This is a genomic window from Desulfobulbus sp. (assembly GCF_031547805.1).
Taxonomy (GTDB): domain Bacteria; phylum Desulfobacterota; class Desulfobulbia; order Desulfobulbales; family Desulfobulbaceae; genus Desulfobulbus.
In genome coordinates, this window is sequence record NZ_JAVBRQ010000033.1 from 1 (window position 1) to 57,671 (window position 57,671).

Sequence of the window (57,671 nt, forward strand, 5' to 3'; positions counted from 1 at the left end):
CTGGAAGAGGCACGGAAACTGAGGAAGACAAAACGGTTTCGGGCACCATCGGCAACCCCGATGCTCTCTCGAGACAAAGCGGCTCCTTCGGAGTCCTTACTGCAAACGGCTCGATTGTCCTTTTCCAGCTGAGGCGGAACAGTTCTATGTGATTGAGAGCAAGGGGCAGAACATTCCAGCCGAATTCCTTACCCTGGAGCGGACCATTGATTTCTTCAAGATCGGTTTGAAGAGCGGCTTCAACGAGGGCATTGCCCTGGTGCTGCTGTTCCCGGTGTTCCACTTCTACCTCTTCCCTTTTGTCTTTCTCCATCTCGACTGGTTCAGCCATCTGCTTTTTGGCTGCATTCCTTATCTGCCCCTAATCATCAATACCCTCATGTGCAGCTATATCAGCCGCTACTTTGTCGGCAACATCACCCGCAAAGCGGTCAACTCCCTGCTCTCCGGCCGGGCGCTCTCCCTGCTGCTCAAGGCCTTTCTGGTCTATGTCATCTATCTGGTGCTCTTCCGCTTGAGCACCCCGGAGAACATCGGCCGGCTGGCCAGCCAATTCGGCGTAAAGGCACACGAAATCTACCACGGCTTCTTTGCCATCAAGCCGCACCTGGTGCCGCTGGCCACCAAGAGCAGTCTGCTCATGGTGTTGGCGGCGGTGTTTCCTTACGGATCGGTCTATCTGCTTGACTGCTGGCATCGCCACCGGATCAAGCGCAACATACAACGTATTTCTGCTTAACAACCAACGGAGGTTCAACCATGGAACGCGAAGAGAAGAAACAACGTCCCTCTTGGCAGGAGATTGAGGAGAGGAAAATCAATCTGGTGAAGGAAAAAGGCTCCCGGGTCATGCGGGTCAACTCGCCGATTGGTTCGACCATGTTCAGTATCCTGCGGCAGTTTGACATGGCCTATGCCAATTTCAAGGGCCGGTTGGGAGAGATGGGTGGCATCACCTATGAAGAAGGGGCTGCTTTGATGGAAGAAGGGCGGGAGATCGTCATGGCCTTTTCTGATTTCACCGCACGGCTCAGCCGAAGGGTCAATTTCCGCTACTATGCCCCCAATGAAATCAAAGACTATCTGGAGTTACTCAAAGCTCAGGAGAAGAGCGAAGAGGCTTCGCGTGACGCAGAGGGGGCGGTTTCGGCCGAGTCATGACCCACCAAGGCAATTGCACCTTGCCTTGGTGGGCAAGGTCTGCTATTTCGCAAGCTATGACAAGAATTTGCGGGATTTCTCTTCCAAAGGAGCAGCTATGAACAAAACGGAGTTGATCGACAAGGTCGCCAAGGAAAGCGACTTGAGTAAGTCAGCCGCCGAGCAGGTGGTAAACAGCGTCTTTTCAGCCATCGCAGAGGCGATGAAGAGCGGAGACAAGGTCACACTGGCCGGATTTGGTACCTTCTCCACGGCTGAGCGAGCTGCCCGTGAAGGACGTAATCCGCAATCGGGAGAAAAGATTGCTATTCCAGCTAAAAGGGCAGTGAAATTTAAACCTGGTTCGAAGCTTGTTGATGTTATTCAATGCCCAGAGAATTGATTCGGTCAACAGCTTTCAATTTATGTTCGTCGAGAAGGTGGGTGTAGCGTAAAACCATCTGTAAGGTGCTATGTCCGAGTATTGCTGCCAAGGTTCTGATATCGGTGCCTGCCATGAGCATGTGGCTAGCGGCAGTATGGCGAAGGTCATGCATGTGCAAGAGTGGCAATTTTGCACGTTCCCTGGCTCTGTCAAATGAAGGCCTGAACCTTGAAGATGGAATGTTTTGGGCGTGCTGGCTTTTTCCTTCTCCTTTGAGAAAGACGAATTCATTGTCAAAGGCAGTTTTTTTCAGATCTTCAAGGGCTGTAATAACAGTTTTTGTTAAAGGGACGGTTCTTGGTTCATTTTTCGTAATATAGAGGGTCAGGGAGCGTCTATCGAAATCAATCTGGTGCCATTTCAACCCGGCAGCTTCACTTGGGCGCATCGCCGTGTGGAGCAGAATCAACACGTAAGGATACAGCCTTTTGTTGCGACTAGCCTTGCATTCTTTGAGCAAACGCACAGCCTCATCTTCTTTGAGAAAGAAAATCCTCCCTTTCGGAACCTTTGGGCGCTCAATGGATTTGACAGGATTTTCAACAGGTAATTCCCATTCTTTGCAGGCTTTGATGAAAAGATGAGAAAGAAGAGCCAGTTCCAAACGCACCGCATACGCAGATACTGATTTTAAACGTTGGTCCCGATATTTTGCGACAACGGATGGTGTGATATCGGGCAATAACGTGTTCCTGCCAAGTTTTTCTTTCAAAAGTTTTGCTATTCTTCTTTCCCGTTCCTGTGTTGTCAGGGCTTTTTGGGAAGTAACTGTTTCCAGATAGCGGTCAAAGGCCTCGTCTAGCGTACGATGAGCACGGCGCGGATCTTTGAACCGTTGGTTTTTCATCTCCGCTTCCATTTCTGCCGCCCAGGTACGTGCTTCTCCTTTTGTGTCGAATGTCCTGCTTATCGACTCGTATCCTTTGACGCGAACAGTAATGGTGTATGTCGTTTTCTTTTTCCCTTTTCTTGTGAGGATTCTAGCCATTTTGCCACCCTCGTTTTTGTTCCATTTTTGTTCCACTTCTTTCGTCAAAATATAGCAAAAGAGAGCACGAGAAAGCAAAAGGAATTTGTAAAGGAGGGGAGGGGATGAGAAAATAAAAGGGCTAACATCTCTCTATTTTCAAGATGTTAGCCCTTGTTTTCTTTTGGTACCCGGAACGAGAATCGAACTCGTACAGCCAAAGGCCGAGGGATTTTAAGTCCCTTGCGTCTACCAGTTCCGCCATCCGGGCAGGGTGGCGTTTTTATACACTCCTGCCCCTTCTTTGTCAAATTCCATTTGGGCGAAGCCACTGAAGTTCCGGTAGGTTACTGTGGATTCCGGATCACGGGTGTGCTATGGTGCGGCACAATCTCGGTCAAGGTGCCCCCAATGATGCAACCAACGGAAAGTCTACGAAAAATCCTCTTCATCGCGGCGACCTTCATCTCGCTGGTCCTGTTCGGCACCGCTGGCTACATGTACCTGGAAAGCATGGATTTTTGGACAGGGCTCTACCTGACCATCATCACCGTGTTCACCGTGGGGTACGGGGATTTTGTCCCCGTCCATTTATCGGGCCGAATTTTCACCATATTTCTGGTGCTCACCAGTGTCAGCTTCGTCTTTTACATTTTCTCCAAGATTACGGAGACAATGGTCAAGGGCGAGTTGCAGGGCCTGTTCAAGAGGAGAAAGATGAACAAGGAAATCGCTCGGTTGCGGGATCATTACATCATCTGCGGCTTCGGCCGGATCGGCAAGGACATCTGCAGGATTCTCCAGGATCACCGCCGTCCCTTCCTGGTCATAGAAAAGGACGTGGAAGAAATCAAGATCCTGGGGGAAATGGGCTATTTGTGGCTGCAAGGGGAGGCGGCGGACGACGAAATCCTGGAAGCCGCCGGCATCGACCGGGCCAAGGGGCTGGTGACCGCGGTCGCCTCCGACGCCGACAACCTCTACATCACCTTGACCGCCCGCGGCCTGAATCCCGCCCTCTTCATCATGGCGCGTTCCAGCGGCGGCAAGGGGGTCCAGACCAAGCTCAAACGGGCCGGCGCCACCAAGGTGATCTCGCCGTATTCGATCGGCGCCCGCCGCATGGCCCATCTTATCGTCCGGCCAACGGTGAGCGACTTCATCGACCTGACCATGCGGGCCGGCGAACTCGAACTGATGATGGATGAGTTGCGGGTCGGTCCAGATTCCCGCCTGGTTGACAAAAACCTGATCGAGTCGGAGATTCGCAAGAAATATGACGTGATCGTGGTGGCGATCAAGCATGAAGACGACACCATGCTGTTCAATCCCAAGCCGAGTTCGGTGATCCGGGTCGGCGACATCCTCATTGTGCTCGGCGCCACCGAACAGATCCTCGGCCTGTCCAAGGAGATGTGATCCCAGCCCCACGGGAGGGGGCTTCAGCCCTCGCAGAAGCTCATGCCGCCAGTTGCCGTGCCGTTTTTCGGCGTTCAGACCGCCCGGACGATGGCCAGCATTTCCCGCACGGCATTCTCCAGCCCCACCAGCACCGCCCGGCTGACCACCGCGTGGCCGATGCTCAACTCGTCGATGAAGGGCAGGGCGGCAATGGGATGGACGTTGCGGTAGTCGAGGCCGTGGCCGGCATTCACCCGCAGCCCGGATTCGTAGGCCAGTTCGGCCGTCTGTTCGATCAGGTTGAACTCCCGCTCTTGCTCTTCCATGCTCCGGGCCTCGCAGTAGCGGCCGGTGTGCAACTCGACATAGGTGGCGCCGGCATCGAGCGCCGCCTGCACCTGGGCCGCGTCCGGATCGATGAAAAGCGAAACCGGAATACCGGCCTTGCCCATCTTGGCAATGGTCTTGCCCACTTTCTTGGCATTGGCCAGCACGTCGAGCCCGCCCTCGGTGGTCAGTTCCTTGCGTTTTTCCGGCACCAGGGTGATCATGTCCGGCAGCACTTCCAGCGCGATATCGACAATCTCGGGCACATTGGCCATCTCCAGGTTAAGCCGGGTCTTGATTGTCTGTCGCAAAAGCCGTACGTCCCTGTCCTGGATATGACGCCGGTCCTCGCGAAGATGGACGACGATCCCATCGGCTCCGGCCAGCTCGCAGAGCGAGGCGGCCAGCACCGGGTCCGGTTCGTTGCCGCCCCGCGCCTGGCGGACGGTGGCCACATGGTCGACATTGATGGCGAGAAAGGGCATGGCAGCACTCCTTGGTTGCTGTAATTGCTGGAACAGTACTTTTTCCTCTTCCCACATGCGCACGGCTTCGGCTTCCGAACGCTCGTGATCGTAGCCCGCGAGATGAAGCACGCCGTGGATGATCAACTCGGTCAGCCGGCTGTGCAGGCTCTTGCGCTGTTCGGCCGCCTCGCGCCGGGCGGTGTCGACCGAGATCAGCACGTCCCCCAGTTCGTTTTCCGGCACGACAAAGCCGTCGTCGCCGCCGGTGGCCGGGAAGGAGAGGACATTGGTAGGCCCCTTCTTTTGGCGGTATCGCTCGTTGTAGGCCGCCATTTCCGCATCGTCGAGAAAGACTACGCTGACCTCGGCCCGGTCCAGCTCCAGCAGGTGCAGCAGCATGTCGCAACGCTGGCGGATCAGGCGGCGGTTGAGCGGCAGGGGGGCGACCACCGGGGAATAGGTGCAGTGGACCGGCATCTCAGGCCTCGCTTGGCGTGCGCCGGCGCCGGACGGCGTCCTGCTGCTCGTAGGCCTGGATGATCTCCTGGACCAGGGGATGGCGGACCACGTCGGCCTTGGAAAAGTGGCGGAAGGCTATGCCCTTGATCCCGGTGAGGATCTTTTCGGCCTGGATCAGGCCGGATTTCTGCGTGCCCGGCAGGTCGATCTGGGTGACGTCGCCGGTGATCACCGCCTGGGAGTCGAAGCCGATGCGGGTGAGGAACATCTTCATCTGCTCTCGGGTAGTGTTCTGGGCCTCGTCGAGAATGATGAAGGCGTTGTTCAGCGTGCGGCCGCGCATGAAGGCCAGGGGCGCGACCTCGATCACCCCGCGCTCGGTCAGCTCCTGGGTGCGCTCCTGGCCCATCATGTCGTTGATGGCGTCGGTGAGCGGCCGCAGATACGGATCGACCTTCTGGGCCATGTCGCCAGGCAGAAAGCCGAGTTTTTCGCCGGCCTCCACTGCCGGGCGGGTCAGGATGATCTTGGCCACCTGCTCCCGCGCCAGCGCCGAAACCGCCATGGCCACGGCCAGATAGGTCTTGCCGGTGCCGGCCGGACCGATGCCGAAGACGATGTCGTTTTCCCGAATCGCCTCGATATAGAGCTTCTGGTTGACCGATTTGGGCGAAATCACCCGCTTGCGCGAGGTGATGCAGACCTTGTCGAGAAAGATCTCCTCCAGCCGGGCCTGGGGAGAGGATTCCAGGATCTTGACCCCGAAGGCGATGTCTTGGCTGAACACCGGATACCCCTTGAGCAGCAGACCGTACATCTGCTGCAGGGTGGAGGCCGCCAGCTCCACGGCATGCGTCCGGCCGCTGATCCGCAGGCCGTTGCCGCGGGCGTTGATCGTCACGCCGGTGGCCTGCTCGATGGTCAGCAGGTTGCGGTTCAACTCGCCGAACAGCTGCTGGACGATGTGGTTGTCGGCGAAATCGAGCTCCCGCGAGGTCTCGGCGTTGAGGGCGGCGGAGGCCTTCACCTTACTTGGCTCCGCCGGCTGATCCCAGGGCCTCGTTGACCATTTTCTGGAGATTTTGTAGCGAGCGGTCTTTCGCCGGCTTGCTGTTGATGAAAATCGAGGGCGTGGCGTTGACATCGGCGGCCATGGCATCGCTCCGGTCCTTGGCCAGCTGCGCCTGTACTTCCGGGCTGACCAGATCGGCACGGAATTTATCCATGTTGAGGCCGATCCGTACTGCGGTTTCGTCGATGGTGTTCGGCGTCCAGTTGGTGGTCTGGAACAGGGCGTCGTGCATTTCCCAGAATTTTCCCTGTTTCTGGGCGGCAATCGCGGCCAGGGCCGCCGGTTCGGCAAAGGAATGCATGGGCAGCGGCATGTGCTTGAAGACGATGCGCAGCTTGTCCGGATTTTTGGCCAGCAGTTCGGCCAGCACCGGTTCGAGCTTGCCGCACCAGGGGCACTCGAAGTCGGAGAACAGCACCAGGGTGACCGGGGCGTCCACCTTGCCCCGCACCGGCGCGCCGACGATGTCGATCTTCTGGCTGAAGCTGATGTCGATCGCGCTGTAGGTATTGGCCTTGCCGTTCACCAGGTACAGGGTTTCGCCCCGGGCGGCGATGTCGATGGCACTGACATGGGGATCGACCGGCAGCACGCCCAGTTGGGTGCCGTCGGGGGTGAAGATATAGACTTTCGCGTCGGCGGTCAGGATGAACACCTTCTTGTTGTCCAGGGATTGGGCGATATCGATCGGCTTGGCCGGAACGGGCCAGGAAGCCTGGACCGACCAGTTGAGGTCTTCGGCATTATTGATTTTCTTGGCTTCCTGGGCCTGAACGGCCAGCGGCAGCAGCAGGGCGGCGCAAAAGGCGATTTTTTTCAGCATGGGGTCACGGTGTCCTTGGCGTGAATGGAATGAGTTGACGATGTGGCCGGTCGGAGCCGTTTGGGGTGCAGGTTCCCCGGCGGCGCACCTGGCGATATGCCCGGAAAAAGCGTTTCCCACTATACTGATCGCATCGAGAATGCGCAAGCGGCAAGAAGGACGGGACTTTTTCTCACCGCATCGGTGTGTTGCCGCCCATCTTCAGCCCGTGGCCGTCCGGCGTGCACCAGGGATGGGGGTGGGGCCGGCAGCGGTAAAATACCGGGCCCGGACTTTGATTTTCATGTGATCTCGTTGAAAACGTGACATTTTCACAAACACTACATATGGGCTTTATTGTGCTTGATAAGCGCTATATGTTGTGATAATGTGCCGGACGACGTGGGGGAGCCCCTGGCCTTCGCCGTCGGGAGACAGAAGACGAGACAAGAAGAATTGAGGAGGAAGAGGCCACCATGACCAAGAGCATACCCCGGCAACAACTGACCGATACCGCGGAAACCGTGCTTGAACGACGCTACTACCTGAAGGATGCGACCGGCAAGCCGCTTGAAAATTGGGAAACGCTCTGCCACCGGGTGGCGAATGCGGTGGCCCTGGTCGACAGCGACCAGCCCGATTACGAAGGGCTGGCCGACCGCTTCTTCACCATGATCTACTACCTCGATTTCCTTCCCAATTCGCCCTGCCTGATGAACGCCGGCACCGATCTCGGCCAATTGTCGGCCTGTTTCGTCCTGCCGGTGGAAGACTCGATGGACGGCATCTTCACCTCCATCCGCAACGGCGCCCTAGTGCATAAGACCGGCGGCGGCACCGGATATTCCTTTTCCCGGGTGCGGCCCAAGAATTCGGCGGTCCGTTCCACCCAGGGCGTGGCTTCGGGCCCCTTGAGCTTCGCCGCGGTGTTCGACGCCGCCACCGAAACCATTAAGCAGGGCGGCAAGCGGCGCGGCGCCAACATGGGCGTGCTGCGGGTCGATCACCCCGATATTCAGGAATTTATCGTTGCCAAGCAGGACCAGACCCGCTACACCAACTTCAATTTCAGCGTCGCCATCACCGACCTGTTCATGGACGCGGTCAAGAACGACCTCGAATACGATCTGATCGATCCCTCCAACGGCAAGATCGTCGACACCTTGCGCGCCCGCGAGGTTTTTGACAAGATCGTCGACCTGGCCTGGCACAACGGCGAGCCCGGCGTGCTCTTCATCGATGCCGCCAACCGCGACAACGCCACCCCGCAACTCGGCAAGTTCGAGGCCACCAACCCCTGCGGCGAGCAGTGGCTGCTGCCGTACGAATCCTGCAACCTGGGCTCGATCAACCTGGCCCAGTACGTGCGGGAGGGAGGGGTCGACTGGCAGCGCCTGGGTGACACCACCCGGCTGGCGGTCCGCTTCCTCGACAACGTCATCGACTGCAACCGTTTTCCCATCCCGGAAATCGCCTCGATGACGCAGAAGACCCGCAAGGTCGGCTTGGGAATCATGGGCTTGCACGACATGCTCATCCAACTGGGATTGTCCTACGGCAGCGAGGAAGGGCGCCAGGCCTCGGCCGAGGTGATGGCCTTTATCCGCCGGGAGGCCGAGGCCGCCTCGGTCGAATTGGCGGCGTTGAAGAGCCCGTTCCCGGCCTACGACCCGGAGATCAACGAATACCCGGCCCGCCGCAACGCCGCCCTCACCTCGATCCAACCCACCGGCACGGTGTCGATGATCGCCGACTGCGCCTCGGGATGCGAGCCCTATTTCTCCATCGTCATGATCAAGAACGTCATGGACGGCGACCGGCTGTTGATGGTCAACAAGCTGTTTGAACGGGTGGCCAGGGCCGAGGGCTTTTATTCCTCCGAGTTGATGGAAAAGGTGGCCACCAGCGGCACGGTCATCGGCCATGCCGAGATCCCGGCCCAATGGCAGGAGATTTTCCGCACCGCCCAGGATATCAGCCCGGAACAGCACATTTGTATGCAGGGCACGCTCCAGAAAAACGGGGTCGATTCCTCGATCTCCAAAACCATCAACCTGCCCGCCTCGGCCACCCAGGACGACGTGCGCACTTCCTACATGCTCGGCTTCGACCTGGGCTGCAAGGGCTTGACCGTCTACCGCGACGGCTCCCGCGACCACCAGGTGCTCAACACCGTGGCCTCCAGCCCGGACAAAACCGCCCTGGCCTCCGCCGAGGGGCTGGTGCGCAAGGCCACCCTGCCCGACGAACTCAGCGCCAAGCGCTACCGGCTCAAGGACATCAACCAGGAAACCATCTATTTGATCGTCTGCTTCGACGAAGACGAAAAACCGATGGAGGTGTTCGCCAAGTTCCCCTTCGACAACCGGGTGGATCTCAAGGACAAGTCCACCATGTGGACCACCACCTGCCGTCTGGTGTCCCTGGCCCTGCGCTATCAGATTCCCATGGACGAAATCATCAAGCAATTGGACCGCTCTTCCGGCCACATGCTCGATCTTCCGGCCCAGCTGGGCAAGCTGCTGAAATCGTTCATGGCCGCCACCCAGCACGGGTTCGCCTCGATCTGTCCCGAATGCCAGGGCAAATTGGTGTTCGAGGAAGGGTGCGAGGTTTGCCGGGACTGCGGCTACTCGAAGTGTTCGTGATCGCTCGATTGGCTGCGCTTTCGCAGAGATGGTGACGCGAACTCCGGGACCGGGCCTCGCTGCTGCCGCCGGCGCAGGGAGGCCCTATGGCCCAGGGGCAATCTATTCGGTACGGCAGTGCGTTCTATTTGTTTTCGCTTGCTCGATCGGGGAGATTTGCTTGTTCGATCGTCTTGAAAAGTTCTGCGGAAAGACGTTGAGCGGCATTGATTTCATCGGTGGTCATCTCCGATGACAGTATTTTTTTATCGCGCAGGGCTGGCTCGTTGCCGTTAAGAGCGGCGATCTCGTACCAGGCATACCCTTTTTCCTTGCTCTTTTCTGTACCTAGACCATTGGCATACATGGTTCCAAGATTGGCCTGCGCCAATTGATGTCCATGTAAGGCGGATTGTTGATACAGGGCAAATGCGGCCTGGTAATCCACCGCGCCTCCCAAGCCATGGAAGAATAAATAGGCGAGATCGTTCTGAGCCCGCGCGTTGCCGCTGTCAGCGGCTACTTTGAACCATTTTCTCGATTCTGCATGATTTTTAGGGATGTTATCACCTTTGAAGTATTCATACCCTATGATGTTCAAGGATTCGTTCGAGTATTTTCCTTTTTTTGCCGCGCTCACCAATAAATAAATCCCTTCTTTTTTGTCGCATCCCGCCTCTTTTCCGCGATACATATTCAATCCAACCGTGAATTGAGCATTTTCATCGCCAGATTTTGCCAGATGCATTTCTTGCTCGGAGGAGTTGCATTGTAATTTTGCGGAGGTATTTTTCTTGTACTGGGATTTCTTGCTCTCTATATTTTTTGGTGTGCTTTTCTGATAGGGTTGTTTGTTTGGTTTATTGATTTCATTCGGGTCCGGAGACCTGTACACGTAAAATTCTTGCTTGGAGAAACAGATAACAGGACTTGCAAGCAATATCAGAACGATTAAATATGCAATTGTATTTTTCGGCATAACTGTAACAAGGTGAAAAAAATCTTCGATTCAGTGCGATGGCCAACACGGTCCGCAAGCTGGAGGGCAGAGGGCATGGCTCGCCGACGATAAAAAGTACTAAGATAAATTACATCCAATAAATCAGCAAGATGTAAGACGGGCAAGGCATCGGCTAGGCCTTGGCCGCAAAAAATGTTTTTTTGTCACGACCGAGGAAAAAGCTCTTCACCGGGCTGTTCGCTGCCTGGCCGGCGCGAACCACCACAAAATCGCGTTCGCTTGCCAGGGGCAATCATGTCCTCCCAAGATGAAATTTTACGAAAAATATAATTATTTTAGATAATAACTTTATGAAAAGTCGGGTGGCATTTCTTCGGTAATGTCTTTTTTTACATTTTTTTCGGGCATTGCCGGGCCGTGCGGACGATCTGCAACCGGGATAAGGGCACTGCCTCAAAAAAGTAAAAAAAATACCTTGAATTTTCAGTGAGTTCGGAAATCCACGCAAGGGGATAAAACAGGTTTGCCTTGCAATATATCGAATTTCTGTTATTTTCTCACGTCTTGATAGCGAGAGCCATTGTTTGACTTCAACTTGAGAGAAAACTTATGCGGACCACCAAGCTCGTTTTTTTTGCAGTAATCGGCTTGGCGATGCTCGAATTTTCCCTTGGACATGTACGTAATTCCGTGGCGGCAACCACGGCGCCCAAGACATCGCACGCCTCTCCGAAAATCGCCTCTCCGGCCAAAAAAATCGCCAAAAAATCCCGCGCAGTCGTTCAATCGCACAAGTCAGGTTCAAGCCTGAATGGTGTGGCCGTCGTTTATTCCGACCGCCTGAACGGCCGCAAGACCGCCAGTGGGCAACGGTTCAGCCAGAAACAATTGACCGCGGCCCACCGAACCCTGCCCCTCGGCACGAAAGTGCGGGTCACCAATGTCCGGAACCAGCAATCGGTCGATGTGGTGATCAATGATCGCGGCCCCTGGCATGCCGGCCGCATCATCGACCTCTCGGCCGCGGCGGCCGCGCAGGTCGGGATGCACAGGACCGGAAAAGCCCTTGTGAAGCTGGAAATCCTTGCCGAATCCGCGGTAAACAACTCCTAGGCAGGCGCAGCCGGGCTGTCCGGCTGTCCTGTCCTTTTCTGCTGCCCACCTCTGCCATGCACATGACGCGGATGTTCATCCCCTTCCGGCCGTTGCTCCTTGCCATCGTTGCCGTTGTTCTTACCGGCTGCGCCGACAGACAGCCGGCCGGACAATGGGACATGGATTCGAGCGTCCAAGATATGTTCGAATCCGGCACCGTGCTCCCGGACCACACCTACTACTACCTCGGTTCGTCCGGAGCCCCGGATTCCATCATCGCCATTGACCGCCGATTTACTTTGCGGACCAGGGTTTGGGCCCAGATTGACTTGACCGCGTCCAAACTGAACGAGTGGCTTCAGTGGTTCCGGACCGATCATTATCCCCCCGACTGCGAATTTCGCGGCGGGGTCATCCTCACCCCCGACGGACAACGGGCGGGTTTTTGGTATTCCCGCAACATTGTCAATATCGTCCGCATGCCCGAACCGGGCGTCATCGAAGTCTACCAGCCCCATTCGCCTTCCGGCATGACCTGCGGCCAGGAACGAGGCGGCATGTTCCCTGGCGGTATGCTCTAGACCTTGCCGGAGAGCCGCAGGGTCACTGCAGGCAAGCCAAGCGATCGAGCACGTCGAGATTGCCGAAGAAGTAGCCGGCAAGAACGCAGATGGCCACCCATCCGGTTCCCCCCAGAACACTGTAGGGAAAAAACACCCGCAGCCGCATTTCGGCCATGCCGGCCACAAAAGGGACATAGGTGCGGAGAAAGGGGACGAAGCGGCACAAGGTGACCGCCTTGGTCCCGTACTTCTCGAAAAAGTGATGTGCCCGGTCCAGATTCCCCTGATTGAAGAAGTATCCATGCCTGCCGGCGAAGGCCTTGTGGCCGAACCAGCAGCCCATCAACCGGTTGAAATTGTCGCCCAGAATGGCGGCGAGGGGAAAAAGGACCAGCACGATTTCCAGGTCCATGGCGTCGCTGGCGCAGAGCGTGCCGATGGCGAACAACATCGAATCGCCGGGTAGGAAAGGGGCCACCACCAGTCCGACCTCGCAAAAAATGATCAGGGCGATCAGACCGTAGATAAGCACGCCGTGGTGCTGCACGAGGACGGTGAGATGCTGGTTGATGTTGACGGTCAATTCGACCATGTGCCGGATGAGCTCCATGTTCCTCCCGAAATGCTGGCCGTCAATGCGGTGGTGCCCAGAGGGCGGCCTCTCCGGCCGAAGCGATCCGGAAAAAGCATGAACGATAAGGATGAGGACGATATTCATCGCGCCTGCCCGGGGCAATAAAAAAGTGATCTATGGGACAAAATGATTGCTGGCCGGCTCGCTTGCCTGCCTTGCACGAATATGTGTCCGAGCGGGCGACGTTCAAGATTTTCCCGGAACGGAGCTACCGCCGCTGGCTGGCCTGCCGTGCTTATGCAAGCGAAGTTGCCGTCAATTTTGCTTGCACCGCGTTTTTCTCGCTGCTGCCATTAACCGGGCCGGCCGACTGCGGTTTTGCGCCGTCTCCTGAGAAAAATATCGGTTGCCTCGGTTGACAAGCTGCGGCCCTGCGTTATGATGTGCCCCGGATTGCCCCGCAGGGAATGATCGCGCTCTGCCGACTTGATTGCCCGTGCCCATGTCCATGAACTCGTCTACCATTTTCGGCACCGCCAGGTGCCTTCCTCGTCTCTGCCCGTTTCCGGGCCGTTGTCGCGGCAATCGTCCGCCACCCCCGCCCGCCTGATCGCTTGACTCAAGGTGCCATTGCGCACAGTTTTTCGTTTTACAGGAGATCGCCATGATCCAAGTCGACCATCTGACTCGAACCTATGGACCGCATACCGCGGTCGACGACGTTTCTTTCACCATCGGCGCCGGCGAGATCGTCGGGTTGCTCGGCCATAACGGCGCCGGTAAAACCACGATCATGAAGATGCTGACCGGCTTTCTCGAACCGACCGGCGGCACTATCCGAATCGACGATTTGGAAATGGCCGGCAACCGGCGGGCCATCCAGTCGCTTATCGGCTATCTGCCGGAAAACTGCCCGGTGTATCCGGAAATGACCGTGGCGGGCTACCTCGAGTACCAGGCGGTCCTGCACGGGGTCGGGGCCGAGCGCATGGGGCCGCTGCTGCGCGAAACCTTGGAGCGGACTGCTCTGACCGACAAGGCCGGCCAGCAGATCGCCACCCTGTCGCGCGGCTACCGCCAACGGGTCGGCGTGGCCCAGGCCATCCTGCATTGCCCGAAAATACTCATCCTCGACGAACCCACCAATGGCCTCGATCCCACCCAGATCCAGCACATGCGCGGCCTGATCAGGGAATTGGCGCGGGAATCGACCTTGCTGATTTCCACCCATATCCTCCAGGAGGTGCAGGCGGTGTGCGACCGGGTGATCATCATCCAGCGCGGCCGCAAGGTCGTGGATGCCCGCCTGGACGAATTGAGCGCCAGCCAGCGGCTGCTGGTGACCACCGACGGACAGGCCGGGGCCGAATCCCTGCTGGCCCAGGTGGACGGGGTGGTCGCGGTCGAGCCGCTGCCCGCCGAAAACGGCAGCCGCTGTTATGCCGTCTCCGGCGCCCTGTCCGCGCACGATCTGGCCCCCGCGGTGGCCGCCGCCCTGGTCGGTCAAGGCCGGCCATTGTACGGCCTTGCCCCGGAATCACGTAATTTGGAAAAAATATTCAGTGAAATCAGCATGACCGGAGGAAGGGAACAATGAATACCCTGCGCAAGGTCGCCCGTCGGGAGTTGGCCGTCTTTTTTGCCACCCCCGCCGCCTTTATTTTTTTCGGTACCTTTCTTGCCGCCACCCTGTTCATCTTTTTCTGGGTGGAAACATTTTTCAGCCGCAATATCGCCGATGTGCGGCCGATGTTCGAGTGGATGCCGCTGCTGCTGATTTTCCTTTCGGCGGCCATCACCATGCGGGTCTGGTCGGAGGAGCACCGGGCCGGTACCCTGGAGCCGCTTCTGACCGCGCCGGTGGGGCTGCCGACCCTGGTCGGCGGCAAGTTCCTGGCCTGCATCGCCCTGGTTGCCATCGGCCTGCTGTTGACCCTGCCCCTGCCCGTTACGGTTTCCCTGCTCGGCCAGCTCGACTGGGGGCCGGTGTTCGGCGGCTATCTCGCCAGTCTGTGCCTGGCTGGCGCCTATCTGGCCATCGGTCTTTTTGTCAGCGCCCAGTTCAACAGCCAGATTGTCAGCCTGATCGTCACCACCCTGGTCTGCACCGTGCTCTACCTGGTGGGGTCCAATACCCTGACCTCCTTCTTCGGCAGCCAGGCCGGGGACATCCTCAAACTGATCGGGGCCGGTTCCCGCTTCGCCTCCATCACACGGGGGGTGATCGACCTGCGCGATTTGGTCTATTACCTGAGTCTGACCGGGATGTTCCTGTCTCTGAACGTGTACACCCTGGAGCGGCAACGGTGGGCCGGGAATCCGGCGAACACCGCGCATCGCCGCTGGCGGGCGCTGACCGGGCTGCTGGTGGCCAACTTTTTCCTGCTCAACCTGTGGCTGGCGCCGCTGGGCATGCTGCGCGCTGATTTGACCCAGGGACACATCTACTCGATTTCACCCGCCACCCGTTCCTATCTGGCGCGGTTGCAGGAACCGCTGTTGATTCGCGGTTATTTCTCGGCCCAGACCCATCCGCTTCTCGCCCCTTTGCAGCCGCAACTGCGCGATCTGCTGCGCGAGTACGAGGTGGCCGGCAAGGGCCGGGTCAAGGTCGAATTCGTCGATCCCCAGGAAAAACCGGAGTTGGAGCAGGAGGCCGGCGAAAAATACGGCATCCGGCCCGTTCCTTTTCAAACCGCCTCCCGCTACCAGACCGCGGTCACCAATTCCTATTTCGATATCCTGGTCAAGTACGGCGACGAGTTCGTCACCCTCGGTTTCCGGGACCTGATCGAGGTCAAGAGCGAGGGCGACACCAAGTTGGAAGTGGAGCTCCGCAATCCGGAGCACGACATCACTCGGGCGATCAAGAAAGTGCTCTACAGCTACCAGGGCGGCGGTAACCTCTTTGCCGGTATCGGCGGTCCGGTGGCGTTTCACGGCTATATTTCGCCCGATGGCAAGCTGCCGCAGCAGTTGGTCGAACTGAAAAAATCGCTGAACGCGGTCCTGGCCGATTTCAAGCAGCAGGCCGGCGATAAGCTGACCGTCGAGATCGCCGATCCCGATGCCGGCGGCGGCCAGCTGGCGGAACGGTTGGGCAAGGAATTCGGCATGCGGCCGATGATGGCCGGGCTGCTGTCGCCCCAGACCTTCTGGTTCTACATGACCTTGGAGAGCGGCGGCCAGCAGGTGCAGGTACCCTTGCCCGCGTCCCTGGACAAAACGGCGTTGAAAACCGCGATCACCGCCGGACTGAAGCGTTTTTCCAAGGGCATGCTCAAAACCGTGGCCCTGTACACGCCTCCCGCCAATCCAGGCATGGGTCAATTCGGCATGCCCAGCCAGAGCAATACCTTTCAGCTGCTGCAGGGCTTCATCGAACAGGAGCACCGGCTCAAACCCGTCGACTTGAGCACCGGACAGGTGGATCCGGAGGCGGACATCCTGGTGGTGGCCGCTCCGGAACGACTCCAGGAAAAACAGGTGTTTGCCATCGACCAGTTTCTCATGCAGGGTGGTACCGTGGTCCTGGCCACCGCGCCCTTTGACGTGAGTCTCCAGGGGCGGATCAGCGCCGAGGACAAGAAAAGCGGACTTGCCGACTGGCTGGCCGGCTACGGCATCAAAATGGAGCCGACCCTGGTGCTCGATCCGCAAAATGCCGCCTTGCCGGTACCGGTGGAACGGCAGGCGGGCGGCTACACCATCCGCGAAACCCATCTACTCAACTACCCCTATTTCATCGATATCAGAAGTGACGGCATGAATCGGGACAGCGGCCTGCTCACCGGCATCGACCAGCTGTCCATGACCTGGGCCTCGCCGATCGAGGTGGATGGCGAGAAGAACAAGGGCCGCCAGGTGGTGCGGCTGCTGGAGAGTTCGAAAGGGGCCTGGCTGTCCGATTCCATCGACATTCAGCCCGATTTCAACCGCTACGGCCAGGACGGTTTTGCCCAGGGCCAAGCCGCCGGCCGGCAACTGCTGGGGGTGATGGTGGAAGGCACCTTCGATTCCTGGTTCAAGGGCAAGACCTCGCCCCTGATTGAGGAAGCGGCCCAGCAGGCTGAACAGGAGAAGAAACAGCAGGCGATTGCCGCCCAAGCCGACCCCAACAAGAAGGGGAAGGAGGCCAAGGCGGAGCACGCCAAGCCGGACGTGATCGGCCGGGTACTGGAACGCTCGGCGGATTCGGCCCGGATCATCTTGATGGCATCCAACACCTTTTTGACCGATACCAGCCTCGATCTGGCCTCCGGTGCCAGCGGCAGCCGCTATCTCAATCCGCTCCAACTGGTGGCCAATTGCATCGACTGGTCGCTGGAGGACCGCGACCTGCTCTCCATCCGGGGCCGTGGCCATTTCGCCCGGACCCTGTTGCCCATGGACAAGGAGGAGCGGATGCTGTGGGAGTATCTCAACTATGGTCTGGCGGCCGTCGGCCTGCTGGCCGTCTGGGGACTGCACCGGCTGATCCGGTCCAGGTCGCGGCGGCGTGAACTCATGTTGATCGCCGGGAGGGCATGACAATGAAACGACTGATCGTGGGATGCTTGATCCTGCTGTTGGCGCAGATCGGGCTGTTGGCGGCAACCCGCCTCATAGACCGCACCGGGGCGGCGCGGTCCGAGAAGGAGTCCCTGCTGGCCTTCAAGGCGGCCGATATCGACGAGGTATTGCTCGAAGACGGTGAGGGGCACCACCTGGCACTGAAAAAAGACAAGGACCGGTGGTTGTTGCCCGAGGCCGAGTCGTTTCCGGCGGACTCGGCCCGGGTGCAGGATTTGATCGACCGGCTGGCCGGCATGCAGCGCGGCTGGCCCGAGGCCACCACCGCCGAGGCGGCCACGCGCTTCAAGGTGGCGCCGGATCGCTATGTCCGCAAGCTGAACCTGCTCAAGAACGGGACCGCGCAGGCCATTGTCTATTTCGGCACCTCGCCCGGCCTGCGCAAGATGTACCTCCGGGGCGACAACGATCCGGAAATCCAGTCCCTGACCCTGTCCCCGCATGATCTTGAACTTAAGACCGACAGCTGGATCGACACCAAGATCCTCCAGCTCAAGCCCGAGCGGATCAAGCGGATCGAACTGCCCGGTCTGCGCCTGGAACGGGGGCAGGAAGGCCTGCAGCCAGCCGATCTCAAGCCCGATGAAGAGGTGGTCAAGGATCGGCGCGACGCCCTGGTCAATCGTTTGGCAGGGTTGACCGTCACCGGCCTGCTCGGCACCGAGGTTAAGCCGGAATACGGCCTGCAGACGTCGGTCCTGAAGTGCAGCGTGGAACTCGACCACGGGGAGACCGTCGAATACGTCTTCGGCCAGCCGCAAAAGCCGGCAGGCAAGGATGCGCCACCGGCCGACCTGTCGTTTGTGCTCAAGGTTTCCAACCAGGGGCAGCTGTTCCGGGTGGATGCCTGGCAGGTGGATGAATTGAAAAAAGCGGTTCGTTCCGCCCTGGTGCGGACCAAGACGCCGGCACCGGCCGCCTCGGCCGCGCCGTCTCCGGTTCCTGTCGGGCAACCGGCCGTACAGGCGCAATAGAGCTTCGACAGGGATGGAGGCCGCACAACGACCGGTGCGGCCTCCATCCTGTCTGCCGCTTGCATTCTTGAGAGTTATTCTACTGAAATTTCTTGAGATTTCTCCTCGCTACGTTCGTCGAAACGACCAACAAAGAACGTTCGGGACAAGGATAACAACACTGGCCAGGGTCATCTCGAACGCAGTGAGAGATCTCATTTGCTCGACCGGTTTTCCGGAGCGTCAAGAACATCGCCGATTGCCGGAAAGCGAGCTTGGCTGAGGTTCGATCTATCGGATACGTTTAAGAGAGCCAGCCGAGGGTGGCGCCCGTCAGGACCAGATAGCGGGCGACTTTCGCGCCGCCGGCAATCGCGATGAAGACGGGCAGAGGCTCGCGCATCACGCCAGCGGCTACGGTTAGGGGATCGCCGATGATCGGTGCCCAGGACAACAGCAGCGACCATCTGCCATAGCGCCGGTACCACTGCCGGGCCTGGTGCAGACGGTGTTCGCTCACCGGAAACCAGGAACAATGGCGGTACCGTTCGATGCATCGGCCCAGCCACCAGTTGCACACCGCGCCAAGAACATTGCCGCAACTCGCCACGGCCAGGAGCGCGGCAACCGAATAGTCGCCGGTGAGCAGCAGCCCGACCAGGACCGCTTCCGACTGCATCGGTAAAACGGTGGCGGCCAGGAACGAGGCCAGAAAAAGGCCGGTCAAGGCGGAACAGGCAAGCATGGGCCTCGCGTTGAGGGGGGGAGAGCATGGGACAAACGCCATGGCGTGGCCCCGTGATGGTTTCCGGGCACTCTACTTCCCCAAACGAATTCATGCCACGGGATGAAGGACCGAGTATGGAAAAAGCCGCAGCTACCCGGAAATTTGTATGGCCGCTGCCGTCATTGGAGGTATAGAAAACAAGACTCTCCGCATTTGGTCCGGCCGCCAGTATCTTTTCTTGTTCTGATTGCCATCGACTTCAGCCAGGTTCCCTTTTGAAAACTCGGCATTGTTCTTTTATGGCTGCAGGAGGCGGTTGAAAGAAATGAGATCTCTCACTGCGTTCGAGATGACAGTGGCCCAGCGTGTCATTGCGACGAACGCAGAGAGGAAAAATCTCAATGAACGAGGTAAGTTTCGTGCAATCGCCACAGTCGCCATCATCTGGTTCGTCTGCATGTGATCTCCGGGTTCGGCTTGGCCGGCGCTTTCGCAAGCAACAGGAATTTTCCGCTGGATATTCACCTCTGTATTCGCGGCTGTTCGGTCTTGTGGCGGATTGGTTGGCCGCCGATCCGGGCGACGATCCCCTGGCGGATTGGCTGGTGCAGGCCGGGGCGGGCCGTTCCTCGTTCGATGTGCCCTTGCTGCTGCTGGCAGGTCTGCATCGGGATATCCTGAACGGCCGGCCCGAGACAGCCGAACTGGCGCACTATTATCCGACCTTGCAGGGCACCCGGTTCATCGATGACGGGCTTGCTCTTTGCCTCCGGGCAGCGGTTGCGGCCAGGCAAAAGGCCTTGGCCGAATTCATCGCCACTGCCCGGGTGCAGACCAATGAGACCGCACGCGGGCTCTGCTGGCTGCTGCCGGCAAGCATGACCGGTTGGCCGGCGCTGCACCTGGTGGATTTGGGTGCCAGCGCCGGGCTCAATCTGGTGGCGGACCGGCGGCATTTCCGGGTCATTGACGGGAGCGAAGGGCACACCCTGCTGGAGCTTGGCAGCGACGTGCCTCCCCAATTCACGGTGCGCAGCGAAGGCATGCCGATGCCGCCACTCCAGGCGGTTTGTCCCGCGATCCGGTCACGGATCGGCTGCGATCTCACCCCGCTTATTCTCAACGCACCGGTGGAAGAACAAACCTTGGCCGCTTTTGTCTGGGGCGATCACCCCGAACGGCTGCGTCAACTCCGCGCCGGCATAGCGGCGCTTCATTCGGTTAACCGTTCGCAATCACCGGTTTCCCTTTTCAAGGCCGACCTGCCTGTCGACCTGCCTCCTTTTCTGGCCGATCGGGTCGATCGGCTGACCGGTTCCCCCGTCATACTCTACAACACCTATCTGACCGCCTATTTGGCCGACAAGGGGGCTGCACTCCGATCCATCGTAGAGGCCTGGGCTTCGCAACACCCCTGGCCCGTGCTCTGGCTGCAATGGGAACCGCTGCGGGACGGGCCGGCACCGCCGGAGTTCGGTTGGCTTGGCTGGACCGCCGATCTGTGGGAAGATGGCCAGCATCGGCATTGGCATCTTGCCTGGGCCCATCCTCATGGCACCCGCATCGCCTGGATGCCGGCGATGGCCGATTGGCTTGCTTGCTGGCGAAAGAGAAGGCAGCAAAACGACAGGTGGTGATGCAGGCCCTCATCTCGTTGAAGGTTGGGACGGGTAGGAGCAGGGAAAGGGGCGGGGAGAATCCAAGCGCGGGCAAAATAAACGGATTGCCACTCAAATTCAGCCGATTTCATCCCTGAAGATATTCAGCGGAAATTTTTTGAGATTTCTCCTCACCGCGTTCGTCGAAATGACCAACAGGCAACGTGCGGCACCGAGACAACCTGGGTCGGTTGTCATCTCAAACGCAATGGGAAATCTCGTTTGATCATCTGGCTTTTTGGAGCGTCAAGAACGCCGCCGGTTGTCGGAGAGGAGGAACCTGGCTGAAGTCACGATGGTAATCAAAAAAAATCCCCGGCCGGAAAATCCGGCCGGGGATGAACTCCATTCTAATTGAGTATTGCTAATTAGAATTTGAAGCGAACAGAAGCAACCACGTTGTGACCGTTGATGCTGTCGGCGATGTCGGTATCAGCAACACCCAGGTACTCGTAACCCAGGTCACCGGCGATCTGATCGGTGAAATTGTAGGTGATACCAGCGCCTGCCTTGTAGGCAAAAACGTTGTCGCTACCACTCAAGAAAGGCCGATTAATGCCATTGAAATCGACGTCAAGATCATATTTTGCATAACCAACACCGGCCATGAAATAGACCGAAAAAGCATCGTATACCGGCAATTCGTAGTAACCATTGAGGAACACGGTGGTCACATCCAGGTCACCACCCATCGTCAGGACATTTCCGTTCGCGCCAACATAGGATGCGTCATCCAAGTCTGCTCCCTGCTTGGCCAACTCGACCTCAGCACGGAATTTACCCAGAGCCTGATACATGGCGAACTCGCGGCCAAAGGCGATGGCGCCGCCGAAACCGGCATCGCTATCAACTTCGTTGGCGAAGTTTACGTTACCCATACCGGTGATATCCTGCTGCATCCAAGAAGCACGTACGCCAAGACGTACATACCATGCATCGGCGAAAGCCTTCTCAAGATCGGTGATCCGGGTCTCATGGTTCTGCAGCTGCTTGCCGTGGGCGCTCAGCTGCTCATTCTGCTGGGCCTGGGAAGATTGCAGGTCGTCGATCTGCTTCTGGCATGCTTCCGGACAACCGGGGCCCATTTTCTTGCCGGGGCCGCCTGCCAGAGCTACGCCTGCGGTCAGAACGAATGCGGATGCCGCCATGACACTCAATACTTTTTTCATATTCCTGTCTCCTGTTTTTGGTTGATGATATGTCTGCATGGGCGTTATTGCCCGAGAAGTAAAAAAACTACCGTGAAACCTGAGTTTCTCTAGTTGATTCCCAATATAACAAAGGAATATGAGGCTGGCAATACCCTGGAAGCAAAAAAATACAAAATTTTGAACGCCACGGAAAATATTTTTTGATAATATATTGTTTTTATTAAATTAAATTTAATTACGGCAAAGAAAAAAAATTGGACTTTTTGCACAATCGGAGGTGCAGTGGGGGCAAAAATTCAAAAAACATGGTCGGCGCTCCCCCTGTAACTCGTCTGTAAGCGACAAAACTGCGGTACAAGGATTGTCTTGGCCCACTGTTTCTCCTCCATGCAAAAAGGATGGGGTTCCGTGTTCTCCGGTTGCCGGGCAACCGTGCCAGGCTTCCGGTTGCTTGACGAAGGGCGCAAGGTCCGCTAAAAGGTCGGGCAGGGTGCGTATGCACATAACGAAAATAACAGTAATCCCTTGAGAGGACGTGTGATTGTTGCAACCGGAATAGAATGTCTTAGCCGCGGAGGCCATCCTTCCCTGACCGGCAAGCGGCTGGGACTGTTGGCGAATCAAGCCTCGACCGACCGGCATTTTACCCATGGCCGCGATCTGGTCCGAGCGGCCTATCCTGGCCAGTTGACGTGCCTCTTTTCGCCCCAGCACGGTTTTTTCAGCGAAAAGCAGGACAATATGATCGAGTCCGACCACGGGATCGACGCGATGACCGGCCTGCCGGTGTATTCGCTCTACGGCGAGACCCGCAAACCCTATCCGGCGATGTTTGCCGACATCGATGTCCTGCTGGTCGATCTGATCGACGTCGGCACCCGGGTCTACACCTTTGTCTGGACCGTGGTCCATTGCCTGGAGGTTGCGGCCGCGACCGGGGTCAAGGTGGTGGTGCTCGACCGCCCCAATCCCATCGGCGGCCATCTGGTCGAAGGCAATATCCTGCGGCCCGATTGCGCCTCCTTTGTCGGCCGATGCGCCATTCCCATGCGCCATGGCCTGACGCTCGGCGAGTTGGCCCTGCTGTGCAACCGGGAATTGGCGATCGGTGCCGACCTGGAGGTGATTCAGGCGGAGGGCTGGCGGCGCCATATGTGCTTTCCGGCCATTGGCCAGCCTTGGGTTTTTCCTTCGCCCAACATGCCGTCCTTTGCCACGGCCCTGGTGTATCCGGGGCAGGTTGTCTGGGAGGGGACCAATATTTCCGAGGGGAGGGGCACGACCCTGCCCTTCGAGCTTTTTGGCGCGCCGTTTCTCGATTATCGCCAGGTGTTTGACGCCCTCCGCGCCACCGACCTGCCGGGTTGCGTCCTGCGGCCGCTCAGGTTCGAGCCGACCTCGGGGAAGTGGATGGGACAGGCTTGCACCGGTTTCCAAATCCATGTGACCGATATCGACGCCTTCAGGCCGTACCGCACCAGCCTGGCCCTGCTGCAAGCCCTGTTGCGCCTGTATCCCGGACAGTTCGCCTATAAGCAGCCGCCATATGAATATGAGTTCGAGCGGCTGCCCATGGACCTGATCGTCGGCGATCGGGTCGTGCGCGAGCACTTGGAAGCCGGGATGCCGGTGGTCGAGTTGGAGCGCGGATGGCAGCGGGAACTGGACGAGTACCAACAGCGGTGCCGCGCTGTTTTGCTTTACGATTGAGGCAAAGTGCAGTATTTTTCCTTGCTTCTGGCGATGGAGCAAGTCATGGAAAAATATAGGTTGATCCCCGTGTTTTTTCGATAGGATTTTTTATCCGGAGGAATGTGCACGTGCCCCGCGAATGTAGCTTGCGGCAACTTGCCGAACTGGTGGGCGGCCGGGTGGACGGTGATCCCGATCTGGTCGTCCGTGGCCTCAATGGCATTGAGTATGCCCAAGCCGGCGAGATCACCTTTGTCCTCGACCGCAAACACCTGCCGTTGCCGGAACAGTGCCGGGCCTCGGCCTGCATTGTCCCCGCCGGCGTCGATTCCCTGGCCATCGCGGCCATCGTGGCCGAACAACCCGCGGTGGCCGCCGCCCGCATCCATGCCTTCCTGCTGGCCGAACCTTTCCGGGCTCGGGGCGTCCATCCCTCGGCCGTGCTGGGCGAAGGGTGCACCGTTCCCGCCGAGGCGAGCATCGGCCCCCTGGCGGTTCTGGGCGATCGGGTGGTGCTCGGCGAGCGGGTTGCCATCCATGCCGGGGCGGTGATCGGCGACGATACCGTGATCGGCGACGACACCGTCATCCACGCCAATGTCACGGTGGCCGAGCGATGTACCATCGGCAGGCGGGTGGTGCTCCATCACGGGGCGGTGATCGGCAGCGATGGCTTCGGTTTCGCCACCGACCGCATGGGCGTCCATTACAAAAAACCGCAGGTGGGCACGGTCCGGATCGACGACGATGTCGAGATCGGCGCCAATTCCTGCGTCGACCGGGCCGCCTTCGGGGTGACCTGGATCAAGTCCGGGGCAAGGATCGACAACCTGGTCATGGTCGGCCATAACGTGGTGGTCGGGGAGAACTCGATTCTGGTGGCCCAGGTCGGGATCGCGGGCAGCACCACCTTGGGCCGCAACGTGGTGCTGGGCGCCAAGGCGGGGGTTGCCGGGCATCTGCATCTGGACGACCAGGTCATGGCGGCGGCGATGAGCGGCATCCATAACAACCAGCCCAAGGGGGCGATGGTTGGCGGCATTCCGGCCATTGAGGTCAAGAATTGGGGACGCGCCTCGGCCGCCTTCGGCAGATTGCCGGAAATGGTCAAGGAACTGCGACGTTTGCGCAAGGAAGTGGACCGGCTCGGCGCTTTGCTTGCATCCACACAACATGAGGAACAAGAATGACGACATCAGCGTCCGATCTGCAACTACCCATCGATGTCAAGGGCATCATGGCGATCCTGCCGCACCGCTATCCCTTCCTCCTGGTCGACCGGATTGTCGAGGTGGAACAGGGCAAGAACATTGTCGGCATCAAGAACGTCACCATGAACGAGCCGTTTTTCCAGGGACATTTTCCCGGAGAGCCGGTCATGCCCGGGGTGCTCATCCTGGAAGCCATGGCCCAGGTCGGCAGTATTCTGGTCTGTCTGTCCGACCAGGAAATGATCGGCCGTCTCGCCTATTTTGCCGGGGTGGACAAGGCTCGTTTTCGCCGGATTGTCCGTCCGGGCGATCAGTTGGTGCTCAAGCTCGAGATGCTCAAGCAGAAGGGCAAGGTGATCAAGATGGGCGGCCAGGCCCTGGTCGACGGCCAACTGGCCACGGAAGCCGAATTGATGGCCAGTTTCGCCTGATCCGTCCAGGCCATTTTGGGCGGCCGTCACGCCGCCTTTTCTTTTATATCAGGATAGTTCGCCATGCCCATACATCCCACAGCGGTCATCGACCCCAAAGCGGAACTCGACAGTTCGGTGATCGTCGAGCCGTATGCCGTCATCGACGGTCCCGTCAAAATCGGGCCGCAAACCCGAATCTGTGCTCACGCCGTGGTCAGCGGCCACACCACCTTGGGAGCCGGCAACACGATCGGCTCGTTTGCCACCGTCGGCGGGCCGCCCCAGGATATCCATTACCAGGGCGAGCCGACCGAGCTGATCATCGGCGACGGCAACCAGATCCGCGAATACGTTTCCATTCACCGGGCCACGGTCAAGGCCAGCGGCAAGACCCGGATCGGCAACCACAACATGATCATGGCCTACTGCCACATCGCCCACGACTGCGTCATCGACGACCACGTGATCATGGCCAACGTCGCCACCCTGGCCGGCCATGTCGAGATCGGCAGCCACGCCAACCTGGGCGGCCTGGTGGCGGTGCATCAGTTCTGCCGCATCGGCGAGTACGCCTATATCGGCGGCATGTCCGGCATCGGCCTCGACGTGCCGCCCTATGTGATCATGGAAGGCACCCGCAATCAAATGCGCATCGCCAGCATCAACAAGATCGGCCTGCGCCGCGCCGGCATGGACCGCGAAACCATCAAGCAGCTCGAAGAGGCGTTCCGGGTGCTGTTCCGGTCCCCGGAAATCCTGCTCAAGGATGCGCTGGTAAAACTGGAGGAGGAGATGCGCGACTGTGCCCAGGTGCAGAACATGGTGCGCTTCTTCCATTCCAGCAAGCGCGGTGTGGTCAAGCGCACCCTGGATGACTGAAGCAAACGATGCCGCCCCGATCGGATTGATCGCCGGCGGCGGCCAGTTCCCGCTCCTGTTCGCCGAGGCGGCCCGGGCTCGGGGCCGCAAAGTGGTGGCCATCGCCCATGTCAATGAGACCGCGGCCCAACTGGAAGAATTGGCGGATGTCACCGTGTGGGTCAAGCTCGGGCAGCTGGGCAAAATCATCTCTTTTTTTCATCGGGAAAAGGTCCGGGAGGCGGTTTTTGCGGGCACTATCACCAAGACCCGGATTTTTCACGATATTCTTCCCGATTTTAAGGGATTGACCCTGTGGGGCAAGATCGACCGGCGCCAGGATGACGCCATCCTCCGGGCCGTGGCCGCCAGCTTGGAAGAGGAGGGCATCCGGGTGCTGGCGTCCACCTGCTATCTCGATCACCTTTTTTTCCCCCAGGGCGTGCTGACCCGCAGGAAACCCTCGGCCGAGCAGATGGACGACATCCGCTTCGGTTGGGCCGTTGCCCGCGAAGTGGGGCGGCTCGACATCGGCCAGTGCGTGGTGGTGCGCGGTCGCAGTGTCCTAGCAGTGGAAGCGATCGAGGGCACCGACGCCACCATTCGCCGGGGCGGCACCTTGGCCGGTTCCGGGGCAGTGGTGGTCAAGTTGAAAAAGCCGAACCAGGATTTCCGTTTCGACCTGCCGGCAACCGGAGTGACGACCATCGAAACCCTGGCTGAGGTCAAGGGGGCGGTGCTGGCGGTGGAAGCCGGACAATCGTTGATGTTCGACCGGGCGGCCATGGTGGCCGCGGCCGACCGGGCGGGGCTGGTGGTGGTGGGATTGAGCGAGAACGGGCAGGGCGAGCTGACCTATTGATCGGATCAGGGCTCTGCGAAAAAGGCATCGGCACGGGCAGGAGAAGAGATATGGCGGAAATGACGCGAATTAGCGAGATCTTGCGGCGACAACCCCTGGGAGAAGCGGTCGAGGCCCAAGGTTGGCTGCGGACCAGGCGCGACTCGGGCAGCCTCACTTTTCTCGAACTCAACGACGGTTCCTGTCTGGCGAGTCTTCAGATTCTCGCCGAGGAAGGTCTTGCCAACTACGCGAGCGAAGTGAAAAAACTGAGCACCGGCTGTTCGCTCCGTGTTCGGGGCAGGCTGGTGGCCTCGCCGGCCAAGGGCCAGCCGGTGGAGGTCCGGGCGGACTCGATCGAGGTGCTCGGTTGGGCCGACCCCGAAACCTATCCGCTGCAGAAAAAGCGGCACAGCTTCGAATTCCTTCGCTCCATTGCCCACCTCCGCCCCCGCACCAATGCCCTGGGCGCGGTGGCCCGAATCAGAAGCACCCTCAGTTTCGCCATCCACCGCTTTTTCCGCGAGCAGGGATTCATCTTGGTGCAAACCCCGATCATCACCACCTCGGACTGCGAAGGGGCAGGCGAGATGTTCACGGTCACCGCGCTGAATCCGGCGCACCTGCGGCAGGACGACCCCTTTGCCGACGATTTTTTCGGGCGCCGGGCCGGTCTAACGGTCAGCGGCCAGTTGCAGGCGGAGATTTTTGCTCTGTCCCATGGCCAGGTCTACACCTTCGGTCCAACGTTCCGGGCGGAAAATTCGAATACCAGTAGGCATTTGGCCGAGTTTTGGATGCTGGAGCCGGAGATGGCTTTCTGCAATCTGCGCGGCGACATGGAGATGGCCGAGGCCATGATCAAGGCGCTGATCGCCTCGGTGCTCGCCGAATGCGGCGAGGATCTCGCCCTGTTCGACCAGCACGTGGCCAAAGGCCTGATCGACAGGCTGACGCAGGTGCGCGATTGTCCATTCGTCCATCTCACCTACACCGAGGCGGTGGCGGAGCTGCAGCGCGCCCGCCGGGAGTTTGCCTTTCCGGTGCAATGGGGTGCCGACCTCCAGGCCGAGCACGAGCGCTATCTCTGCGAAGAAGTGGCCCAGGCGCCGGTGATCGTCACCAATTACCCGGAGGCGATCAAACCGTTTTACATGCGTCTTGACGACGATGGCCGCACCGTGGCGGCGATGGACATCCTGGTGGCCGGCATCGGCGAACTGGTGGGCGGCAGCCAGCGCGAGGAGCGCTATGAAGTGCTGGCCGGACGGATGGCCGCCGCCGGGCTCGACCTGGAGCAGTATGGCTGGTACCTTGACCTGCGCCGGTTCGGCTCCGTGCCCCATGCCGGTTTCGGGCTTGGCTTCGACCGGCTGGTGCAATTCGTCACCGGCATGCAGAATATCCGCGACGTTATCCCCTTTCCCCGGACCCCGGGGAGTGCGCCCTGCTGATTTTCCCTTTCAAAGGAGTTCGCCATTTCGACCGTCACCGGCAACACCCACAGCCTCAAACCCAAACAACTGCGGGACCTGGAGCGGCTTGCCCAGAAAAAGGTCGCGGCCGATGAAATCGTCGGCCGGGAAACCGCCCGTTCCCTGGCCGCCTTGTCCGCCGCTTTGAATCGCCAAATCGGCCTGCTGATCCATCGGTCCGGCCGGATCGAGACCGTGATCGTCGGCGATTACGACCGCATCACCATTCCGGCCCTGGCCCATGTGGGCGCCTCCGGCGGCCGCCTGCGCGGCCTGCGTTGCGTGCACACCGTGTTGGGCGGGGCTGCGGGAGCCAGCGAGGAAGACATCATGGATCTCGCCTGTTTACGGCTTGATCTGATGGCAGTGCTCACCATCAAGGACGGCCTGCCGGAGCTGCTGCACGCGGTGCACCTCATGCCGCGTCCGGTCGACGGACGCGACTGGACCGCGCTGCCGCCGGTGCATCCCGCCAACCAGTCGCAGTCCTGCATTGCCCTGATCGACGCCCTGGAAGAGGAATTCGTCCGTGAACGGCCGGTGCGCGAGGTCGACCGGGGCAAGGACCGCGCCATCCTGGTGTCGGTGACCACCGGCTCGCGGGACGAGGCCGAGGAATCCATGACCGAGCTGGTCGAGCTGGCCCGGTCCGCCGGGGTCGAGGTCTTGGCCAGGGTGATCCAGCGGCGCAAACATATCCATCCCCGCTTCATTCTCGGGCGCGGCAAGCTGGTGGAAATCGTGCTGATGAGCCTGCGGCTGGGCGCCAACCTGCTCCTGTTCGATCAGGAGCTCAGTCCCTCGCAGATCCGTTCGGTCACCGACCACACCGACCTGCGGGTCATCGACCGCACCCAACTCATCCTCGATATTTTTGCCAGCCGGGCCCGTTCCCGCGAAGGCAAGCTGCAGATCGAGATGGCCCAGTTGAAATACATGCTGCCCAAGCTTACCACCCGTGACGACGCCCTGTCGCGCCTGACCGGCGGCATCGGCGCCCGTGGGCCCGGCGAGACCCGCCTGGAGATCGACAAGAGGCGGATCAACGACCGAATCACACGCCTGGGCAAGGAGCTGAAGGCCGTGGGCGAGCAGCGGTACCATCGCCGCAACCGCCGGCGCAAGCGCGACGTGCCGGTCATCTCCCTGGTGGGCTACACCAATGCCGGCAAATCGACGCTGCTCAACACTCTGACCAAGAGTGAGACCCATGCCGAGGACCTCCTGTTCGCCACCCTCGATCCCACCAGCCGCCGGCTTCGCTTTCCCGAGGACATGGAGGTCATCGTCACCGACACCGTCGGTTTCATCCGCCACCTGCCGGCCGATTTGCTCAAGGCCTTCGAATCGACCCTGGAGGAGCTGTTCGAGGCCGATGTGCTTCTCCATGTGATCGATGTTTCCAACCCGGCCTGGCGGCAACAGGTCGCAGTGGTGGAAGGGCTGCTGGTCGAGTTGGGACTGGCCGACATCCCCTGCCTCAAGGTATTGAACAAGATTGATCGGCTGCCGCCGGAAGAGCAGGTCCAGGTGGCACTCAGCGGGGAAGGGGTGGGGATTTGCGCCCTGGACGAAAAGACGCTTGAGCCCTTGCTGGTGCGGGCGCAACAGGTGGTGCGGGGGACAATGGGCGTGGCCGGTCCGGAACGGATGGAGCAAAACGACAATGGCTCCGGCCATGAAGCGCAATGAAAACGCCTTCGCCGATCCCCTGCGGCCGAGCGTAAAAAAAAAGCGCGGCGCGCCGTTACCTCCGGCTGCGCCGCGCACGATGGGATGTGGCGGTTGTTCTTGGTTGGCTTGACCCGCTGCTAGAATTCGTAGCGGATTTGCAAGCTCCCGGTCATGCCCTCGCGGGTGCCCACATAGGCCTGTAGCCCCATGTCAAGGGACAGGGACGGGTCATTGGTAGGTATGATGTGCATCCCAACCTCACCGATGCCGGTGCCGCCCGCGAGTTCCGGCGCGTCGATGGCGTAGCCGAAGGTCGCGGCACCGGCTTCGCCGTCAAACTCGTGTTCGTAGGCCACACCCACGTAGTGGGTGAAGGTTATGTCCTCCGCATAAGCGAAGCGGGTGCCCACGCGCACACGGTGCGAATCCGCATCGTCGAACGTGATGGGCTCACCTGTGGCCAGGGCGACATCATCGCCCTGCACCCGCGTCCAGAAGTATTTGCCGTACAGATCGAGCGACATCGTATCGTTCAGGTACGAGATATAGCCCAAGCCCGCATGCAGGCCGTAATAGCCCGAGTCGGAATCGTATCCGCCCGCGCGGTTGCCCGCGACATCGCCCAGATTGGCATTGTTGTACTCGTTGCTGACGGTGCCCGCCCGGAAGCTGGCCTCGGTATAGACATGGCCTGGCCCGGCCTCGGTGAAATCCAAGCGGCCAATAATGCCGCCGCCGAGGTGGTCAACGTCGCCATCGCCATTGTAGTCGATGCCCGAAAAGGCATTGTAGGTGTCGTACGAACCGCTGCCGTATTCAAAGAAGGCGCCCACGGTCAGGCGTCCGGGAATGAGATCCACGCCTCTGGAGAGGCCGGTCAACAGGGAAATGCTGGACATTTCTATGTGCGAGCCGGTGTCGTATTCCGACCAGCCGCCGGAAAGAGCGCCGAAGATGCCGATGCCGTTCTCGGTTTCCTGGCTGGACAGCACGGCGTCCCTCATGCCTTGTCCGGCCGCCAGGTCGGCGCCCTGATTGACCAGGGCCAGACCGGAGAGGAAGCCTTCGGCCAGGACCTTGGCCTGCGGGCGGGCTTGCACGCTGGCCACTGTCGCGGTCAGCATGTTGTTAGCGGTGCCCAGGTCCCAGAGATAGTTCAGGGTTGCGCTGTGCTGCCCCTGGGCCTGGGTTTGGGTGAAGCCGGCGGTGTCGAGGGTTCCGGCGCTGGCGTTGATGAGCGTCACTTGATCACCGGGCCGCAGGGGAGCCGTGTTGCCGTAGGTGCTGGCGGTGACGGAGGAACTCCTGCCATTGCCGTCGCCCAGGGCAGCCGTGCCGGTCACGTTAAGCACCGGGGTATTTTGGGTGACGGGGAAGGTAAAGTTGTAGTGTTGGAAATTCTGCACCGATTGCACCGCGCTGCCGCTGTAATTGAATACGTTCAGGGTGTTGCCGCTGAAGGCGTCCATTCCCGGCTCAGGGGTGACGTAGCCGACGAAGCCGCCGTAGAGGTCCGAACCGCTTAGGTCGGGTGCGCCGCTGATGGTCACGGCATTGCCGGTGGCCGAGCCGGTTTCACCATTGCCATCGATCCGGCTGAAGCCGCCGTAGATGCTCGCATCCACTGTGCCGCCGTTGATGGTCACCGTGTTGTTGTTGGCCTCGCCGGACATACCCGCGCTGTTCGTATCTGCATACCCGCCGTAGATGCTCCCGGTCACCGTGCTGAGGCCGCCGATGGTGACGGTGTTGCTTGTGGCCTGTGCCACATTGGAATTACTCCATGCAGAGCCACCGGTGATATCCCTTACCTGGGTGTCGCCGCCGATGGCAACGCTGTTGCCCGAGGCTTGCGCGGCGCCGGTGTCGCTTTCGGCATAGCCGCCGGTGGTGCTAGACGTGACAGACGTGATCTGGGCGTTGTCACTGATGGTGACGCTGTTGCCCGAGACCGTGGCGGTGCCGGCGTCGCTATAGGCATGTCCGCCGATGACAAACGTGATTTGGGCGTCGCCACCGATGGCAACGCTGTTGTTTGAGGCCGTGGCGGTGCCGGAGCTGCTCGAAGCATCTCCGCCGAAGCTCTGATCCACAATGCTGAGGCCGTTGATGGCTATGGTGTTGTTTGAGGCCGTGGCGGTGCCGGAAGTGCTCTCGGCGTTCCCACCAGTGGCAGACGCGATCTGGGCGTCGTCGCTGATGGCAACGCTGTTGCCCGAGGCCGTGGCGGCACCGGCGTCGCTTTTGGCAGCCCCGCCGAAGCTCCCCTCCACAGTACTGACACCGCTGATGGTCACCTTGTTGTTCGAGGCCGTGGCCGTGCCGTCACCGGACTGAACACCGGCATAGCCGCCAGTAACCAGCCCGTCGAGCGCCATGCCGCTTACTACCGTGCTGTCGATGATGGCAACACTATTGCCCGTAACCGTGGCAGCGGAAGAACCGGAAATCATGCTGTAATACCCACCGTAGACTTCCCCTTCGTCCACCGTGCTGTTGCTGATGGTCACATTGTTGCCGGCGACCGTGGACGCCGATCCACCCATGACGGTAGTACCGGTCATGGTGGTACCCTCGATGAGGACCTGATTGTTGGTGACGGCATCCGAATCAACAATATTGATCGCGCCAAAGACATACTGCGCTCCGTTGCCATTGGTGACCGTCACCCTGTTATTGGCAAGGCTGGGGCTTTTACCCGTGGCGTCGCTACCACTGGGAGCCACTGAATTAGTAATGGGATCTGGGGAGCCACCGGGATTGGGGATGTCTTGCAGCATGGTCGTGTCGCCGTCATAGACAACCTCTTCCGCCCAAACTGGAACGGTGACGGACGAAAGCAGGGCAAGGGCTGAGGTTGTCCTGCTCAGGGCACGGAACAATGGTCTGGCCATACGCGAAACTCCTTCATCGATGTTGAGGTTGGAGAAAAAGAAAACGGCCCTGTATCCCTTCGAGGAGACACGACCGTGAGTGGCGAATCTGGATGGTGCTGCGAACGAGTCTGGTGGGAACAGTCTGAAAAGAAAGGGAAAAAATGGATGGCATGCATAATTGCAGTTTCCGTGGAACACTCGTGCAAGGAAAGGTTTTCCATGACCATTGTTGTTTCTTTTCTGTTTGCATTTTGACAAGATGCATTATTGCATAAGTAATTTTCTCTGTAGGGCTCAAAAAAGCAAGCAATTTTGCTAGTGGGTAAAATTTTTTGTACGCGGCTTACGCGAACATTGTTCCGCAAAGAGTATCCGGCAAGTTGGTGAAAGCATCGGCATCGAACACAAAAGCACAGTATGTAGAAGGGGTGACAGGTAGATACCGCATCTTGTGGGGTGGAGAGCATAGGGGAAATTCTTTTCAGAACCCTGCCTTTCAGTGGTGCCCAACAGTTACCGAATTGAAATCGAATAGTTTGAAATCGCGGAATTGAGATCCTGGCGATATGGACAGGTCGTGCGGCCGGTTCGTGCAACATCGAATTGCCGGAACCTTACCCGTCGCATGGTCGTTGATGGGAAAAATTCAGGAGGGCTGACGCTAAAATACGGACATGGTCCTTGCTGACGCCGCCGCGCCGGGTGCAAGGAGGTGTTCGGGGGGCTCAAAACTGCACCTGCAAATGGAGCCGGCATGGTGCTGCGCGGCAAAACGCCGGGGTTGGTGCACCAGGAGCTGCCGTCCGAGAGCTTTGCGCATTTTCCAGAGCACCTTGATCGTGATGCGCTGCGCTACTTGAGAAAATCGTCCGAAACCACTTTGGCAACCATCAGAGCAGCCTGAACTCGGGCGATGCAAACGCAAGGTGGGCAAGTACAGTCGAACCCATCGCAGAGGGCTGTGTCACCGGAGGCATCAACCTGTTCCCGGGTGGCGATTTAATGGCATGGGAGGTGGAAGGGGAACTTTATCCCCTTGCTTTCATTCTTGTCCAAGAGACAACAGGGGACTTACTTCGTTCGAAGTGACAAGATAATGCGGCTTAACTTTGCAGAAAAAAGCCCAGGGCTTTATCCAAGTCGGCGTGGTTCTTGAATTCGCAGCCGACGACATTCTTCCGCACCGATTTGATCACCGCCTGTTTTTTCAGCACGGTTTGCTTTTTGTCGTTGAGCTGGATTTCAATCTGGATTTCCTGGTCCATGGCAAGGTTATGCATACCGGACACCGTGAATTCCGCCCCTCCCCGCGAGAGATTGGTCACCTGGATCATGCCGCCGCCCGAGTTTTTCGGGCCGATGATTTGATAGGTGCCGGGCAGGTTGGTCTGCTTGCGAAAATTGCAGCGGAAATTGAGTAGGACCGGAAACGACGCACTGCAACCGCACCGCACGGTCATCAGGTGCGGTGTCGAGCGGTACGCAGAGGCGGAAAAATGTTTGACCGTACCGCATGCCGGGCAGGTCAGGGTGGCCGTGTTATCGGCGCGAACGTATACGGTCAGGGGCTTCATGGTCGTCAATCATAGATGATACAGGTAAATCGCTCCAATTCCGCCTCTGTTTCCGGGTCAAGGTCGGCGGCGACTTCATGGATTTGATATTCCTTTCGGCAACCGCTGCACTGCAAACGGACCTGACGGCATCTTCGCAGCACTTTCAGCGGCTGGCCGCATTCCCTGCACTTCACGTTGTCTTCGCCTTGCCGATGAGTTGTTCGCGGGTAAAGACCGCCTTGAGGGGATATCCCTTGGCCGCAAGTTGTTCGGCTCCGCCTTCCTGCCGGTCGACAATGGTCGCCACCAGGCCCACCCGAAACCCTTCGTTTTCCACCCGTTCAATGACTTTCAACAGGGTGCCGCCGGTGGTGACCACGTCTTCCACCAGCGCGACCAAACCGCCCGGTTTGAGGTTGCTCTTGCCCTCGATAAAATTGCCGGTACCGTGGCCTTTGGCCTCTTTGCGGACGATGAAGGCCGGAATCGGGGCCTTGTCCAGATAGCTCACCAGAGAAACCGCGGTGACCAGCGGATCGGCGCCCAAAGTCATGCCGCCCACCCCGACTATGGGTTCCGGGTGTTGACGGATCAGTTCGAAGAGGAGACGGCCACACAGGTAGCTGCCTTCGGCATCCAAGGTGGTTTGCTTTCCATCTACATAAAAATCCGATGTTTTTCCCGATGTCAGGGTGAATGTGCCCTGTCGGTACGATTTGTTCAGTAAAAGTTCTTTCAGTCGTTGTCGTTCGTCCATGGGGAGAGTCCTTATAGCTTGAGTTAAAAAGAGAATACCTTCTTTTGCTGTTTTCTCAAAAGGAATTCTCCGTGTCATCATGCCGGTTGTATGGGGGGGAAAATCGATCCTGAACGATCCGCGTCTTCCGGCTTGCATTTTGTTGCGCCGTCGTGGATACTGGCTCCATATTGCGGCCTGTGGCATAACCCATTGACGAGGATGAACAAATGTGCGGAATAGTTGGCTATGTAGGACCCAGAAGAGTTATCCCCATCCTGCTTGAAGGCTTGAGGCGTCTTGAGTATCGCGGATACGATTCCGCCGGTTTGGTATATTCCTTCAACAATCAACTGGTGCGGTACCGGGCGAAAGGCAAATTGAGCAATCTCGAGGCCGTGGTCGACGAACATGTCGGCGTTGCCAGCGGCACCGGCCTGGGCCATACCCGCTGGGCAACCCATGGCGCCCCCACCGAAGGCAATGCCCATCCCCACACCGATTGCACCGGTGAGTTGGTCGTTGTCCACAACGGCATCATCGAGAACTACAGCGCCCTGAAAAAGGAATTGACCGACAAGGGGCATATCTTCACCTCGGAAACGGATACCGAGGTCCTGGCCCACCTGATCGAGGAATGCCTCAAGAACACCAAAGATCTGGTGGCCGCTGTCCGCTCCGCGTTGACCCGGGTTGAAGGCTCCTACGCCATCGGCGTGCTCTGGGCGCATGAGCCGGATATGCTGGTCGCGGCCCGCAATCATAGTCCCCTGGTCATGGGCGTTGCCGCCGATGCCTGCTATATCGCCTCGGATATCCCGGCCCTGCTGCCCTTTACCCGCGAAGTCATTTTTCTCGACGACCGGGAAATGGCGGTGCTGCGCAAGGGGAGCTACACGATTCAACAGGTTGACGACGGCTCCGAATTGACCAAGCCCGTTTCCCTGATCGACTGGAATGCCTCGATGGCGGAAAAAGCCGGATATCGGCATTTCATGCTCAAGGAGATATTCGAGCAACCCCAGGCCATTCTCAATACGGTCAGCGGCCGGATTGTCCCTGACACGGGATTTGTCGATCTGCCCGAAATCGGTCTTGACCCCGCATCGCTCGAAAACATCGATCGGATCGCCCTGGTCGCCTGCGGCACCTCCTGGCATGCGGCCCTGGTCGCCAAGTATTGGATCGAAAAATGGGTCGGCATTCCGGTGGAAGTGGACATCGCCTCGGAATTCCGCTATCGACGCCTTCTGGTCAACGAGCGGACATTGACCATTGCTATTTCTCAATCCGGAGAAACCGCCGATACCCTGGCGGGCATCCGCCGGGCCGCGCAACTGGGCTCCAGGGTGCTGACGGTCTGCAACGTGGTGGGTTCCACCATGACCCGGGAAGCCGATGGCATCATCTACACCCATGCCGGCCCGGAAATCGGCGTGGCTTCGACCAAGGCCTTCACCTGCCAGCTGGCGGCGCTGTTCCTCCTGACCCTGTATCTCGGCCAGACACGGAAGACTATCGACCCGATCACCCAGAAGAAATTGGGCTTGGCATTGATCGACATCGCCGAGGTGATTGCCACGGAACTGCCCCGGTTGCAGATGGAAATCAGCGAATTGATCGAGCAGTACTACGAGGCAAAGGATTTTCTGTTTGTCGGGCGGGGGCTCAACTTTCCCATCGCCCTCGAAGGAGCCCTGAAACTCAAGGAAATTTCCTACATCCACGCCGAGGGCTATGCCGCCGGTGAATTGAAGCACGGCCCCATCGCCCTGATTGATCGGGAAATGCCGGTGGTGGCCTTGGTGCCGCGGGATTCGGTGTATCTGAAGGTGGTGTCCAATATCGAGGAAATCAAGGCCCGCCAGGGGCGGCTGGTGCTCTTTGGCACCAACGGCGACGAGCACCTGTCCGCATTGACCGAAACGGTTTTGTATCTTCCCGAAGTGGTGGAAGATCTCAATCCCTTGCTCTACACTATCCCGGCCCAGTTGTTGGCCTACGAAATCGCATACCGGCGCGGCTGCGACGTCGACCAGCCGCGCAATCTGGCCAAGAGCGTGACCGTGGAATAGGGCGTTCCGAGCGCGGCCTTGATGGCCGCCATGTTGTTTCTGTGTGTGTTTTGCCTGAAGGGGACATGTTCCCCTTCAGGCTTTTTTTTTCTGATTACCATCGAACCTCAGCCAGGCTCGTTCGCCGGCAATCGGCGGTGTTCTGTACGCCCCGGAGGCCGGTCGAGCAAACGAGATCTCTCATTGCGTTCGAAATGACCATGCGGCCGGCGTTCTCCTTGTCCCGAACGTCCTTTGTTGGTCGTTTCGACAAACGCATTGAGGTGAAATCTCAAAAAATTTCAGTAGAATACGCACCCCCCCTCTCCAGGATGCAATCGGTTGAATTTGAGAGGTAATCACTTTTTTTTGCCCAAATGTAAAGTTATCCGAAATCGCCGGCTATCACTTGGGACGGCTGTTTTCGCATGCGAAATCGGACGGACTGGTTACTTGGACTGCGGTTTATCTGCATTCAAGAAAAGCGGCTGTTGGGTTTACCGGTTTTGGAAGTGAAATAACAATGCCACGTTGTTCTTCTTCTTGCATACATTCATGAATGTATGTATAAAGCCGTGAGCCATTTTCCCAGGGGGTAGCGCAGGGGCGCTGCCTGTTGCGGCCGGGAAGTGCTTTAAGATAAATTTGTCGTCATTTAGCAGGGTTATCGATGATGAATGTCGCGAAATCGTTCAAGATGCTGATGGTGTGCGGGTGGATGGTCGGAGTGCTCACGGCGGTCGGATGCAAACAGGCTGCCCCTCCGGAGAAGGCGGCGGGGAGCAAGGGGCCGCCTGAAGTCGGGTTCGTTGCCGTCAAGCCGGAATCGGTCACCTTGACCACGGAACTCACCGGTCGGATATCGGCGCAGATGGTGGCGGAGGTCCGGCCACAGGTTGGCGGTATCATTAAAAAACGGCTGTTTGAGGAGGGCGGTCGGGTCAAGACCGGCGAGGTCCTCTACCAGATCGATCCCGCCACCTACCAGGCGGCCGTGGCCAGTGCCAAGGCTGCCTTGCTCAAGGCCGAGGCCAATGCCTTTGCCTTGCGGAAAAAAGCCGAGCGCTATCGTCAATTGGTGAGCATCGATGCGGTCAGCAAGCAGGAGTACGACGACGCCACCGCAGCCATCAACCAGGCCGAGGCGGATATCGAAAACAGCAAGGCCGCCCTGGAAACGGCCAAGATCAATTTGGCCTACACCAAGGTTACCGCGCCGATCGACGGCGTGGTCGGCCGGTCTTCGGTCACGCCGGGCGCCCTGGTGACGGCGAACCAGGAGTCGGCCCTGGCCACCATCCAACAGCTCGATCCGGTCTTTGTCGACGTCACCCAATCGAGCGCCGAAATGCTGCGGCTGAAAAAAAGCCTGGCAAGCGGCGAATTGAAAGGCGGAGGCCAGGGACAGGCCCAGGTTCGGTTGGTGCTCGAAGACGGCTCCGCCTATCCGCAGGAGGGCATCCTTAAATTCAGCGAGGTGTCGGTGGACCAGACCACCGGTTCGGTGACCCTGCGTGCCCAGTTTCCCAATCCCGAGCAATTCCTGCTGCCCGGCATGTTTGTCCGTGCCATTGTCCGGGAAGGGGTGCGCGAGCAGGCCATGCTGGTCCCCCAACGGGGCGTGAGCCGGAATACCGCCGGAGTGGCGACCGCTTTGGTGGTCGGGGCCAATGAGACGGTAGAGCCGCGCACGATCAAGACCGAGCGGGCAATAGGCGACGCCTGGTTGGTGACCGGCGGTTTGCAGACCGGCGACCGGGTCATTGTCGAAGGACTCCAGCGGATCCGGCCGGGGGTACAGGTCAAGGCCACGCCGTTTGCGTCCCAGACCGAGGCCGCCAGCAGTACCGCCCCGACGGCCAAGCCCTGAGGAGTAGCCGACCATGTCCCGGTTTTTCATCGATCGTCCCATTTTCGCCTGGGTCATTGCCATCATGACCATGCTGGCCGGCCTGTTGTCCATCCACCGCCTGCCGGTCTCCCAGTATCCGGCGATCGCACCCCCGCAGATCGCCATCAACGCCACCTATCCCGGCGCCTCGGCCCAGACCGTGCAAGACACCGTGACCCAGGTGATCGAGCAGAAGCTCAACGGCATCGACAACCTGATCTACATGTCCTCCACCAGCGATTCGGCGGGCGCGGTTTCCATTACCCTGACCTTCAAGGCCGGAACCGATCCCAATATCGCCCAGGTCCAGGTGCAGAACAAACTGCAGCTGGCGGTGCCGCTGCTGCCCGAAGTTGTCCAGCGCCAGGGAATCGCGGTGGTCAAGTCGACCAGGAACTTTCTGTTGATCGTCGGCCTGGTCTCCGAAGACGGTTCCATGGACCGCAACGACCTGTGCGACTACATGGTGTCCAATATCCAGGACATCGTCAGCCGCCTCGACGGCGTGGGCGAACTGATGGTGTTCGGCACCCAGAATGCCATGCGGATTTGGGTGAACCCGAACAAACTCACCAATTATCACCTCACCATCAACGATATCGTCACCGCCCTGGAGGCCCAGAACGCTCAGATATCCGCCGGCCAGCTCGGCGGTTTGCCGGCGGTCGAGGGCCAGCAGCTCAACGCGACGATTACCGCCCGCACCCTGCTCCGGACCGCGGAACAATTCGGGTCCATCGTCCTGCGGACCAACACCGACGGTTCCGTCGTCCAGCTTAAGGATGTGGCGGATTGCAAGGTCGGCACCGAGGATTACAGCCTCCACTCGTTTTACAACGGCAAACCCATGGGCGGCATGGCCATCCGGCTTGCCTCCGGGGCCAACGCCCTGGATACCGGCAACCGGGTCAAGGACAAGATGCTTGAATTGTCGAAGTATTTTCCCGCCGGCATGAAAGTGGTCTATCCGTACGACACCACGCCTTTTGTCAAGATATCGATCAAGGAAGTGGTGCATACCCTGGCCGAGGCGGTGGTGCTGGTTTTTCTGGTTATGTTTCTGTTTTTGCAGAATTTTCGGGCCACAATCATCCCCACCATCGCGGTGCCGGTGGTCCTGCTCGGCACCATGGGGGTACTGGCTGCGGCCGGCTATTCGATCAACACCCTGACGATGTTCGCCCTGGTCATCGTCATCGGCCTGCTGGTCGACGACGCCATCGTGGTGGTCGAGAACGTGGAGCGGATCATGTCCGAACAGGGGATGTCGCCCCGCGATGCCACCATCAAGTCCATGGGCCAGATCACCAGCGCCCTGTGGGGCATCGCCACCGTCCTGACCGCGGTCTTCCTGCCCATGGCCTTTTTCGGCGGCTCCACCGGCGTCATCTACCGCCAGTTTTCCATCACCATCATCGCCGCCATGATCCTCTCGGTCATGGTGGCGATGATCCTCACCCCGGCCCTGTGCACCACCTTGCTCCGCCCGGTCGACCGGGGACATTCGGCCGGAGGCCGCGGCTTATTCGGCCGTTTTTTCCGCTGGTTCAACCGATGCTTCGATGCGGGCCGAACCACCTACGAGGGCATTGTCGATCGTTCCTTCGGCAAGAAATGGCGGTATCTGGCCTTTTACGGGGTGATCGTCCTGATCATGGTCTATTTCTTCCTGCGCCTGCCCACCTCCTTTTTGCCCGACGAGGATCAGGGGTTTCTCATCTGCCAGGTGCAACTCCCGGCCGGGGCGACCCAGGAACGGACCCTCGACGTGGTCCGGAAGCTGGAGCAGCATTTCCTGGCCCAGGAAAAGACTGCGGTGGAGTGCGTGATCACGGTGACCGGCTACAGTTTTGCCGGCCGCGGCCAGAACATGGCCCTGGCCTTTGTCAAACTCAAGGATTGGGGACTGCGCCAAAGCAAGGACCTGAAAGCCCCGGCCATCGCCGCCCGGGCCATGAAGGCTTTCGGGGAGTTCCGCGACGGCCTGGCCTTTGCCTTTTCGCCGCCGGCCGTCATCGAGCTGGGCGTGGCCAACGGGTTCGACCTCCAGTTGCAGGACCGTGCCGGCCTGGGACATGAAAAGCTGATGGAGGCACGGAACCAGTTGTTGGGTATGGCCACCAAAAACCCGAAGCTGGTCGCGGTCCGCCCCAACGGCCAGGACGATTCGCCCCAGTTCAAGCTGGAGATCGACGATGTCCGCGCCGGCGCCCTCGGGGTCACGGCCCAGGATATCAACCAGGCCCTCTCCACGGCCTGGGGCGGTTCGTACATCAACGACTTCATCCAGAACGGCCGGGTGAAAAAGGTCTACATCCAGGCCGAGGCCCGGTACCGCATGCTGCCGGAAAACCTGAACAACTGGTACGTCAGCAACAACAAGAAGGAAATGGTCCCGTTTTCCGCCTTTGCCACCGCCCGCTGGCAGTACGGATCGCCCCGGTTGGAGCGCTATAACGGCATTCCCTCGGTCGAGATCCTCGGCCAGGCCGCGCCCGGAATCAGCACCGGCGAGGCCATGGCGGAAGTCGAGGCCATGGTGGCCCAGCTGCCCAACGGCATCGGCTACGAATGGACCGGACTGTCCTACGAGGAAAAGAACGCCGGTGCCCAGGCCCCGGCCCTGTACGCCATTTCGCTGTTGGTGGTGTTCCTCGCCGTGGCCGCCTTGTACGAAAGCTGGACCATCCCCTTCGTCAACCTGCTGATGCTGCCGTTGGGACTGGTGGGCGCGGTCACGGCCGTGACCCTGCGGGTGTTGCCCAACGACGTCTATCTCCAGATCGGGCTCTTGACCACGGTCGGCCTGTCGACCAAGAACGCCATCCTGATCATCCAGTTCATCAAGGAACGGATGGGCAGGGGACAGGAACTGGTCGAGGCGACATTGGCAGCGGTGAAGATCAGGCTGCGGCCGGTCATCATGACCTCGCTGGCGTTTTTCTTCGGCACCCTGCCGCTGGCCTTGACCAAGGGAGCGGGGGCGGCCGCGCAGAACGCCATCGGTACCGCCGTCACCGGCGGCCTGCTTTCGGCCACCTTCATCGACCTGATTTTCATTCCCTTCTTCTTCGTGCTCATTTCACAGCTGTTCGGCCGGAAAAACAAGCAACAGATCACGCCGGTCCCCTCGTCCGGCAATGGAACGGAGGTGCGCTGAGATGCAACGAACCCAGCGGATTTCGATCGCCTTGTGTCTGGCCATCGGCTTTGCCGCCGGTCTGGCCGGTTGTTCCACCTTGGCCCCTTCCTACAGCCGCCCCGCGGCCCCGGTTCCCGCCACCTGGCAGACCGGGGCCGATGCCCCGGAGAAGGCACCCGGGCCGGGGCAGCAGGATGCCGCCGCCATCGCCTGGCGGGATTTTTATCTCGATCCCCGGCTGCAAAAGATCATTGCCCTGGGGCTTGAGCACAACCGCGACCTGCGGGTGACGGCGCTCAATGTCGAGCGGACCCAGGCCCAATACCGGATCCAGTGGGCCGAGCTGATGCCCAAGATCAATGCCAACGGCGCCGCGGAATACCAACGACAATCGGCTGATTTTTCCAATACCGGCGAGGCAAAGGATCTCCACCAGTACACGGTGGGGCTGGGGGTCACCTCCTACGAACTGGACCTGTTCGGCCGGCTGCGCAGTCTCAAGGATCAGGCCTTGGAGCAGTACCTGGCCTCCGAGCAGGCGCAGCGGAGCGCCCGGATCAGCTTGATCGCCCAGATCGCCGCCGGCTACCTGACCCTGGCCGCCGACCGGGATTTACTCCAGCTGGCCCAGGAAACCCTGAAGACCCAGCAGGAGTCGTACCAACTCATCCAGCGGCGGTTCGAGGTGGGGGCCTCTTCCGAGCTCGATCTGCGCCAGGCGCAGACCCAGGTCGAGTCGGCCCGGGTGGACGTGGCCCGGTTTTCCACCCTGGTGGCCCAGGACGAGGACAACCTCAATCTGCTGGTCGGCGCCAGGGTTCCGGCCGAGCTGCTGCCCGCCGGATTGACGGACCAGGTGGCCGCGCTCGAGGGGATCACGCCGGGGTTGTCTTCCGAGGTGTTGTTGCAGCGGCCCGACGTCCTTCAGGCGGAAAATCTGCTCAAGGGCTATAACGCCAACATCGGCGCGGCGCGGGCGGCCTATTTCCCGCGGATCGTCCTGATCGGCACCCTGGGTTCCGGCAGCAACGAGCTGTCCGGCCTTTTCACCACCGGTTCCGGTTCATGGAGCTTTGTGCCGCGCATCGATCTGCCGATTTTCGATGCCGGTGCCCGTGCCGCCCAGCTCCAGGTGGCTGAAATCGACCGCGACATCGCCGTGGCCCAGTACGAAAAGGCCATCCAGTCCGCCTTTCGCGAAGTGGCCGACACCCTGGCCCAGCGCGGCAATGTCGACCAGCAGCTGGCGGCCCAGCTGGCCCTGCGCGATGCCACCGAAAGGCGGTATGTGCTGGCCCGCGAGCGTTATTATAAGGGGGTGGACAGTCATCTCAACGTGCTCGATGCCCAACGCTCGCTGTACAGCGCCCAGCAGGGCCTGGTCGACGTGCGTCTGGTTCGGCTGACCAACCTGGTTTCCTTGTACAAGGCCCTGGGAGGGGGATTGAAGACCGGTAGCTGAGGCCTCGCCGCATCGGCCCGGCACTGGCAAGGAGGGGGAATATGGCCAGAAAAACGAAACAGGAAGCACAGGCGACACGGAACAGTATCGTGGATGCGGCGGTCCGGGTATTTGCCGTCAAGGGAGTGGCGCGGACCTCGCTTGATGACATCGCCCGGGAGGCCGGGGTCACCCGGGGAGCCATCTATTGGCATTTCGCCAACAAGGCGGATCTGCTCAACGCCCTGTGGGATCAGATCATGCTGCTGTACGCGCCCATGACCCAGGCGAGCGAAGCCGAGGACGAGCCCGACCCGCTCGGCAAGATGAAAGACCTCTACCTGACCTTCTTCAGCGGCCTGGTGGAGGATCAACGCCAACAGCAGCTGTTCCGGGTGCTGTTCGACGACAGCGGTCGCAGCAAGGAGAGCGAGGCCATGCGCCTTCGCCACATCCAGATACGCCGGGAACGGCTGCACGGCATTCAGATTACCTTGATCAATGCCAAGGCCAAAGGGCAATTGCCGCCGAATCTGGATGTCCGGCAGGGCGCGATCAGCGTGCTGGTCTTTATTTACGGTCTGATCGCCAGCTGGATCACGACTCCGGAAATGTTCGACATCAAAAAAGAGGGCGAGCAGTTCATCGAGGGCATGTTCCAGATGCTGCGAACCGGTTTTCCCGAGAACGGATAGCTGGAATCGCCCTGCTGCAGGCTCGCAGAACGGTCCAGTCCTGCCCGCCGTTGTCCGGTCCCGCTTCGTTTCATTTTCCCGCATAAAAAAAACAACGCTCGCAGCCCTCATCCCCAGTCTCCGCCAATAGGGTGAGCCCGGCTGCGGCGAGCGCGCGCCGGTCCGGCGCAAGCCGGAATTGCTTGCGAGAGTCGGCCGAGACTAAAGTCCCGGAATGCCCACTTGCTGAATACGGACCGCGTTGAGCCCCTCTTCGTAGGCCGGCAGGGCGCCCAGGGTGCGGGAGAGGCGGAAGGCGAGGGCGTAGCACAGGACCCGGATGGGATAGTCGCGCGGCAACTGTTGCAGATAGGGCTGCACGGTGACAAAATCCGTGGCCCCGTACTGTTGCATGATAAAGCGCAGGCCGCCGTTCTTGGGGCCGATGTTGTACGCCAGCAGGCCGAGGAACAAGTCGCCGCGCATCTGGGCGAGATAATGCGTCAGGGTCGCGGCGGCCAGATAGCCGTTGTGCCGGTGGTCGCCGGGCTGGGGCTTGACGACCTTCAGTCGGTCCGCCGCTGCCTGCATGGCGGATTCCGGGATCTGGGTGATCTGGAACAGGCCCTGGCCCCCGTCCTTGCTGTCCCTGGGCAAAAAGGACGACTCGGCGGCGGCGATGCCGTGGAGCAGGTCGGGATCGAGCCCGAAGGCCGACGCCGCGGCATCGATTTCCCGGTCAAAGGGCTTGGCCCGGTCGATGAGCTGCCGCAGCTGAACGGTGTCCAGACGGCGATAGGCGGCAAAGACCTGGTGGGCGAGGGTGACGCGGCCGGCCTCCTCCTTGCCGCCGACCAGAATACGGAACTGGCTGATGGCAAAGAAAAAATCGCCCCGAAGCGTCATGATGCCGGAAACCAGGGCCAAGGCCAGGGCGACGAGTGCGGGCAAGAATATTTTTTTCTGCCGCAGCCGGGAGCGTAGCCGCATCCAGCCGATCAGCAGCAGGGCGCCGGTCAAAATCAGGCCCAGCACGCCGAGGGTGAACGGCAGCAGGTGCGAGAAAAAGCCCGTGCCGGAAAATCTGGCCGCCGCATACCCGAGCAGCACGACGATACCGGTGAGGGTGGTCACGGCCAGGCCGAGGATTTCGAGCGAGGTCCAGACAACCAGCCGCTTGGTCGAGATGGCCGGCTTCTTGCCCTTCCGTTTGCGGCCGGATTTGCCGGTTGCGGGCCGATTGCGCTTTTTACCCGGTGTTGTTCGCCGTTTCGGGGACGCAGCCGGGCTGCCCTCCACCGGTGGCGGTGGCGTTTCATTCTGTACTGGAGGGGTAGACAAACTTTTCTCCTCGGTGGAAGCTCGCACAGCCAGGATTCGCCGCCTCAGGCGGGCGACACAAAACCGGCGGCGTGTGTTGCCGGTGTAACAAAAGCAAGGGGGATCGGTCCGCACCCTCGCCGCAATCAATCCCGCAAGAAACCATTTTGGGCCGTTTGCTGTCAATCCTTCTTCATGGAGAACAGGTATGGAGCTTTTTACCGTCAACCAGGAAACCTGCAACCGCGACGGCATTTGCGCCGCCGTCTGCCCGATTGGAATCATCGCCTGGCGCCAGGGAGAGTTGCCGGCCCCGGCGCCCGGAGCGGAACAGGCTTGCATTCGCTGCGGCCACTGCGTGGCGGTCTGCCCCACGGCCAGCCTGCGCCATCGGGACATGCCGCTGGAGACCTGTCCGCCGGTCCGGCCGGAGCTGCGGCTTGGGCCGGAGCAATGCGCGCATTTCATCCGTGCCCGGCGGTCGATTCGAACCTACAAGGAGCGGCCGGTGGAACACGAAAAGCTGGCCCAATTGATCGACATGGCCCACTACGCCCCGTCGGGGATCAATTCCCAGGGCGCGCACTGGCTGGTGATCGGCAACCGCGAACATCTGCATCGGCTCTCCGGCATGGTCGTCGAGTGGATGGGCTGGGTGCTGGCCGAAATGCCCGAGCTTGCCCGGGGAATGCATGTGCAACAGACCATCGAGCAATGGCATGCCGGCCGGGATGTCATTCTCAGGGGCGCGCCGGTGCTGATCGTCGCCCATGCGGACAAGGAGCACCGCATGGCCGCGTCCACCTGCACCATTGCCTTGACCACCTTGGAACTGGCCGCCACCAGTCTGGGGCTGGGCGGCTGCTGGGCCGGGTATTTCAACGCCGCGGCCACGGTTTTTCCACCGCTGCAGGCGGCTTTGGATCTGCCGGAGGGGCACCAGTGTTTCGGCGCGATGATGATCGGCTATCCGAAATTCGCCTACCATCGCCTGCCCACCCGCAAGACGCCGCCGATCGACTGGCGGATGTAGGCCGCCGCCTTGCCTGTCAGGAAAGAGATGGCGCTGCTTTTCCAGTCATTTTTTCGCGGCAGGTATCCTCCCGTCTTGGGGCGGGTTTTTCCCGGACCGCCTGCCGTAAATTCCTAGCCGGTTGCGGGAAGCGGTTGCGCGGCGGGCGGCGATGGTTATAAAAGGAACAACTTATTTTGTTCTTTTCAATCAAGCCCGAGCAAAAAGGAAATCGATGCAACCCGAGCAAAACGGTCTTTCTTCGGCCAGTAACCCCGCCAGCAAGGCCTGGCATACCATGGACGCGGCGACAGTGCTGCAAGCGCTTGCCAGCGGCGAAGCCGGGTTGAGCGTGGACCAGGCCGGCGAGCGGCTCCGCCTGCACGGCCCCAACCAGATCAAGCGGAAGCCGAAGGACAGCGTGCTGCAGCTGCTTTGGCGGCAGATCAACAATCCCCTGATTTGGGTGCTGCTGGCTTCGGCCGGGTTGGCGATGCTGCTGGGCAAGCTCACCGACGGCCTGGTGGTGCTGGCGGTGGTGGCGATCAACGCCGTGATCGGGTTTATCCAGGAATTCAAGGCAGGCCGGGCGATCGAGGCCCTGTCGAGCATGGTGCCCCAAAACGCGACAGTCATTCGCGACGGCAGGAACATGATGGTCCCGGCGGTCGAACTGGTGCCCGGCGACCTGGTCCTGCTGGCGGCCGGCGACAGCGTGCCCGCCGACATGCGCATCGTCAGCCTGAAAAGCCTGCAGGTGGAAGAGGCCGCCCTCACCGGCGAATCGGTGCCGGTGGAGAAGTCGGTGGCCCCGGCCGAGGCGGGCGCCGTTCTGGGCGATCGGACCTGCATGGTCTACAGCGGCACCCTGGTCACCTCGGGCACGGCCACCGCAGTGGTGACCGGCACCGGCATGGGCACCGAACTGGGCCGGATTTCCGACATGCTGGAAAGCACGGTGGACCTCGAAACCCCGTTGACCAAGAAGTTGGGCGAGGTCAGCACCTGGATCACCATCGGCATCGTGCTCATTTCCGCGGTCATCCTGGCCATCGGGGTCAAGCGGGCCTTGGACATGGGGATTCCGCTGGGCGCTGCCCTCAAGGATACCCTGGTGTTCGCCATTGCCCTGGCGGTCGGCGCCATCCCCGAAGGCCTGCCAGCGGTGGTCACCATTGCCCTGGCCATCGGCGTGCAGCGCATGGCCCGGCGCAACGCCATCATCCGCCGTCTGCCGGCGGTGGAAACCCTGGGCTCCACCACCGTGATCTGTTCCGATAAAACCGGCACCCTGACCTGCAACGAGATGACCGTCACCGAGTTGGTGACGCCCGGCCATGTCTGCCGGGTCAGCGGCGCGGGCTACGATCCGAAGGGTGATTTCACCGTCGACGGCGGGACCGTGGCCCGGTTGCCCGAGGCCTTCGACCGGTTGCTGACCGCGGCGGTGCTGTGCAACGATGCCACCCTGGCGCAGGAAAACGGCCAGTGGACCATCACCGGCGATCCCACCGAGGCGGCGTTGCTGGTGGCGGCGGCCAAGGGCGGCATCACCTCCGAACAGGTAACATCCCGCTTTCCCCGCCTTGATGCCATTCCCTTTGCCTCGGAAAATCAATACATGGCCACGCTGCACGGAGGCGAAGGGCCGATGGTTGCCATCAAGGGTGCCCTGGAAGCGGTGTTCCACCGATGCCGCCAGGCAAACGACGACGACCTGCACCGGCAGATGACGGCCGAGATGGAGCGCATGGGCGCAGACGGCATGCGGGTGCTGGCCCTGGCCACCAAACCCTGGCCGGCGGAAAAGGACCACCTGGCCGAGGAGGCGGTGGACGGAGAGTTCGATTTTCTCGGCTTGATCGGCATGATCGACCCGCCCCGGGCCGAGGCGGTCGAGGCGATCGACGCCTGCCATCGGGCGGGGATCGAGGTCAAGATGATCACCGGCGACCACCGGATTACGGCCCAGGCCATCGGCACCCGCCTTCATCTGGCCCCTGAGATCCGATCGGTGACCGGCGCCGAGCTGGCCGATATGGACGAGGAAACCCTGGGGGCAACGGTTCGCACCACCCACATCTTTGCCCGGGTGGCTCCGGAACACAAGTTGCGGCTGGTCAGGGCCCTGCAGGCGGACAACCACGTGGTGGCCATGACCGGCGACGGCGTCAACGACGCGCCCTCGCTCAAGCAAGCCAACATCGGGGTGGCCATGGGCATCACCGGCACGGCGGTTTCCAAGGAATCAGCCGACATCGTGCTTGCCGACGACAATTTCGCCAGCATCGGTGCCGCAGTGGAAGAGGGGCGCCGGGTCTACGACAACCTGATCAAGTCGCTGGCTTTCCTGCTGCCCACCAACCTCGGGTTGGCCCTGATCCTCATTTACGGCATCATGTTCTTCCCCTTCGACCCGGCGACCAAGGTTCTGCTCCTGCCCATGCTGCCCACCCAACTGCTGTGGATCAACCTGGTCGCCTCCGTGGCCCTGGCCCTGCCGCTCGCCTTCGAGGTCAAGGAGCCCGATGTCATGATCCGGCCGCCGCGCAACCCCGCCGCCCCGTTGTTCAACAGCTTCGTGGTGTTCCGGGTGGTGGCCGTTTCCGTGCTGATGACCTGGGGCACCATCGCCCTGTTCAACATGGAGTACGGGCAGGCGCTGGCCGCCGGCATTTCCCCCGAACTGGCCCTGGCCAAGGCGCAGACCATTGCCGTCACCTTTGTCATCTTCTTCCAGATCTTCTACATGATCCACTGCCGCTCGCTGAAGGACAACATCCTCACCATCGGCATGTTCAGCAACCCGACCATTTTCTGGGGCATCGGCGTGATCCTCGCCCTGCAGGCCCTATTCATCTACCTGCCGTTTTTTCAGCAGGTGTTCCGGACCGAGCCGCTGTCGTTTGCCGACATCGGCCTGACCGCCGCCGCCAGTTTTCTCATTTTTCCGGCGGTTTCCCTGGAAAAATGGATTCGCACCCTGGCCGGCCGCAGCAAGTAACGGCTGCCGCAAGGCGCGGCCAGGTGTCCGGGAATGTGTTGCCCGCGATCTGAACATGCTCTGAACATGCGCCGCCGTGCGTCCTGTCGCGTGGCCGGGCAGTCGGCGGCGCTGCCATGCTGAGGGGGGCCGTGGCCCCGCAACCCCTGGGATGTCGTTATGGAGGCTGCGTTTGCCGGTGTCAAGGTGTTGGACGTGTCGCGTCTTTTGCCAGGTCCGTTTTGCTCCATGCTGCTGGCCGATTTCGGGGCCGAGGTCATCAAGATCGAGGATCCCGGAGGCGGCGACTACATTCGGTGGTGGTCGCCGTTTTTAGGGAAGAACAGCGGCTTTCACGCCGTCCTCAACCGCAATAAAAAATCCCTGACCCTGAATCTTAAACATCCGGAAGGCAAACGGATTTTCAAGCGGCTGGCCGAGACGGCCGACGTGGTCCTGGAAGGGTTCCGGCCCGGGGTCATGGATCGGCTGGGTTTGGGATATGAGGTATTGCGGGCGCTCAATCCCCGGCTGATCTACTGCGCCATCACCGGTTACGGCGCCGATGGACCGAGGGCGCTCCGGGCTGGACACGATATCAATTACCTGGCCTTGAACGGCGTGCTTTCCTACAGCGGGCACCAGGGCAACCCGACCCTGTCCGGGGTGCAGGTCGCCGATCTGGGCGGCGGCGCCCTCTATGCGGCCTTTGCCATCGCCACCGCCCTGTTTGCCCGCGAGCGGCTGGGGGAAGGGCAGTACATCGATCTGGCCATGGCCGACGGCGCCCTGACCTGGCACTGCCTGCGTTGGGGCAAATATCTGGCCGACGGCCTCGTGCCCACCCAGGGCGACGATTTTCTCAACCACGGCTTTGCCTGCTACAATCTCTACGCCACCAGGGACGGCCGCACCATGTCGCTGGGAGCACTGGAGCCGCGATTCTGGCAGGTGTTCTGCGCAACCGTGGGCCGGCCCGAGTGGGACACGCCCCGATATTTCGAGCCCGGCCCGCATCAGCGGGATTTGCAAGGCGAGGTGGCGGCGCTGTTTCTCACCAGGGATCTATGCGAATGGACGGAGCTGTTCGCCGGCGCCGATTGCTGCTGCGAACCGGTGCTCAACCTGGACGAGGTTTTGGCCGACGAGCAGACCCGGCAGCGGCAGATGGTGGTGGAGATGATTCATGAAGCCTGGGGCGCCTACCGGCAGCTGGGTATTGCCCCCAAGCTGTCGCGCACACCGGGCACCATTCGCGGGCATGCACCGGAGTTGGGGGAACATACCGCCGGGATTCTGGCGGCAATGGGAATCGATGCCGCCGCGCAGGCGCAGCTGCGGGCCGCCAAGGCAATTTGAAGCGATCTGAACCAAGCCCGGCAGCGGCGCGGCAGGGCGGGTGGGACGGTCAGCGGCTTTCGCGCGCGAGGCGGGGTAAAAGGCGGGGGACGGTCACATCCCCACCGAGAACATGGCCTCCAGGTCGTGGCGGGAGTAGGCCTGGAAGGCGAGCATGGTCTCGGTCTTGGCGATGCCGTCCAGGGCGAGCAGCTGCCGGGTCACCAGGTCGGCCAGGTCGTCGTTGGTCTTGACCCGGATGATGGCGATCAAATCGTATTTGCCGCTCACCGAGTAGACCTCCGAGATCCCGTCGATGGACTGCATGTTTTCGGCAACCTCGTTGATCCGGTTGCGTTCGGCATTGATCAGAATGATTGCTGTAACCATCGTGGCCCCTTCAAGCTCCGATCCGCATGGCGGTCGGAAATCGATATCTTGCGAAAAAAACGGCCGGGTACGGCCACCCGGCCGGAACCGTTTTGCTGCCCAGGCTCATTCCTCGTAGGAGATGCATCCGGCCGGACAGGAGCCGACAGCTTCCTCGATACACTCCTCGTCTCCGCCTTCTTCCAGAAGGACATAGGCCTTGCCCAAATCGATGTCAAAGCCGAAAACATCCGGGCAGATTTCCACGCAGGCCTCGCAGCCCAAACACTCTTCCTGGTCGATTGTCACTTCTTTTGCCATGCTTTTCCTCTTGCAGCGTTAAAAAAACAATCCCCGGCATCGAAAAAAACACCTTGCCGCTATGCTTCGGGCAGGCAAACTCCGGTCAGCCGGTACGATCGGGTCACAACTTCGCGGTTTTCAAGTCAATGGTCAACTTGTATTCCGAAGGATCCTCACCCTGTTTGACGGTGAATCCCAGCTTCTTGCCGAGGGCGAGCATGTGGCGGTTTTCCGCCAGAACCGTGCCCCAGACAATCTCCATGCCGCGCTCCCGCGCTATTTCCAGGCATTGCAGCAGCAGTTTCGCCCCGATGCCCTTACCATGCCAGGGATCGCCGATGAGCACGGAAAACTCGCCGCGCCGGCCGTCGGGTTCGCCGACGATGTTGGAGACGCCGAGCATCCGTTCCGTGCCCTCCTCGTCGTTCAGGGCGACAAAGGCGATTTCCCGGTCGTAATCCACCTGGGTGAAGCGGGCCAGGATCTCGGACGAGAGTGTCTTGACCACGCTGAAAAACCGGTAATAGATGCTGGTGGGGGTGAGCGAGTTGAACAGCTCGACAAACAGCGGCGCGTCCTCGGGCTTGATCGGCCGGATGAACAGCGGCATCTGCATGTCGGTGAGGTCATGCCGTTCCAGGTGTTGGGGGTAGGGGCTGATCACCAGGTGGTGGTTGTTGAGGTTGTTGGTCTGCTCCTCGTTGCGGCGGATGCGGATGCGGGCGTCGACCGCGCAGGGATCGCCGTTTTTGACCAGCACCGGGTTGATGTCCATCTCGACGATTTCGGGGAAGTCGATCACCAGTTGAGAGAGCCGCACCAGCAGCTCTTCCAGTTTTTCCAGGTCGGCCGGCTGGGTGTTGCGATTGCCGTCGAGCAGCGGCATGATGCGGGTGGCTTCCATCATCCGCCGGGCGAGCAGCCGGTTGAGAGGCGGTAGTCCCAGGGCCTTGTCGTCGAGCAGTTCGGCGTAGACGCCGCCCGAGCCGAAGCAGAGGACCGGGCCGAAGTTATCGTCGGTCTTGCTGCCCAGCAGCAGCTCGAAGTCGGCTTCGGCAATAAAGGGCTGGAGCGAGACGCCGGTGATCCGCGCCTCGGGGTTGTGCGCCCTGGCACCGATCATGATCCGGCCGAAAGCCCGGCGGATATCCTCTTCGTTGCGCAGGTCGAGTTGCACGCCGCCCGCGTCCGATTTGTGGCTGATGTCCGGCGATGCTAGTTTCATGGCCACCGGCATGCCCATGTCGACGGCCAGGGCCACCGCCTCGTCGGCCGAAGCCGCCAGCATGGTCGGATTCACCGGGATGCCGTAGGCGGACAGCACCTCCTTGCTCTGGATCTCCGAAAGCAGTTCGGTTTCCTGCTCAAAACACTCGTAAATGGTGCGGAATACCTGGTCCCGGTTGAAATACAGCTCGGGAAGCTTGGGCGGAGCCTGGGAGAGCAGCTCCAGGTTTCGGGTGTACTCCACCATGTAGAGAAAGGCGCGCACCGCCCGCTCCGGGGTCTCGTAGGTGGGAATGTTCGCCTTGTTGAGGATGTCGACCGCCGAGGCGATCTGGCGGCCGCCCATCCAGGCCGCGAAAATCGGTACCCGCTTGCGTAGCGTCAGCTTGACCAGCGAGGCAGCCACCTTCTCCGGGGAGGTCAGGTCCTGGGGGACCATGATGATCAGGATGCCGTCGAACTCCTTGCTGGCCAGGCACAACTCGAACACCGAAGTATACCGCTCCACCGTGGCGTTGCCGAGGATGTCGATGGGATTGCCCCGGCTCCAATAGGACGGCAGGAGCTCGCCCAGCTTGGCTGTGATCTCGTCGCTCAAGGGCGCGGGCTCCAGGCCGTATTCGGCCAGGGTGTCGGCGGCCATCACCCCGGGGCCGCCGCCGTTGGTGATGATCGCCAGCCGCGTGCCCGCCGGGCGGGGCTGCTTGGCCATCAATTCGGCGCAGTCGAACAGGCGGGCCAGCGAGGGCACCCGCACGATGCCGGCCCGCTTGAAGGCCGCGTCGTAGACCGCGTCCTCGCCGGCCATGGCGCCGATATGGGTGGAGGCGGCGCGGGCGCCGATCTTGCTTTTGCCGGCCTTGAGCACGATGATCGGCTTGATCCGCGACACCGCCCGGGCCGCGCTCATGAATTTGCGGGGGTTGGTCAGGTTTTCCATGTAGAGCAGGATGGCCTTGACCGAGCCGTCGTTGCCCAGGTAGTCGATCAAATCGCCGAAATCGACATCCAGCATGGAGCCGATCGAGACGAAATGGCTGAAGCCCATGTTTTCCTCGGCGGCTCGGTCGAGGATCGCCGCGCAGATGGCGCCGCTTTGGGATATCACCGCCAGGTTGCCCTTGGCCGGCATGTCGCCGGCAAAGGTGGCGTTGAGGTTTTTGGCCGGCCGGATGACCCCCATGCAGTTGGGGCCGATGATTCGCATGCCGGAGCCTTCGGCCGCCCCGTGGATCTGCTCCTCGATGAAGGCGCCTTCCTCGCCCAGTTCCTTGCCCCCGGCGGAAATGATAATCACCCCCTGGGTACCGGCCCGCACGCACTGGCGAACGATCTCCGGCGCGGTGGCGATGGGGGTGGCGATGATCGCCATTTCTGGAGGCGACTCCACCTCGGTAATGGTGCGGTAGGATTTCAGTCCCCGGACTGTGTCGTGTTTGGGGTTGACCGGAATGACGGTGCCGCCGTATCCGCCCTGGACGAGATTGTCGATCAAGGCGGCGCCGATGGAACCCTTCCGGTCATTGGCGCCGATTACCGCAATGCTTTTCGGGTCAAAGAATTGTTCCATAGGGCGGTCCTGGTCCTGTCTCGGGTTGATTGCTTCCGGTTACGGGGCGTGCGTCGGTTTGCGCCGGCGGCGGGGTCGACGCCGCTTCACACCTCACCTACTCTTTCTGTCGGCGCTTGACAAGCATTTTGCGGGGAAAATAAACAGGGACGATGCCACAAACGGCTGCTTCGATTTGCAGGCATGAATAAGTAAAAAAACGTACAATTTGCATGCGCGGCGTATAACTTCTTGACGCGGAACTCGTTCTTTGACAAGCTCATTGGAAAGAGCTGTATCGATTGCGTTTGGGCTCCAAGGTTTTGTTCCCTTTCTTACGAGCGATCCGTGCCGAAGAAGATATTGGTGGTCGAAGACGAACAACTTGTCGGACTGATGCTCGCCGAAGAGGTCAGGCGCATGGGGTGCGAGGTCACCGCCGTGGTGAGCTCCGGACAGGCGGCGGTCCGGGCTGTCCGCCACAACCCCCCGGATGCCGTTTTGATGGACATCAGCCTGGCCGGCGTGCTGGACGGCATCGAAACCGCCCGGATCATCAAGAACGGCCAGGATATCCCCATCCTTTTCTTCACCGGCTACCACGACCGACAACTGCTCGACCGGGCTCGCACCGTCTGCCCGGCGGGTATCGTCGACAAGCTCGACTCCCCTGAAAATATCCGCGCGGCAATCTCCTCCCTGCTCCGTTAGCCCGCCACCGGCCTTGGCGCTTGTTTTTTCGCGATGGATCGATCCGGAATTCGGATGGCTCCCATGAAGAATCGCCGGGAATTATTCTGTTTTTTCTGTTACAATGGCCTGACGAAAAACGAACGTTGTTCCGGTCTTCACCACACGAGGGAGTGCGTCCATGATCGTTGGCATACTCAAGGAAATCAAGGCAGAGGAAAATCGCGTCAGCATGACTCCGGACGGGGCCGCGGCCTTGGTGGACCGTGGCCACCGGGTTCTGGTGGAACGCGGCGCCGGGATGGGCAGCGAGTTCGACGACGCCTTGTATGAGCGGGCCGGCGCGGTGATCGTGGACAAGCCGGACGAGGTGTATCGCCACTCCGAGATGGTCCTGCATGTCAAAGAGCCCTTGCCGGCCGAATACGGGATGATTCGGCCAGGGCAGGTGGTGTTCACCTATTTTCATTTCGCCGCCTCGGAGGATCTGGTCAAGGCGATGATGGCGAGCCGGGCGGTGTGCATTGCCTACGAGACGCTCACCGATCGCAGCGGCGGCCTGCCCCTGCTGACTCCGATGAGCGAGATCGCCGGGAGAATGGCGGCCCAGGAGGCGGCCAAGTGCCTGGAACGCAATCAGGGCGGCCGCGGCATTCTCATGGGCGGCGTGCCGGGCGTGGCCCCGGCCCGGGTACTGATTCTCGGCGGTGGCACGGTCGGGGCGGAGGCGGCGCGCATTGCCTGCGGTCTCGGAGCAACGGTACACCTCCTCGACACCAGCCTGCCCCGCCTGCGCCATCTGGCCGAGGTGCTGCCCGGAAACTGCATCCCGATGATGTCCTCGCCGACCACTATCCGCGAACTGGCCCACCAGGCGGATGTGGTCATCGGCGCGGTCCTTCTGCCCGGAGCCAAGGCGCCCAAGTTGATCACCCGCGAACTGTTGGCCGGCATGAAGCGAGGGGCGGTGGTGGTCGATGTCGCCATCGATCAGGGGGGCTGCTGCGAGACGTCGCGGCCGACCACCCATGCCCAGCCGGTGTACGAGGTGGACGGCATCCTGCATTATTGCGTGGCCAACATGCCCGGTGCCGTGCCTCTGACCTCGACCCTGGCCCTGACCAACGCAACCCTGCCCTATGCCCTGACCCTGGCCGACAAGGGGTGGCAACAAGCTGCCCAGGACGATCCCGGCATCGGCGCGGGCATCAACATGGTGGACGGCCGCGTGACCTGCCAGGCCGTTGCCGATGCGTTCGGGCTGCCCTACAGCCCCTTGACCGATCTGCTGCGGCGCGGCGGGATGTCCTGAGCGCGATAATTGCGGCAGGGAAGGTACTCGATCGCTACGCACAACCTTGGTTGGCCGTTTGGGCAACTCGATCAATCTCCTTGAATTCCTTGCACTACCCGCCTGATCGACGGCCGCAAGGCCCGGTTCGCGCCTGATTTTCCCGGTTTGAACGGGTGTTATTGCCGGCAGTTCCTTGCCAGGACCGCCTGCTGAAGTTACGTGCCCACGTCGGGTGTGTCCTGCTAATTTCTCGAAAAATATCCACATGTTGTCGTTTGGTTGATTGACGCGCTGCTTCCGCTCGGCTTGGCGTATCGCAATCATTTATTTTGTCCCATTGTTATCCGACGTATAGCGTACCGCCGGTTGGAGGATGGCCAAAAACTTGGCACGCTCGATGTCGATCAGCGAGATCGGTTCTGGCCGGTGACAAGAATGGTCCATCCCTGCGGCCGATTTTTGGCGAATGCGATCCGGCGTGGAGTGAGATTTTTGAAGTCGATCCGGTGCGGTTTTTGTTGGCTGAGCCCGATGCATACCCTGGCGGAGCGTCGGTGGGCAATCCGCGGTTTTGCCGTCGGCAATGAACCTCCGAAAAGCATGGATCGGAAAGGATGGCAGCCGGTTTGGATGCGGCAGGATTATCGGTTGAGCTGAACGGATCTTTCGATGTATTATTGTAATATTATTAAATAATTTTATCGAAAATTCCTGTTGTTGAAAGTTTTTTTTCTACGTATATTTATGTATTAAAAGATCGGTGCATATCGTTGCCATTGCTGTCGGCAATATCCTGCGGAGGCAAAGGGGGGAGGCGATGCCGGAATTGGAAAAAACAGCAGTGCGTGGCCCGGATGAGCGCGAGCGGTTGATAGGGGAGTTGCGGTCGCACCGGATCGAACTGGAAAAGCAGAACGAGGAGTTGCGACTGGCTCGGGCCGAAGTCGAGGCCGGGTTGCAGAAATATTATGAGTTGTACGATTGCGCTCCGATCGGCTACTGCACCGTCGATGCCGAGGGAATGATCCGGGAGAGCAATCTGGCCGGCGCGCTGTTGCTCGGGGTGGATCGGGTTCGGCTGCTCGGCGGCA

At 60.3% G+C, this 57,671-nt stretch carries 48 protein-coding genes and 1 tRNA gene (1 of these 49 running past the window's edge); 31 read left to right on the forward strand and 18 right to left on the reverse strand.

Annotation, left to right across the window (positions count from 1 at the left end; genetic code table 11):
- Nucleotides 1–148 precede the first annotated feature (148 nt).
- From RMR13_RS11810 to RMR13_RS11820, 3 genes are all read left to right on the forward strand, one after another.
- Complete coding sequence (locus RMR13_RS11810) at nt 149–739, forward strand: hypothetical protein (RefSeq protein WP_310600828.1); 591 nt, start codon at nt 149–151, stop codon at nt 737–739.
- A 20-nt stretch (nt 740–759) separates the two neighbouring features.
- Nucleotides 760–1,161 carry a recombinase gene (locus tag RMR13_RS11815; protein ID WP_310600829.1) on the forward strand — a complete coding sequence of 134 codons (402 nt, stop codon included), beginning with the start codon at nt 760–762 and terminating at the stop codon, nt 1,159–1,161.
- Nucleotides 1,162–1,258: 97 nt separating this feature from the next.
- Nucleotides 1,259–1,543, forward strand: coding sequence for an HU family DNA-binding protein (locus tag RMR13_RS11820; protein ID WP_310600830.1), 285 nt, complete (start codon nt 1,259–1,261; stop codon nt 1,541–1,543).
- Here the strand turns inward: RMR13_RS11820 and RMR13_RS11825 are convergent.
- Together RMR13_RS11825 and RMR13_RS11830 are read right to left on the reverse strand one after the other, a co-directional pair.
- On the reverse strand, nt 1,521–2,609 hold the full coding sequence (locus tag RMR13_RS11825; RefSeq protein WP_310600831.1) for a site-specific integrase: 1,089 nt from the start codon (nt 2,607–2,609) through the stop codon (nt 1,521–1,523). The two genes, RMR13_RS11820 and RMR13_RS11825, sit on opposite strands and share 23 nt — an antisense overlap.
- A 128-nt stretch (nt 2,610–2,737) precedes the next feature.
- Nucleotides 2,738–2,823 (reverse strand) — tRNA-Leu (locus RMR13_RS11830).
- 140 nt (nt 2,824–2,963) lie between these two features.
- Between RMR13_RS11830 and RMR13_RS11835 the strand changes: the two genes are divergently transcribed.
- On the forward strand, nt 2,964–3,971 hold the full coding sequence (locus tag RMR13_RS11835) for an NAD-binding protein (RefSeq protein WP_310600832.1): 1,008 nt from the start codon (nt 2,964–2,966) through the stop codon (nt 3,969–3,971).
- A gap of 74 nt (nt 3,972–4,045) precedes the next feature.
- On the opposite strand, the gene RMR13_RS11840 is transcribed toward RMR13_RS11835, so the two are convergent.
- From RMR13_RS11840 to RMR13_RS11850, 3 genes are read right to left on the reverse strand one after another with little or no spacing between them, the layout of a single operon-like run.
- Nucleotides 4,046–5,224: a pyridoxine 5'-phosphate synthase gene (locus RMR13_RS11840; protein WP_310600833.1), complete on the reverse strand. Its 1,179-nt coding sequence runs from the start codon at nt 5,222–5,224 to the stop codon at nt 4,046–4,048.
- 1 nt (nt 5,225) lies between these two features.
- On the reverse strand, nt 5,226–6,233 hold the full coding sequence (locus RMR13_RS11845) for a PhoH family protein (RefSeq protein ID WP_310600834.1): 1,008 nt from the start codon (nt 6,231–6,233) through the stop codon (nt 5,226–5,228).
- Nucleotide 6,234: 1 nt separating this feature from the next.
- The gene (locus RMR13_RS11850; protein ID WP_310600835.1) at nt 6,235–7,101 is read right to left on the reverse strand and encodes a thioredoxin domain-containing protein; all 867 of its coding nucleotides are present in this window, start codon (nt 7,099–7,101) and stop codon (nt 6,235–6,237) included.
- A gap of 455 nt (nt 7,102–7,556) precedes the next feature.
- Here RMR13_RS11850 and RMR13_RS11855 point away from each other — a divergent pair, with 455 nt between their 5' ends.
- Nucleotides 7,557–9,728, forward strand: a complete 2,172-nt coding sequence (locus RMR13_RS11855; RefSeq protein WP_310600836.1) for an adenosylcobalamin-dependent ribonucleoside-diphosphate reductase — start codon at nt 7,557–7,559, stop codon at nt 9,726–9,728.
- A 124-nt stretch (nt 9,729–9,852) separates the two neighbouring features.
- Here the strand turns inward: RMR13_RS11855 and RMR13_RS11860 are convergent, their stop codons facing one another.
- The gene (locus RMR13_RS11860; protein WP_310600837.1) at nt 9,853–10,686 is read right to left on the reverse strand and encodes a tetratricopeptide repeat protein; all 834 of its coding nucleotides are present in this window, start codon (nt 10,684–10,686) and stop codon (nt 9,853–9,855) included.
- Nucleotides 10,687–11,277: 591 nt separating this feature from the next.
- On the opposite strand from RMR13_RS11860, the gene RMR13_RS11865 reads away from it, so the two are divergent.
- Nucleotides 11,278–11,781, forward strand: a complete 504-nt coding sequence (locus tag RMR13_RS11865) for a septal ring lytic transglycosylase RlpA family protein (RefSeq protein WP_310600838.1) — start codon at nt 11,278–11,280, stop codon at nt 11,779–11,781.
- A 56-nt stretch (nt 11,782–11,837) separates the two neighbouring features.
- Nucleotides 11,838–12,344 (forward strand): hypothetical protein, encoded by a 507-nt coding sequence (locus RMR13_RS11870; protein ID WP_310600839.1) that lies wholly within the window; start codon nt 11,838–11,840, stop codon nt 12,342–12,344.
- A gap of 22 nt (nt 12,345–12,366) precedes the next feature.
- Here the strand turns inward: RMR13_RS11870 and RMR13_RS11875 are convergent, their stop codons facing one another.
- Nucleotides 12,367–12,936 (reverse strand): VTT domain-containing protein, encoded by a 570-nt coding sequence (locus RMR13_RS11875; RefSeq protein WP_310600840.1) that lies wholly within the window; start codon nt 12,934–12,936, stop codon nt 12,367–12,369.
- A gap of 140 nt (nt 12,937–13,076) precedes the next feature.
- On the opposite strand from RMR13_RS11875, the gene RMR13_RS11880 reads away from it, so the two are divergent.
- The 4 genes from RMR13_RS11880 (at nt 13,077) to RMR13_RS11895 (ending at nt 18,446) form a co-directional block, all read left to right on the forward strand.
- Entirely contained in the window at nt 13,077–13,319 is a 243-nt protein-coding gene (locus RMR13_RS11880; RefSeq protein ID WP_310600841.1) for a hypothetical protein, read from the forward strand.
- A gap of 245 nt (nt 13,320–13,564) precedes the next feature.
- On the forward strand, nt 13,565–14,497 hold the full coding sequence (locus tag RMR13_RS11885) for an ATP-binding cassette domain-containing protein (protein ID WP_310600842.1): 933 nt from the start codon (nt 13,565–13,567) through the stop codon (nt 14,495–14,497).
- Nucleotides 14,494–17,430, forward strand: coding sequence for a Gldg family protein (locus tag RMR13_RS11890; protein WP_310600843.1), 2,937 nt, complete (start codon nt 14,494–14,496; stop codon nt 17,428–17,430). The genes RMR13_RS11885 and RMR13_RS11890 overlap by 4 nt, the downstream gene beginning before the upstream one ends.
- A gap of 2 nt (nt 17,431–17,432) precedes the next feature.
- Entirely contained in the window at nt 17,433–18,446 is a 1,014-nt protein-coding gene (locus RMR13_RS11895) for a DUF4340 domain-containing protein (RefSeq protein ID WP_310600844.1), read from the forward strand.
- Between the two features lie 283 nt (nt 18,447–18,729).
- Here RMR13_RS11895 and RMR13_RS11900 read toward each other — a convergent pair whose 3' ends face one another.
- Complete coding sequence (locus tag RMR13_RS11900) at nt 18,730–19,170, reverse strand: YqaA family protein (RefSeq protein ID WP_310600845.1); 441 nt, start codon at nt 19,168–19,170, stop codon at nt 18,730–18,732.
- Nucleotides 19,171–19,553: 383 nt separating this feature from the next.
- Here RMR13_RS11900 and RMR13_RS11905 point away from each other — a divergent pair, with 383 nt between their 5' ends.
- Nucleotides 19,554–20,789, forward strand: coding sequence for a DUF2332 domain-containing protein (locus RMR13_RS11905; protein WP_310600846.1), 1,236 nt, complete (start codon nt 19,554–19,556; stop codon nt 20,787–20,789).
- Between the two features lie 389 nt (nt 20,790–21,178).
- Here RMR13_RS11905 and RMR13_RS11910 read toward each other — a convergent pair whose 3' ends face one another.
- Nucleotides 21,179–21,979 carry an outer membrane beta-barrel protein gene (locus RMR13_RS11910; protein WP_310600847.1) on the reverse strand — a complete coding sequence of 267 codons (801 nt, stop codon included), beginning with the start codon at nt 21,977–21,979 and terminating at the stop codon, nt 21,179–21,181.
- Between the two features lie 594 nt (nt 21,980–22,573).
- Here RMR13_RS11910 and RMR13_RS11915 point away from each other — a divergent pair.
- The 6 genes from RMR13_RS11915 (at nt 22,574) to asnS (ending at nt 28,430) form a co-directional block, all read left to right on the forward strand.
- Nucleotides 22,574–23,671 carry a DUF1343 domain-containing protein gene (locus RMR13_RS11915; protein ID WP_310600848.1) on the forward strand — a complete coding sequence of 366 codons (1,098 nt, stop codon included), beginning with the start codon at nt 22,574–22,576 and terminating at the stop codon, nt 23,669–23,671.
- Nucleotides 23,672–23,781: 110 nt separating this feature from the next.
- Entirely contained in the window at nt 23,782–24,843 is a 1,062-nt protein-coding gene (gene lpxD, locus RMR13_RS11920) for a UDP-3-O-(3-hydroxymyristoyl)glucosamine N-acyltransferase (RefSeq protein ID WP_310600849.1), read from the forward strand.
- Nucleotides 24,840–25,295: a 3-hydroxyacyl-ACP dehydratase FabZ gene (gene fabZ, locus RMR13_RS11925; RefSeq protein WP_310600850.1), complete on the forward strand. Its 456-nt coding sequence runs from the start codon at nt 24,840–24,842 to the stop codon at nt 25,293–25,295. The genes lpxD and fabZ overlap by 4 nt, the downstream gene beginning before the upstream one ends.
- 63 nt (nt 25,296–25,358) lie before the next feature.
- Nucleotides 25,359–26,156 carry an acyl-ACP--UDP-N-acetylglucosamine O-acyltransferase gene (gene lpxA / locus RMR13_RS11930; protein ID WP_310600851.1) on the forward strand — a complete coding sequence of 266 codons (798 nt, stop codon included), beginning with the start codon at nt 25,359–25,361 and terminating at the stop codon, nt 26,154–26,156.
- On the forward strand, nt 26,149–26,997 hold the full coding sequence (locus RMR13_RS11935) for a UDP-2,3-diacylglucosamine diphosphatase LpxI domain-containing protein (RefSeq protein ID WP_310600852.1): 849 nt from the start codon (nt 26,149–26,151) through the stop codon (nt 26,995–26,997). Before lpxA ends, RMR13_RS11935 begins: the two co-directional genes overlap by 8 nt.
- Before the next feature lie 50 nt (nt 26,998–27,047).
- Entirely contained in the window at nt 27,048–28,430 is a 1,383-nt protein-coding gene (asnS, locus tag RMR13_RS11940) for an asparagine--tRNA ligase (RefSeq protein ID WP_310600853.1), read from the forward strand.
- A gap of 9 nt (nt 28,431–28,439) precedes the next feature.
- Here the strand turns inward: asnS and RMR13_RS11945 are convergent, their stop codons facing one another.
- Nucleotides 28,440–28,625, reverse strand: a complete 186-nt coding sequence (locus RMR13_RS11945) for a hypothetical protein (protein WP_310600854.1) — start codon at nt 28,623–28,625, stop codon at nt 28,440–28,442.
- Between the two features lie 21 nt (nt 28,626–28,646).
- Between RMR13_RS11945 and hflX the strand changes: the two genes are divergently transcribed.
- Nucleotides 28,647–30,143, forward strand: a complete 1,497-nt coding sequence (hflX, locus tag RMR13_RS11950; protein WP_310600855.1) for a GTPase HflX — start codon at nt 28,647–28,649, stop codon at nt 30,141–30,143.
- Between the two features lie 119 nt (nt 30,144–30,262).
- Here the strand turns inward: hflX and RMR13_RS11955 are convergent, their stop codons facing one another.
- Nucleotides 30,263–33,019: a hypothetical protein gene (locus RMR13_RS11955; protein ID WP_310600856.1), complete on the reverse strand. Its 2,757-nt coding sequence runs from the start codon at nt 33,017–33,019 to the stop codon at nt 30,263–30,265.
- 736 nt (nt 33,020–33,755) lie between these two features.
- Between RMR13_RS11955 and RMR13_RS11960 the strand changes: the two genes are divergently transcribed.
- Nucleotides 33,756–33,905 carry a hypothetical protein gene (locus tag RMR13_RS11960; protein ID WP_310600857.1) on the forward strand — a complete coding sequence of 50 codons (150 nt, stop codon included), beginning with the start codon at nt 33,756–33,758 and terminating at the stop codon, nt 33,903–33,905.
- A gap of 199 nt (nt 33,906–34,104) precedes the next feature.
- Here RMR13_RS11960 and RMR13_RS11965 read toward each other — a convergent pair whose 3' ends face one another.
- The 3 genes from RMR13_RS11965 to pyrE are packed head-to-tail and all read right to left on the reverse strand — an operon-like array spanning nt 34,105 to nt 35,314.
- Entirely contained in the window at nt 34,105–34,575 is a 471-nt protein-coding gene (locus RMR13_RS11965) for a PilZ domain-containing protein (RefSeq protein ID WP_310600858.1), read from the reverse strand.
- A gap of 5 nt (nt 34,576–34,580) precedes the next feature.
- Nucleotides 34,581–34,751, reverse strand: coding sequence for a dual CXXC motif small (seleno)protein (locus RMR13_RS11970; RefSeq protein ID WP_309412454.1), 171 nt, complete (start codon nt 34,749–34,751; stop codon nt 34,581–34,583).
- Nucleotides 34,748–35,314, reverse strand: a complete 567-nt coding sequence (gene pyrE / locus RMR13_RS11975) for an orotate phosphoribosyltransferase (protein ID WP_309412455.1) — start codon at nt 35,312–35,314, stop codon at nt 34,748–34,750. The genes RMR13_RS11970 and pyrE overlap by 4 nt, the downstream gene beginning before the upstream one ends.
- Nucleotides 35,315–35,523: 209 nt before the next feature.
- Here pyrE and glmS point away from each other — a divergent pair, with 209 nt between their 5' ends.
- The 5 genes from glmS to RMR13_RS12000 all read left to right on the forward strand — a co-directional run bounded on the left by glmS (nt 35,524) and on the right by RMR13_RS12000 (nt 44,516).
- Nucleotides 35,524–37,368 carry a glutamine--fructose-6-phosphate transaminase (isomerizing) gene (gene glmS, locus RMR13_RS11980; protein ID WP_310600859.1) on the forward strand — a complete coding sequence of 615 codons (1,845 nt, stop codon included), beginning with the start codon at nt 35,524–35,526 and terminating at the stop codon, nt 37,366–37,368.
- 652 nt (nt 37,369–38,020) lie between these two features.
- Nucleotides 38,021–39,217, forward strand: coding sequence for an efflux RND transporter periplasmic adaptor subunit (locus tag RMR13_RS11985; RefSeq protein WP_409070291.1), 1,197 nt, complete (start codon nt 38,021–38,023; stop codon nt 39,215–39,217).
- Nucleotides 39,218–39,230: 13 nt separating this feature from the next.
- Nucleotides 39,231–42,398: an efflux RND transporter permease subunit gene (locus RMR13_RS11990; protein ID WP_310600861.1), complete on the forward strand. Its 3,168-nt coding sequence runs from the start codon at nt 39,231–39,233 to the stop codon at nt 42,396–42,398.
- Nucleotide 42,399: 1 nt separating this feature from the next.
- Nucleotides 42,400–43,842, forward strand: coding sequence for an efflux transporter outer membrane subunit (locus RMR13_RS11995; protein WP_310600862.1), 1,443 nt, complete (start codon nt 42,400–42,402; stop codon nt 43,840–43,842).
- A 41-nt stretch (nt 43,843–43,883) separates the two neighbouring features.
- Entirely contained in the window at nt 43,884–44,516 is a 633-nt protein-coding gene (locus RMR13_RS12000; RefSeq protein WP_310600863.1) for a TetR family transcriptional regulator, read from the forward strand.
- Between the two features lie 201 nt (nt 44,517–44,717).
- Here RMR13_RS12000 and RMR13_RS12005 read toward each other — a convergent pair whose 3' ends face one another.
- The gene (locus tag RMR13_RS12005) at nt 44,718–45,836 is read right to left on the reverse strand and encodes a transglycosylase SLT domain-containing protein (protein WP_310600864.1); all 1,119 of its coding nucleotides are present in this window, start codon (nt 45,834–45,836) and stop codon (nt 44,718–44,720) included.
- A 187-nt stretch (nt 45,837–46,023) separates the two neighbouring features.
- Here RMR13_RS12005 and RMR13_RS12010 point away from each other — a divergent pair, with 187 nt between their 5' ends.
- The 3 genes from RMR13_RS12010 (at nt 46,024) to RMR13_RS12020 (ending at nt 51,169) form a co-directional block, all read left to right on the forward strand.
- Complete coding sequence (locus RMR13_RS12010; RefSeq protein WP_310600865.1) at nt 46,024–46,848, forward strand: nitroreductase family protein; 825 nt, start codon at nt 46,024–46,026, stop codon at nt 46,846–46,848.
- A 214-nt stretch (nt 46,849–47,062) separates the two neighbouring features.
- Nucleotides 47,063–49,831 carry an HAD-IC family P-type ATPase gene (locus tag RMR13_RS12015; protein WP_310600866.1) on the forward strand — a complete coding sequence of 923 codons (2,769 nt, stop codon included), beginning with the start codon at nt 47,063–47,065 and terminating at the stop codon, nt 49,829–49,831.
- Nucleotides 49,832–49,990: 159 nt separating this feature from the next.
- Nucleotides 49,991–51,169, forward strand: a complete 1,179-nt coding sequence (locus tag RMR13_RS12020; RefSeq protein ID WP_310600867.1) for a CoA transferase — start codon at nt 49,991–49,993, stop codon at nt 51,167–51,169.
- A 93-nt stretch (nt 51,170–51,262) separates the two neighbouring features.
- Here the strand turns inward: RMR13_RS12020 and RMR13_RS12025 are convergent, their stop codons facing one another.
- The 3 genes from RMR13_RS12025 to RMR13_RS12035 form a co-directional block, all read right to left on the reverse strand.
- Nucleotides 51,263–51,538, reverse strand: a complete 276-nt coding sequence (locus tag RMR13_RS12025; RefSeq protein WP_310600868.1) for an Lrp/AsnC ligand binding domain-containing protein — start codon at nt 51,536–51,538, stop codon at nt 51,263–51,265.
- Between the two features lie 105 nt (nt 51,539–51,643).
- The gene (locus RMR13_RS12030) at nt 51,644–51,838 is read right to left on the reverse strand and encodes a ferredoxin (RefSeq protein ID WP_310600869.1); all 195 of its coding nucleotides are present in this window, start codon (nt 51,836–51,838) and stop codon (nt 51,644–51,646) included.
- 103 nt (nt 51,839–51,941) lie between these two features.
- A complete protein-coding gene (locus RMR13_RS12035) occupies nt 51,942–54,617 on the reverse strand; it encodes a bifunctional acetate--CoA ligase family protein/GNAT family N-acetyltransferase (RefSeq protein ID WP_310600870.1) in 2,676 nt (891 codons plus the stop codon).
- Between the two features lie 327 nt (nt 54,618–54,944).
- On the opposite strand from RMR13_RS12035, the gene RMR13_RS12040 reads away from it, so the two are divergent.
- The 3 genes from RMR13_RS12040 to RMR13_RS12050 all read left to right on the forward strand — a co-directional run.
- Nucleotides 54,945–55,307: a response regulator gene (locus tag RMR13_RS12040; protein ID WP_310600871.1), complete on the forward strand. Its 363-nt coding sequence runs from the start codon at nt 54,945–54,947 to the stop codon at nt 55,305–55,307.
- 160 nt (nt 55,308–55,467) lie between these two features.
- Complete coding sequence (ald, locus tag RMR13_RS12045; protein WP_310600872.1) at nt 55,468–56,598, forward strand: alanine dehydrogenase; 1,131 nt, start codon at nt 55,468–55,470, stop codon at nt 56,596–56,598.
- A 799-nt stretch (nt 56,599–57,397) separates the two neighbouring features.
- On the forward strand, nt 57,398–57,671 hold the 5' end (the start) of the coding sequence (locus RMR13_RS12050; RefSeq protein WP_310600873.1) for a PAS domain S-box protein. The gene runs 1,163 nt beyond the window's last position; the window shows 274 of its 1,437 coding nt (coding positions 1–274); the start codon lies at nt 57,398–57,400; its stop codon lies beyond the right edge, outside the window.

What these genes read in the sequence shown, in the direction of transcription:
- RMR13_RS11885 (WP_310600842.1), top strand. Translation starts at nt 13,565, where the DNA reads ATGATCCAAGTCGACCATCTGACTCGAACCTATGGACCGCATACCGCG.
- RMR13_RS11820 (WP_310600830.1), top strand. Translation starts at nt 1,259, where the DNA reads ATGAACAAAACGGAGTTGATCGACAAGGTCGCCAAGGAAAGCGACTTG.
- RMR13_RS11900 (WP_310600845.1), bottom strand. Translation starts at nt 19,170, where the DNA reads ATGCTTGCCTGTTCCGCCTTGACCGGCCTTTTTCTGGCCTCGTTCCTG.
- RMR13_RS12030 (WP_310600869.1), bottom strand. Translation starts at nt 51,838, where the DNA reads ATGGCAAAAGAAGTGACAATCGACCAGGAAGAGTGTTTGGGCTGCGAG.
- RMR13_RS11985 (WP_409070291.1), top strand. Translation starts at nt 38,021, where the DNA reads ATGAATGTCGCGAAATCGTTCAAGATGCTGATGGTGTGCGGGTGGATG.
- RMR13_RS11875 (WP_310600840.1), bottom strand. Translation starts at nt 12,936, where the DNA reads ATGGAGCTCATCCGGCACATGGTCGAATTGACCGTCAACATCAACCAG.
- RMR13_RS11815 (WP_310600829.1), top strand. Translation starts at nt 760, where the DNA reads ATGGAACGCGAAGAGAAGAAACAACGTCCCTCTTGGCAGGAGATTGAG.
- RMR13_RS11935 (WP_310600852.1), top strand. Translation starts at nt 26,149, where the DNA reads ATGACTGAAGCAAACGATGCCGCCCCGATCGGATTGATCGCCGGCGGC.
- RMR13_RS11855 (WP_310600836.1), top strand. Translation starts at nt 7,557, where the DNA reads ATGACCAAGAGCATACCCCGGCAACAACTGACCGATACCGCGGAAACC.
- RMR13_RS12010 (WP_310600865.1), top strand. Translation starts at nt 46,024, where the DNA reads ATGGAGCTTTTTACCGTCAACCAGGAAACCTGCAACCGCGACGGCATT.
- RMR13_RS12020 (WP_310600867.1), top strand. Translation starts at nt 49,991, where the DNA reads ATGGAGGCTGCGTTTGCCGGTGTCAAGGTGTTGGACGTGTCGCGTCTT.
- RMR13_RS12035 (WP_310600870.1), bottom strand. Translation starts at nt 54,617, where the DNA reads ATGGAACAATTCTTTGACCCGAAAAGCATTGCGGTAATCGGCGCCAAT.
- RMR13_RS11955 (WP_310600856.1), bottom strand. Translation starts at nt 33,019, where the DNA reads ATGGCCAGACCATTGTTCCGTGCCCTGAGCAGGACAACCTCAGCCCTT.
- RMR13_RS11960 (WP_310600857.1), top strand. Translation starts at nt 33,756, where the DNA reads ATGGTGCTGCGCGGCAAAACGCCGGGGTTGGTGCACCAGGAGCTGCCG.
- RMR13_RS11840 (WP_310600833.1), bottom strand. Translation starts at nt 5,224, where the DNA reads ATGCCGGTCCACTGCACCTATTCCCCGGTGGTCGCCCCCCTGCCGCTC.
- glmS (WP_310600859.1), top strand. Translation starts at nt 35,524, where the DNA reads ATGTGCGGAATAGTTGGCTATGTAGGACCCAGAAGAGTTATCCCCATC.
- RMR13_RS11990 (WP_310600861.1), top strand. Translation starts at nt 39,231, where the DNA reads ATGTCCCGGTTTTTCATCGATCGTCCCATTTTCGCCTGGGTCATTGCC.
- RMR13_RS12000 (WP_310600863.1), top strand. Translation starts at nt 43,884, where the DNA reads ATGGCCAGAAAAACGAAACAGGAAGCACAGGCGACACGGAACAGTATC.
- lpxA (WP_310600851.1), top strand. Translation starts at nt 25,359, where the DNA reads ATGCCCATACATCCCACAGCGGTCATCGACCCCAAAGCGGAACTCGAC.
- ald (WP_310600872.1), top strand. Translation starts at nt 55,468, where the DNA reads ATGATCGTTGGCATACTCAAGGAAATCAAGGCAGAGGAAAATCGCGTC.
- RMR13_RS11890 (WP_310600843.1), top strand. Translation starts at nt 14,494, where the DNA reads ATGAATACCCTGCGCAAGGTCGCCCGTCGGGAGTTGGCCGTCTTTTTT.
- RMR13_RS11995 (WP_310600862.1), top strand. Translation starts at nt 42,400, where the DNA reads ATGCAACGAACCCAGCGGATTTCGATCGCCTTGTGTCTGGCCATCGGC.
- RMR13_RS11945 (WP_310600854.1), bottom strand. Translation starts at nt 28,625, where the DNA reads ATGGATCAGCAGGCCGATTTGGCGATTCAAAGCGGCGGACAAGGCGGC.
- RMR13_RS11860 (WP_310600837.1), bottom strand. Translation starts at nt 10,686, where the DNA reads ATGCCGAAAAATACAATTGCATATTTAATCGTTCTGATATTGCTTGCA.
- RMR13_RS11880 (WP_310600841.1), top strand. Translation starts at nt 13,077, where the DNA reads ATGGGACAAAATGATTGCTGGCCGGCTCGCTTGCCTGCCTTGCACGAA.
- RMR13_RS11895 (WP_310600844.1), top strand. Translation starts at nt 17,433, where the DNA reads ATGAAACGACTGATCGTGGGATGCTTGATCCTGCTGTTGGCGCAGATC.
- RMR13_RS11835 (WP_310600832.1), top strand. Translation starts at nt 2,964, where the DNA reads ATGATGCAACCAACGGAAAGTCTACGAAAAATCCTCTTCATCGCGGCG.
- RMR13_RS11905 (WP_310600846.1), top strand. Translation starts at nt 19,554, where the DNA reads ATGAACGAGGTAAGTTTCGTGCAATCGCCACAGTCGCCATCATCTGGT.
- pyrE (WP_309412455.1), bottom strand. Translation starts at nt 35,314, where the DNA reads ATGGACGAACGACAACGACTGAAAGAACTTTTACTGAACAAATCGTAC.
- RMR13_RS11870 (WP_310600839.1), top strand. Translation starts at nt 11,838, where the DNA reads ATGCACATGACGCGGATGTTCATCCCCTTCCGGCCGTTGCTCCTTGCC.
- RMR13_RS12025 (WP_310600868.1), bottom strand. Translation starts at nt 51,538, where the DNA reads ATGGTTACAGCAATCATTCTGATCAATGCCGAACGCAACCGGATCAAC.
- RMR13_RS12015 (WP_310600866.1), top strand. Translation starts at nt 47,063, where the DNA reads ATGCAACCCGAGCAAAACGGTCTTTCTTCGGCCAGTAACCCCGCCAGC.
- asnS (WP_310600853.1), top strand. Translation starts at nt 27,048, where the DNA reads ATGGCGGAAATGACGCGAATTAGCGAGATCTTGCGGCGACAACCCCTG.
- fabZ (WP_310600850.1), top strand. Translation starts at nt 24,840, where the DNA reads ATGACGACATCAGCGTCCGATCTGCAACTACCCATCGATGTCAAGGGC.
- RMR13_RS11865 (WP_310600838.1), top strand. Translation starts at nt 11,278, where the DNA reads ATGCGGACCACCAAGCTCGTTTTTTTTGCAGTAATCGGCTTGGCGATG.
- RMR13_RS11965 (WP_310600858.1), bottom strand. Translation starts at nt 34,575, where the DNA reads ATGAAGCCCCTGACCGTATACGTTCGCGCCGATAACACGGCCACCCTG.
- RMR13_RS11910 (WP_310600847.1), bottom strand. Translation starts at nt 21,979, where the DNA reads ATGAAAAAAGTATTGAGTGTCATGGCGGCATCCGCATTCGTTCTGACC.
- RMR13_RS11850 (WP_310600835.1), bottom strand. Translation starts at nt 7,101, where the DNA reads ATGCTGAAAAAAATCGCCTTTTGCGCCGCCCTGCTGCTGCCGCTGGCC.